The 57,671-nt window shown below is 67.7% G+C and carries 53 protein-coding genes and 4 pseudogenes (2 of these 57 cut by a window edge); 13 read left to right on the forward strand and 44 right to left on the reverse strand.

What is annotated here, in order from left to right; genetic code table 11:
- Positions 1–473, reverse strand: the 5' portion of a protein-coding gene (gene frr / locus AC5Y46_RS07370) for a ribosome recycling factor (protein ID WP_499942153.1). Its footprint begins 85 nt before the window's first position; the window shows 473 of its 558 coding nt (coding positions 1–473); the start codon lies at positions 471–473; its stop codon lies off the left edge, out of view.
- Between the two features lie 21 nt (positions 474–494).
- Positions 495–1,256 (reverse strand): UMP kinase, encoded by a 762-nt coding sequence (gene pyrH, locus AC5Y46_RS07375; protein ID WP_499942150.1) that lies wholly within the window; start codon positions 1,254–1,256, stop codon positions 495–497.
- A 267-nt stretch (positions 1,257–1,523) separates the two neighbouring features.
- Here pyrH and mbp1 point away from each other — a divergent pair, with 267 nt between their 5' ends.
- Positions 1,524–1,760, forward strand: coding sequence for a microaggregate-binding protein 1 (gene mbp1, locus AC5Y46_RS07380; protein WP_499942148.1), 237 nt, complete (start codon positions 1,524–1,526; stop codon positions 1,758–1,760).
- A 188-nt stretch (positions 1,761–1,948) separates the two neighbouring features.
- On the forward strand, positions 1,949–2,698 hold the full coding sequence (locus AC5Y46_RS07385) for a winged helix-turn-helix domain-containing protein (protein ID WP_499990564.1): 750 nt from the start codon (positions 1,949–1,951) through the stop codon (positions 2,696–2,698).
- A gap of 138 nt (positions 2,699–2,836) precedes the next feature.
- On the opposite strand, the gene AC5Y46_RS07390 is transcribed toward AC5Y46_RS07385, so the two are convergent.
- The gene (locus AC5Y46_RS07390; protein ID WP_499942145.1) at positions 2,837–3,472 is read right to left on the reverse strand and encodes an MPT63 family protein; all 636 of its coding nucleotides are present in this window, start codon (positions 3,470–3,472) and stop codon (positions 2,837–2,839) included.
- A gap of 366 nt (positions 3,473–3,838) precedes the next feature.
- Here AC5Y46_RS07390 and AC5Y46_RS07395 point away from each other — a divergent pair, with 366 nt between their 5' ends.
- Complete coding sequence (locus tag AC5Y46_RS07395) at positions 3,839–4,258, forward strand: MarR family winged helix-turn-helix transcriptional regulator (protein WP_499942143.1); 420 nt, start codon at positions 3,839–3,841, stop codon at positions 4,256–4,258.
- Here AC5Y46_RS07395 and AC5Y46_RS07400 read toward each other — a convergent pair.
- Genes AC5Y46_RS07400 through rpsB form a run of 3 tightly spaced genes read right to left on the reverse strand, consistent with a single transcriptional unit; the run spans position 4,255 to position 7,319 of the window.
- On the reverse strand, positions 4,255–5,658 hold the full coding sequence (locus tag AC5Y46_RS07400; protein ID WP_499990567.1) for an amidase: 1,404 nt from the start codon (positions 5,656–5,658) through the stop codon (positions 4,255–4,257). The genes AC5Y46_RS07395 and AC5Y46_RS07400 overlap by 4 nt on opposite strands.
- A 10-nt stretch (positions 5,659–5,668) precedes the next feature.
- A complete protein-coding gene (gene tsf, locus AC5Y46_RS07405) occupies positions 5,669–6,484 on the reverse strand; it encodes a translation elongation factor Ts (RefSeq protein WP_499990568.1) in 816 nt (271 codons plus the stop codon).
- Between the two features lie 13 nt (positions 6,485–6,497).
- A complete protein-coding gene (gene rpsB, locus AC5Y46_RS07410) occupies positions 6,498–7,319 on the reverse strand; it encodes a 30S ribosomal protein S2 (RefSeq protein WP_499942140.1) in 822 nt (273 codons plus the stop codon).
- Positions 7,320–7,615: 296 nt separating this feature from the next.
- Between rpsB and AC5Y46_RS07415 the strand changes: the two are divergent.
- Positions 7,616–8,110: pseudogene (locus AC5Y46_RS07415) on the forward strand (M23 family metallopeptidase); the annotation flags it as partial.
- A 75-nt stretch (positions 8,111–8,185) separates the two neighbouring features.
- Here the strand turns inward: AC5Y46_RS07415 and AC5Y46_RS07420 are convergent.
- The 8 genes from AC5Y46_RS07420 to AC5Y46_RS07455 form a co-directional block, all read right to left on the reverse strand.
- Entirely contained in the window at positions 8,186–9,082 is an 897-nt protein-coding gene (locus AC5Y46_RS07420; RefSeq protein ID WP_499942138.1) for a tyrosine recombinase XerC, read from the reverse strand.
- A 32-nt stretch (positions 9,083–9,114) separates the two neighbouring features.
- Positions 9,115–10,275, reverse strand: a complete 1,161-nt coding sequence (locus AC5Y46_RS07425) for a lactate 2-monooxygenase (protein ID WP_499942137.1) — start codon at positions 10,273–10,275, stop codon at positions 9,115–9,117.
- Positions 10,276–10,311: 36 nt separating this feature from the next.
- On the reverse strand, positions 10,312–11,160 hold the full coding sequence (locus AC5Y46_RS07430) for a siderophore-interacting protein (protein WP_499942135.1): 849 nt from the start codon (positions 11,158–11,160) through the stop codon (positions 10,312–10,314).
- Between the two features lie 48 nt (positions 11,161–11,208).
- Positions 11,209–12,348 (reverse strand): DNA-processing protein DprA, encoded by a 1,140-nt coding sequence (dprA, locus tag AC5Y46_RS07435; protein ID WP_499942370.1) that lies wholly within the window; start codon positions 12,346–12,348, stop codon positions 11,209–11,211.
- Positions 12,349–12,350: 2 nt separating this feature from the next.
- Positions 12,351–13,862: a YifB family Mg chelatase-like AAA ATPase gene (locus tag AC5Y46_RS07440; protein WP_499942133.1), complete on the reverse strand. Its 1,512-nt coding sequence runs from the start codon at positions 13,860–13,862 to the stop codon at positions 12,351–12,353.
- Positions 13,862–14,230 carry a YraN family protein gene (locus AC5Y46_RS07445; protein WP_499942131.1) on the reverse strand — a complete coding sequence of 123 codons (369 nt, stop codon included), beginning with the start codon at positions 14,228–14,230 and terminating at the stop codon, positions 13,862–13,864. Before AC5Y46_RS07445 ends, AC5Y46_RS07440 begins: the two co-directional genes overlap by 1 nt.
- A gap of 125 nt (positions 14,231–14,355) precedes the next feature.
- Positions 14,356–15,177, reverse strand: coding sequence for a formate dehydrogenase accessory sulfurtransferase FdhD (gene fdhD / locus AC5Y46_RS07450; RefSeq protein WP_499942129.1), 822 nt, complete (start codon positions 15,175–15,177; stop codon positions 14,356–14,358).
- A gap of 43 nt (positions 15,178–15,220) precedes the next feature.
- Positions 15,221–16,195, reverse strand: coding sequence for an NAD-dependent epimerase/dehydratase family protein (locus tag AC5Y46_RS07455; protein WP_499942127.1), 975 nt, complete (start codon positions 16,193–16,195; stop codon positions 15,221–15,223).
- 126 nt (positions 16,196–16,321) lie between these two features.
- Between AC5Y46_RS07455 and AC5Y46_RS07460 the strand changes: the two genes are divergently transcribed.
- Both AC5Y46_RS07460 and AC5Y46_RS07465 read left to right on the forward strand, forming a co-directional pair.
- Positions 16,322–17,680 (forward strand): WS/DGAT/MGAT family O-acyltransferase, encoded by a 1,359-nt coding sequence (locus AC5Y46_RS07460; protein ID WP_499942126.1) that lies wholly within the window; start codon positions 16,322–16,324, stop codon positions 17,678–17,680.
- 53 nt (positions 17,681–17,733) lie between these two features.
- Positions 17,734–18,483 (forward strand): GAF and ANTAR domain-containing protein, encoded by a 750-nt coding sequence (locus tag AC5Y46_RS07465; protein WP_499942368.1) that lies wholly within the window; start codon positions 17,734–17,736, stop codon positions 18,481–18,483.
- Here the strand turns inward: AC5Y46_RS07465 and AC5Y46_RS07470 are convergent, their stop codons facing one another.
- The 4 genes from AC5Y46_RS07470 to rplS form a co-directional block, all read right to left on the reverse strand.
- The gene (locus AC5Y46_RS07470) at positions 18,484–18,789 is read right to left on the reverse strand and encodes a DUF2469 domain-containing protein (protein WP_012393608.1); all 306 of its coding nucleotides are present in this window, start codon (positions 18,787–18,789) and stop codon (positions 18,484–18,486) included. It lies immediately after the preceding gene.
- Positions 18,790–18,793: 4 nt separating this feature from the next.
- Entirely contained in the window at positions 18,794–19,528 is a 735-nt protein-coding gene (locus AC5Y46_RS07475; RefSeq protein WP_499942124.1) for a ribonuclease HII, read from the reverse strand.
- Between the two features lie 2 nt (positions 19,529–19,530).
- A complete protein-coding gene (gene lepB, locus AC5Y46_RS07480) occupies positions 19,531–20,400 on the reverse strand; it encodes a signal peptidase I (protein ID WP_499942122.1) in 870 nt (289 codons plus the stop codon).
- 66 nt (positions 20,401–20,466) lie between these two features.
- Positions 20,467–20,808: a 50S ribosomal protein L19 gene (gene rplS / locus AC5Y46_RS07485; RefSeq protein ID WP_499942120.1), complete on the reverse strand. Its 342-nt coding sequence runs from the start codon at positions 20,806–20,808 to the stop codon at positions 20,467–20,469.
- Positions 20,809–21,162: 354 nt separating this feature from the next.
- Here rplS and AC5Y46_RS07490 point away from each other — a divergent pair, with 354 nt between their 5' ends.
- On the forward strand, positions 21,163–22,119 hold the full coding sequence (locus AC5Y46_RS07490; protein ID WP_499942118.1) for a serine hydrolase: 957 nt from the start codon (positions 21,163–21,165) through the stop codon (positions 22,117–22,119).
- An 87-nt stretch (positions 22,120–22,206) separates the two neighbouring features.
- Here the strand turns inward: AC5Y46_RS07490 and trmD are convergent, their stop codons facing one another.
- From trmD to AC5Y46_RS07515, 5 genes are all read right to left on the reverse strand, one after another.
- Positions 22,207–22,893 (reverse strand): tRNA (guanosine(37)-N1)-methyltransferase TrmD, encoded by a 687-nt coding sequence (gene trmD / locus AC5Y46_RS07495; protein WP_499942116.1) that lies wholly within the window; start codon positions 22,891–22,893, stop codon positions 22,207–22,209.
- Positions 22,894–22,909: 16 nt separating this feature from the next.
- Complete coding sequence (gene rimM, locus AC5Y46_RS07500; RefSeq protein WP_499942114.1) at positions 22,910–23,431, reverse strand: ribosome maturation factor RimM; 522 nt, start codon at positions 23,429–23,431, stop codon at positions 22,910–22,912.
- Positions 23,432–23,436: 5 nt separating this feature from the next.
- Positions 23,437–23,679 carry an RNA-binding protein gene (locus AC5Y46_RS07505; protein ID WP_036354608.1) on the reverse strand — a complete coding sequence of 81 codons (243 nt, stop codon included), beginning with the start codon at positions 23,677–23,679 and terminating at the stop codon, positions 23,437–23,439.
- Positions 23,680–23,684: 5 nt separating this feature from the next.
- Positions 23,685–24,191: a 30S ribosomal protein S16 gene (gene rpsP, locus AC5Y46_RS07510; protein WP_499942112.1), complete on the reverse strand. Its 507-nt coding sequence runs from the start codon at positions 24,189–24,191 to the stop codon at positions 23,685–23,687.
- A gap of 155 nt (positions 24,192–24,346) precedes the next feature.
- Positions 24,347–24,766 (reverse strand): nuclear transport factor 2 family protein, encoded by a 420-nt coding sequence (locus tag AC5Y46_RS07515; RefSeq protein WP_499942110.1) that lies wholly within the window; start codon positions 24,764–24,766, stop codon positions 24,347–24,349.
- A gap of 46 nt (positions 24,767–24,812) precedes the next feature.
- On the opposite strand from AC5Y46_RS07515, the gene AC5Y46_RS07520 reads away from it, so the two are divergent.
- On the forward strand, positions 24,813–25,682 hold the full coding sequence (locus tag AC5Y46_RS07520; RefSeq protein ID WP_499942108.1) for a D-alanyl-D-alanine carboxypeptidase family protein: 870 nt from the start codon (positions 24,813–24,815) through the stop codon (positions 25,680–25,682).
- Between the two features lie 66 nt (positions 25,683–25,748).
- On the opposite strand, the gene AC5Y46_RS07525 is transcribed toward AC5Y46_RS07520, so the two are convergent.
- The 5 genes and pseudogenes from AC5Y46_RS07525 to ffh all read right to left on the reverse strand — a co-directional run bounded on the left by AC5Y46_RS07525 (position 25,749) and on the right by ffh (position 31,750).
- Positions 25,749–26,339: a TetR/AcrR family transcriptional regulator gene (locus AC5Y46_RS07525; protein WP_499942106.1), complete on the reverse strand. Its 591-nt coding sequence runs from the start codon at positions 26,337–26,339 to the stop codon at positions 25,749–25,751.
- Positions 26,340–28,165, reverse strand: a pseudogene (locus AC5Y46_RS07530) (N-acyl-D-amino-acid deacylase family protein).
- A 32-nt stretch (positions 28,166–28,197) separates the two neighbouring features.
- Positions 28,198–28,959 (reverse strand): Rv2253/PknI dimerization domain-containing protein, encoded by a 762-nt coding sequence (locus tag AC5Y46_RS07535; RefSeq protein WP_499942105.1) that lies wholly within the window; start codon positions 28,957–28,959, stop codon positions 28,198–28,200.
- Positions 28,960–29,109: 150 nt separating this feature from the next.
- A complete protein-coding gene (locus tag AC5Y46_RS07540; protein ID WP_499942103.1) occupies positions 29,110–30,186 on the reverse strand; it encodes a metal-dependent hydrolase family protein in 1,077 nt (358 codons plus the stop codon).
- Between the two features lie 7 nt (positions 30,187–30,193).
- Positions 30,194–31,750 (reverse strand): signal recognition particle protein, encoded by a 1,557-nt coding sequence (ffh, locus tag AC5Y46_RS07545; RefSeq protein ID WP_499942102.1) that lies wholly within the window; start codon positions 31,748–31,750, stop codon positions 30,194–30,196.
- A gap of 141 nt (positions 31,751–31,891) precedes the next feature.
- Here ffh and AC5Y46_RS07550 point away from each other — a divergent pair.
- Both AC5Y46_RS07550 and AC5Y46_RS07555 read left to right on the forward strand, forming a co-directional pair.
- Positions 31,892–32,053 (forward strand): annotated as a pseudogene (locus AC5Y46_RS07550) (alpha/beta hydrolase); the annotation flags it as partial.
- An 87-nt stretch (positions 32,054–32,140) separates the two neighbouring features.
- Complete coding sequence (locus tag AC5Y46_RS07555; RefSeq protein WP_499942100.1) at positions 32,141–33,856, forward strand: DEAD/DEAH box helicase; 1,716 nt, start codon at positions 32,141–32,143, stop codon at positions 33,854–33,856.
- Positions 33,857–33,947: 91 nt separating this feature from the next.
- Here AC5Y46_RS07555 and AC5Y46_RS07560 read toward each other — a convergent pair whose 3' ends face one another.
- The 11 genes from AC5Y46_RS07560 to sepIVA all read right to left on the reverse strand — a co-directional run bounded on the left by AC5Y46_RS07560 (position 33,948) and on the right by sepIVA (position 47,232).
- The gene (locus tag AC5Y46_RS07560; RefSeq protein WP_499942099.1) at positions 33,948–36,416 is read right to left on the reverse strand and encodes a [protein-PII] uridylyltransferase; all 2,469 of its coding nucleotides are present in this window, start codon (positions 36,414–36,416) and stop codon (positions 33,948–33,950) included.
- Positions 36,417–36,447: 31 nt separating this feature from the next.
- Entirely contained in the window at positions 36,448–36,786 is a 339-nt protein-coding gene (glnB, locus tag AC5Y46_RS07565) for a nitrogen regulatory protein P-II (protein WP_036354580.1), read from the reverse strand.
- Positions 36,787–36,788: 2 nt separating this feature from the next.
- Positions 36,789–38,183, reverse strand: coding sequence for an ammonium transporter (locus tag AC5Y46_RS07570; protein ID WP_499942366.1), 1,395 nt, complete (start codon positions 38,181–38,183; stop codon positions 36,789–36,791).
- Between the two features lie 157 nt (positions 38,184–38,340).
- Positions 38,341–39,675 carry a signal recognition particle-docking protein FtsY gene (ftsY, locus tag AC5Y46_RS07575; protein WP_499942098.1) on the reverse strand — a complete coding sequence of 445 codons (1,335 nt, stop codon included), beginning with the start codon at positions 39,673–39,675 and terminating at the stop codon, positions 38,341–38,343.
- Between the two features lie 237 nt (positions 39,676–39,912).
- Entirely contained in the window at positions 39,913–43,518 is a 3,606-nt protein-coding gene (gene smc, locus AC5Y46_RS07580) for a chromosome segregation protein SMC (RefSeq protein WP_499942096.1), read from the reverse strand.
- A gap of 57 nt (positions 43,519–43,575) precedes the next feature.
- Complete coding sequence (locus tag AC5Y46_RS07585) at positions 43,576–43,854, reverse strand: acylphosphatase (protein ID WP_499942094.1); 279 nt, start codon at positions 43,852–43,854, stop codon at positions 43,576–43,578.
- Entirely contained in the window at positions 43,844–44,254 is a 411-nt protein-coding gene (locus AC5Y46_RS07590; protein ID WP_499942092.1) for an OsmC family protein, read from the reverse strand. The genes AC5Y46_RS07585 and AC5Y46_RS07590 overlap by 11 nt, the downstream gene beginning before the upstream one ends.
- Positions 44,251–45,132 carry a DNA-formamidopyrimidine glycosylase gene (mutM, locus tag AC5Y46_RS07595; RefSeq protein ID WP_499942090.1) on the reverse strand — a complete coding sequence of 294 codons (882 nt, stop codon included), beginning with the start codon at positions 45,130–45,132 and terminating at the stop codon, positions 44,251–44,253. The genes AC5Y46_RS07590 and mutM overlap by 4 nt, the downstream gene beginning before the upstream one ends.
- A 9-nt stretch (positions 45,133–45,141) precedes the next feature.
- Entirely contained in the window at positions 45,142–45,861 is a 720-nt protein-coding gene (rnc, locus tag AC5Y46_RS07600; RefSeq protein ID WP_499942089.1) for a ribonuclease III, read from the reverse strand.
- Positions 45,858–46,436: a YceD family protein gene (locus tag AC5Y46_RS07605; protein WP_499942087.1), complete on the reverse strand. Its 579-nt coding sequence runs from the start codon at positions 46,434–46,436 to the stop codon at positions 45,858–45,860. Before AC5Y46_RS07605 ends, rnc begins: the two co-directional genes overlap by 4 nt.
- 58 nt (positions 46,437–46,494) lie before the next feature.
- Entirely contained in the window at positions 46,495–47,232 is a 738-nt protein-coding gene (sepIVA, locus tag AC5Y46_RS07610) for a cell division protein SepIVA (protein WP_499942086.1), read from the reverse strand.
- A 301-nt stretch (positions 47,233–47,533) separates the two neighbouring features.
- Between sepIVA and AC5Y46_RS07615 the strand changes: the two are divergent.
- Positions 47,534–48,715: pseudogene (locus tag AC5Y46_RS07615) on the forward strand (permease); the annotation flags it as partial.
- Positions 48,716–48,873: 158 nt separating this feature from the next.
- Here AC5Y46_RS07615 and AC5Y46_RS07620 read toward each other — a convergent pair.
- Positions 48,874–50,121, reverse strand: a complete 1,248-nt coding sequence (locus AC5Y46_RS07620; protein WP_499942084.1) for an HNH endonuclease signature motif containing protein — start codon at positions 50,119–50,121, stop codon at positions 48,874–48,876.
- Between the two features lie 107 nt (positions 50,122–50,228).
- On the opposite strand from AC5Y46_RS07620, the gene purU reads away from it, so the two are divergent.
- Complete coding sequence (gene purU / locus AC5Y46_RS07625; protein WP_499942365.1) at positions 50,229–51,164, forward strand: formyltetrahydrofolate deformylase; 936 nt, start codon at positions 50,229–50,231, stop codon at positions 51,162–51,164.
- An 11-nt stretch (positions 51,165–51,175) separates the two neighbouring features.
- On the opposite strand, the gene AC5Y46_RS07630 is transcribed toward purU, so the two are convergent.
- A complete protein-coding gene (locus AC5Y46_RS07630; RefSeq protein WP_499942083.1) occupies positions 51,176–52,228 on the reverse strand; it encodes an NAD-dependent epimerase/dehydratase family protein in 1,053 nt (350 codons plus the stop codon).
- Positions 52,229–52,343: 115 nt separating this feature from the next.
- Between AC5Y46_RS07630 and AC5Y46_RS07635 the strand changes: the two genes are divergently transcribed.
- Complete coding sequence (locus AC5Y46_RS07635) at positions 52,344–53,309, forward strand: metallophosphoesterase (protein ID WP_499942081.1); 966 nt, start codon at positions 52,344–52,346, stop codon at positions 53,307–53,309.
- A 6-nt stretch (positions 53,310–53,315) separates the two neighbouring features.
- Here the strand turns inward: AC5Y46_RS07635 and coaD are convergent, their stop codons facing one another.
- The 3 genes in view from coaD to AC5Y46_RS07650 are tightly spaced (at most 23 nt apart) and all read right to left on the reverse strand, a layout consistent with a single transcriptional unit that may run on beyond the window.
- Positions 53,316–53,801 carry a pantetheine-phosphate adenylyltransferase gene (gene coaD / locus AC5Y46_RS07640; protein WP_499942079.1) on the reverse strand — a complete coding sequence of 162 codons (486 nt, stop codon included), beginning with the start codon at positions 53,799–53,801 and terminating at the stop codon, positions 53,316–53,318.
- A 23-nt stretch (positions 53,802–53,824) separates the two neighbouring features.
- Entirely contained in the window at positions 53,825–54,379 is a 555-nt protein-coding gene (rsmD, locus tag AC5Y46_RS07645) for a 16S rRNA (guanine(966)-N(2))-methyltransferase RsmD (protein ID WP_499942363.1), read from the reverse strand.
- Positions 54,376–57,671 carry the 3' portion of a pyruvate carboxylase gene (locus AC5Y46_RS07650; protein WP_499942077.1) on the reverse strand. The gene runs 88 nt beyond the window's last position, so 3,296 of the gene's 3,384 nt are visible here — the last part of the coding sequence; its start codon lies beyond the right edge, outside the window; the stop codon is at positions 54,376–54,378. The genes rsmD and AC5Y46_RS07650 overlap by 4 nt, the downstream gene beginning before the upstream one ends.

Below are 57,671 nucleotides of genomic sequence, written 5' to 3' on the forward strand. Positions count from 1 at the left end.
TTCTCCGCCCGGGTGACCTCGTCTTCGCCGGCCTCGCCGTCCTTGCGGATGCGGTGCAGCTCCTCCATCGCCTTGCGGCGGATGTTGCGCACCGAAACCCTCGCGTCCTCCCCCTTGGCCTTGGCCTGCTTGACCAGGTCGCGCCGGCGTTCCTCGGTGAGCTGCGGTATGGCCACGCGGATCAGCGTGCCGTCGTTGGTGGGGTTGACGCCCAGGTCGGAGTTACGGATGGCCGTCACGATCGCGTTGACCTGGCTGGCTTCGTAGGGCTTGATGACGACGAGCCGGGCCTCGGGAACGTTGATGCTGGCCAACTGGGTGATCGGGGTGGTTGCGCCGTAGTAGTCGATGACGATCCGGGAGAACATGCCCGGGTTGGCACGGCCGGTGCGAATGGTCGACAGGTCGTCGCGGGCCACCGAGACGGCCTTCTCCATCTTCTCCTCGGCGTCGAAGAGAGCCTCGTCAATCATTCGTCACGCTCCTCGGGCTCCTCAGGTGGTTACCAGCGTCCCGATCTTCTCACCAGCGACCGCCCGGGCGATATTGCCGTCGGTCAGCAGGTTGAACACCAGGATCGGCATGCCATTGTCCATACACAGGCTGAACGCGGTGGCATCGGCCACCCGCAAGCCGCGATCGATGACTTCGCGGTGACTGATCGCGGTGAGCAACTCGGCGTCCGGGTTCTCCCGCGGATCCTCGGCAAACACGCCGTCGACCGCTTTGGCCATCAACACCACGTCGGCACCGATCTCCAACGCCCGTTGCGCCGCGGTGGTGTCGGTGGAGAAGTACGGCAGGCCCATGCCGGCCCCGAAGATCACCACTCGCCCCTTTTCCAGGTGCCGAACCGCACGCAGCGGAAGGTAGGGCTCGGCCACCTGACCCATCGTGATCGCGGTCTGCACGCGTGTGGCGATGCCCTCTTTCTCCAGGAAGTCCTGCAGCGCCAGGCTGTTCATCACGGTGCCGAGCATGCCCATGTAGTCCGAGCGGGTCCGCTCCATGCCGCGCTGCTGTAGCTGCGCGCCACGGAAGAAGTTGCCACCGCCGATCACCACCGCGACCTGCACCCCGCCGCGCACCACTTCGGCGATCTGACGGGCCACCAGCGCAACCACGTCGGGATCAAGCCCGACCTGACCTCCGCCGAACATCTCCCCGCCCAGCTTCAGCAGCACGCGGGAGAACTTCGACGGCGAGCCGGCGACCGCGGCGGCCGGCATCCCGTTGGTCTCCCTGGGCTCTGTCATCGGTCTCCTCGCCTGAAACTGCCATCCCAGCAAACCTTTCGGGACGACCACTCTTATCCTGCCTCATCGCCGCGTTCCGCTGAGGGCCGGGTCCTCGAGTCCAATCCAGGTTTGGCCGTCCTTCGGTTTGGGAATCCGCTCTTCGCGACGGTGACATCACGGTCTGAGCACGACGGCCGCATCGTCCGGGGGCGGGCCGGTCCAATTCGATCGGTTCATCACACCTAGCACTCACCAATGCCATCGCGGCTGATCGAGGAGGAACTCATGGCGGACAGCAACTCGGGACCGGCTGAAGCGGTCAAGGGTGTCGTCGAGGACGTCAAGGGCAAGGCCAAAGAAGCGATCGGGACCGTGACGGGTCGTGGCGACCTGATCAATGAGGGCGAAGCGCAGCAGGACAAGGCAGAAGCACAGCGCGACGCCGCCAAGAAAGAAGCGCAGGCCGAAGCCGCGCGCAGCGCCGCCGAGGTCGCCGAACAGCGTCAGAAGGCGCAACAGTAGAACTTGTTGGAAGGATGGGCCCGGTCTGTGTAACGGACGGGGCCCATCGAACATCTGCGGGTATTCGCCGCCGGCGGCGTAACAAAATTGGAATAATCGCTCACCGAATGGGGTAATCAGCGCTGCGCTCGGGGTGGAGGTCTCCACGAGGACGCGGCAGTGGGTCGGGGTACGCGGGCACCACCCTCATGAGGTTTGGAGATGCGGAGTTGGATGTTCTGCTGCTCAGCGACGAGAGCGATTTCGAATCCGCGCTGGAGCTGGCACCTTTCGCCTTGACAGTGCGCACCGCGCCCTTGACCGGCTTGGACAATGGGGCGCTGGACGGCGCCGACGTCGCGGTCATCGATGCTCGTACCGACTTGGTGGCGGCTCGCGCCGCATGTCGCCGCCTGACAGCCAACCTGCCCGCGCTGGCCGTGGTTGCCGTGGTCGCGCCCGCGGACTTCGTCGCACTGGACGTCGACTGGAACTTCGACGATGTGCTGCTCGCCGCGGCCGGGCCCGACGAACTGCAGGCGCGATTGCGATTGGCCATCACGCGTCGGCGCAACGCCGTGGGCGGCACGCTGCAATTCGGTGACCTCGTGTTGCACCCGTCCAGCTACACCGTTTCGTTGCGGGGCGCGGACCTGGGTCTGACACTGACCGAGTTCAAATTGCTGAATTTCCTCGTACAGCACGCCGGGCGGGCGTTCAGCCGGACCCGACTGATGCACGAAGTGTGGGGGTATGAGAGCAACGGGCGGGTCCGCACTGTCGATGTGCACGTGCGCCGCCTGCGGGCCAAGCTCGGCCCGGAGCACGAGTCGGTGGTCGACACCGTCCGCGGAGTCGGGTACATGGCGGTGACCCCGCCGCAGCCGCGCTGGATCGTGGGCGAGCCGGTGCTGAACCCCGCATCGGCATCGGGCGCCCCGGATCCCGTCGCGCGCTGAGGTATCCATCCGACGGCGGGCCTCCGCCCGAACGGCGGGCTTTCGCCCGCCACAAGATCCCCCAACGGGAAATCCTCCCCGCGCCATGGCGGCGGCGCGGGGAGGATCAACCTGGCTAACTAGGCTGCGTTAGGCCGGTCAGTTGGTTGCCGGGGCACTCGGGTTCGGCACCGCGTCGGGGGCCGGGGCCGAGTTCGGACCGGGAACCGCGTTCGGCGCGGGCACCGAGTTGGGGCCGGGCACCGAGTTGGGCGCAGGCGCCGGGTTCGGCAAGGCATTGGGCGCCGGGGCGCCTGCCTGGCTACCCTCCCAGACCAGCACATCCTGCACGCCGTCGTTGTAGACCACCCGGGTCGGAGCGGGACCGGTCACGTCGAAGTAGATCTTTCCGCTGGCCATCCCGCCCTGGGTGATCGGCGCAGGACTCAAGCCTTCAGGAGTCATCTTCGTGGTGATCACGCGGTAATTCTGGCCCTCGGCACGGGCGTTGAAGTTGGACACCACGGGCGTGATCACACCGCTGTTGGCGCGAACCTGGACATCGGCCTGCCAGAGCTGACCCTTGGGGGTGTAGCCCGGGATGGTGATATTGGCGGGCTGCAGGTTGCTGACCGTGTAGTCGGTGCTCAGGGGGCCGTCGACCAGCGTCTCCGGCGTCCCCAGACCCTCGACGATGGTGGGCGCAGCGGAAGCCGCCGCGGCCCCGAACAAGCTCACCGCCGCGATACCGGCGGCGCCGATGGCCGTCTTTGCAGTGGTAGTGCTGAACTTCACGTCAATCCTCTCATTCGATCTCATTCGGAGCAGTCAGCTTTGCTCGTTCAATTGCCAACCGCACGTAACCGCCCAATTACCCAACGCACACATACTCAAACAGTGACAGCGCGTCGAATCCCGTTGTGCAGCCTCATTACCAGCGAAAACAGCAGCAATTTGAGATGGGCCACAATACGTTTCGTGCCACAACTTTCACATTTTCACCATGACGATTTCGCACCTCGGCTGACAATCATCGAATAGGACGGCAGCACAATCGGGCTCGGTCACCAGCCAATGCCGCTGGCGGCAAATGCGTTATCGGAGTTATTAATGACGCGCCGTCGGTACCGTCCGGCGCGGACATATGTCAATATGCTTGATATGACCCGCACCGAGGACGCGCCGCTGGGCTACCTGCTGTATCGGGTGGCGTCGGTGCTGCGGCCCGAGGCGTCGGCCGCACTCGCACCACTGGGGCTCACGTTGCCCGAATTCGTCTGTCTGCGAATACTTTCCACATCACCGGGGTCATCCAGCGCCGAACTGGCGCGGCATGCCAGCGTCACCCCGCAGGCGATGAACACCGTGCTGCACAAACTTGAAGATATCGGCGCCGTTGCCCGGCCGGCCTCGGTGTCGTCCGGACGCGCATTGCCGGCCTCGCTGACCACCAAGGGCCGCGGTCTGCTCAAGCGCGCCGAGTCCGTGGTGCGCGCCGCCGACGCCCGCATCCTGGCCAAACTGACCGAGACTCAGCAACGTGAGTTCAAGCGGATGTTGGAGAAGCTCGGCTCCGACTAGTCGGCGTGGATCCGGGCGAACGGCGCGGCCTCTTCGAGTTCATAGGCGAGTTCCAGCAGTCGCGCTTCCTGCCCGGTCGCCGCGGACAGCATCATGCCCACCGGCAGACCCGATGCGGATCTGCCCAGCGGCAGCGAGATCGCCGGATCTCCGGACACGTTCTGCAACGGCGTGAACGCGACCCACTCGGACAGCCGATCGATGACCTGTCGGTACTCCGTGGGTGCCAGATACCCGACCTGCGGCGTCGCGTCGGCGAGAGTCGGGGTGAGCAGGGCGTCGTAACTGGCGAAGAACTCCGCGCTACGCCGCGGCAACCGGCGCAGCCGCGCGATCGCCAGTGGGAGCCGGTGCAGATTGCTCTTGGCATGGCGATAGAGACCCAGCGTCAGCGCGTCCAGTCGAGTGCGGTCGAAGGTGTCACCGAACGCACGCCGGCCGACGCTCACCTGGCCCAGCGACAGCAGTCCCCAATACAGCACGAAATCGTCGAGGAAGCTGGTCGGAACCCAGGAGCTGTCGACGTGTTCGACATGGTGCCCCAACTCTTCCAGCAAGCCAGCCGATTTAAGCGTCAGATCCCGGACTTCCGGGCTGGATTCACGCTGAATCGACTGCGTCGCAACGGCGATCTTCAAGCGGCGTTTGCCGGGGCCGGTCACGTCACCGATGGGTGGCAGCTTCGGGTTGCGGAAGACGCGCTCGACCTCGCGATAACAGGCTGCCGTGTCACGCACCGTGCGGGTCACGACACCGTTGGCGACGATGCCCACCGGCATGCGACGGTACTGCGGATCCAACGGCATCCGTCCACGCGACGGCTTCAACCCGACCAACCCGGTGCACGCCGCCGGGATGCGGATCGAACCTCCCCCGTCGTTGGCATGGGCGATCGGCACCACGCCGGCCGCGACGAACGCACCCGACCCCGACGACGACGCGCCCGCGGTGTAGTCGGTGTTCCACGGGTTACGGACCGGTCCCAACCGCGGGTGCTCGGCGGCGGCGCTGAAACCGAACTCAGAGAGCTGAGTCTTGCCCAGCGCTATCAGTCCGGTGTCCAGCAGCACCCGGCTGACCTGGCTGTCGGCCTTGGCCGGGCGGGGTTCCCACGCATCGGTGCCGTACATCGACGGCATCCCTGCGACGTCGACGTTGTCCTTGATCAACGTCGGCACGCCGGCAAAGAAGCCGGTGCAGTCCCGTGCGACGGCGGCGCGAGCGCCGTCGAACGCCGCGTACGCCAAACCGTTGAGGCTGGGATCGACGGCTTCCGCGCGGGCGATCGCCGCCTCGATGACCTCGGTCCGGCTCAGCCGACCGGAGCGGAGGGCCTCAGCCACACCGATCGCGTCGAGGTCACCCAGGGCGTCGTCGCCGAATGCATGTACGCGCGGCATCGGACCGGCGCTAGGCCTGACCCACCTCGAAGCGCACGAACCGGGTCACGGTGACGCCGGCCTCGTCGAGCAGCGCCTTGACGGTCTTCTTGTTGTCGGACACCGACGGCTGCTCGAGCAGCACGGCGTCCTTGAAGAAGCCGTTCAGCCGGCCCTCGACGATCTTGGGCAGCGCCTGCTCGGGCTTGCCTTCGGCCTTCGCGGTCTCCTCGGCGATACGTCGCTCGCTGGCCACCACGTCTTCCGGGACGTCGTCGCGGGACAGGTAACGGGCCTTGAGCGCCGCGATCTGCAGCGCCACCGCGTGTGCCGCGTCGGCGCCGTCACCGGTGTACTCGACCAGCACCCCCACCGCGGGCGGTAGGTCCGCGGCGCGCTTATGCAGGTAGGTCTCGACGGTGCCGTCGAAGTTGGCGACCCGGCGCAGCTCCAGCTTTTCGCCGATCTTGGCCGACAGCGCCGCGATCGCCTCCTCGACCGTCTGGCCGCCGGCGTCGGCCGCTTTGAGCGCGTCGACGTCGGTCGCCTTCGCCGACACCGCCGCCTCGACGATCTTGTTGGCCAACTGCTGGAACTCGTCGTTCTTCGCGACGAAGTCGGTTTCGGAGTTCAGCTCGATGAGCGCGCCGTCCTTGGCGGCGACCAGGCCCTCGGCCGTCGCGCGCTCGGCACGCTTACCGACGTCCTTGGCGCCCTTGATGCGCAGCGCCTCCACGGCCTTGTCGAAGTCGCCGTCCGTCTCGACCAGGGCGTTCTTGCAGTCGAGCATGCCGGCACCGGTCAGCTCCCGAAGTCGCTTGACGTCGGCAGCGGTGTAGTTCGCCAATGCTCAGCCTTTCCTAGGATGCATCTGTGGTTGATTCGGTGGCACCGGTGTCAGCGGTGGCCGCGGCACCCGCCAGGAGTTCCTGCTCCCATTCGGGCAACGGCTCGGCGGCCTCGGCCTCCGGCTTGCCGTCGCCGCGTCCCACGCCGGCGCGGGCCTGCAGGCCCTCGGCCACGGCCGAGGCGATCACCTTGGTCAGCAGGGCGGCCGAACGGATCGCGTCGTCGTTGCCCGGGATCGGGTAGTCGACCTCGTCGGGATCGCAGTTGGTGTCCAGGATCGCGATGACCGGGATACCCAGCTTGCGGGCCTCGCCGACGGCGATGTGCTCCTTGTTGGTGTCGACGACCCAGATGGCCGACGGCACCTTGGCCATGTCCCGGATACCGCCCAGCGACCGCTCCAGCTTGTTCTTCTCGCGGGTCAGACCCAGGATTTCCTTCTTGGTGCGGCCCTCGAAGCCACCGGTCTGCTCCATCGCCTCGAGTTCCTTGAGGCGCTGCAGCCGCTTGTGCACGGTGGAGAAGTTGGTGAGCATGCCGCCCAGCCAGCGCTGGTTCACATACGGCATGCCGACGCGAGTTGCTTCGGCCGCGACCGACTCCTGCGCCTGCTTCTTGGTGCCGACGAACAGCACCGTCCCGCCGTGGGCGACGGTTTCCTTGACGAACTCGTACGCCTTGTCGATGAAGGTCAGCGTTTGCTGCAGGTCGATGATGTAGATGCCATTGCGGTCGGTGAAGATGAACCGCTTCATCTTGGGGTTCCAGCGCCGGGTCTGATGCCCGAAGTGGGTGCCGCTGTCGAGCAGCTGCTTCATGGTTACGACGGCCATGCTGATGCCTTACTTGTGTCGGTTGTTGCCCGGCATCGGGTGACGCCAAGCCCTGGCGCCTGCTGCGATGCCGCACCCGCTTCCAAGAGAACTCGGCTGCGGGACCGCTCGGCATGCTGTCGCGGATCCCAGAACCACTGGGTCGCTGTGCAGACGCGCGAAGTCAGCCCGCTTGTCACGAGCTGCGTCGAGAAGTTTACACCGACTCGGCACCTGCTTTTTCCCAGCTGCGCCCGTCGTCCACAGGCCCGTCCCGGCGACTGGCCCGCAAATCCGGTTCCGGATGCACTGAGCAGGTGCGATGGCTGGTGGTGGCGCTGATCCTGGGCTGGGTGCTGGTCAATGCGCCGGCTGCAGACGCCGACAGCGGGCGGCTTCAGTGGCCGTTGCGTCCGACGCCGACGGTCCTGCGGGGTTTCGACGCGCCGTCACCGAACTGGTTGTCCGGCCACCGCGGGGTGGACCTCGGCGGCGTACCGGGACAGCCGGTGTATGCCGCGGGCGATGCGACGGTGGTGTTCGCCGGTGTGTTGGCGGGTCGGCCGGCCGTGTCGTTGGCTCATCCGGGCGGTTTGCACACCAGCTACGAGCCGGTCCGTGCCGCGGTGCGGGCGGGTCAGTCGGTGGCGTCGGGCGCGGTGATCGGTGAGTTGATGGCCGGGCACGCAGGTTGTCCCGACGCGGCATGCCTGCACTGGGGCGCGATGTGGGGCCCGGCGTCGCGGGCCGACTACGTCGACCCGCTGGGTCTGCTGGCGTCGACGCCGATCCGGCTCAAGCCGCTGGCACCCCCGGCGAGCAGACGCAAAAGCCCCCTATTTCGGCACGAAATAGGGGCTTTTGCGTCTGTTCGCGCCGAGGAACCGTTAGGCGCGGGGGTGGGCCTGGTCGTGCACCGCACGCAACCGGGACACCGCGACGTGGGTGTAGAGCTGGGTGGTGGCCAGGCTGGAGTGGCCGAGCAGTTCCTGCACCACGCGCAGGTCGGCCCCGCCTTCCAGCAGATGGGTGGCCGCGCTGTGCCGCAGCCCGTGCGGACCCATGTCGGGCGCGCCGTCCACCGCGGCGACGGTCTGGTGCACCACCGTGCGCGCCTGCCGCACGTCGAGACGCCGGCCGCGAGCACCGAGCAGCAGCGCCGGCCCGGACTCGGCGGTGGCCAGCGCCGGTCGCCCTTCGGTCAACCAGGCCCGCAGCGCCTCGGCGGCCGGTTGCCCGAACGGCGCGCTGCGTTGCTTGTTGCCCTTGCCCAGAACCCGCACGAGGCGGTGCGTGGTGTCGACGTCGTCGACGTCCAGCCCGCACAGCTCGCTGACCCGGATTCCGGTGGCGTACAGCAGCTCGACGATCAGCCGGTCCCGCAACGCGAGCGGATCACCTTGCTGCGCACCGGATTTAGCGGCTGTCATGGCCGCCAGCGCCTGGTCCTGACGCAACACCGCGGGCAGGGTGCGATGAGCTTTGGGGACCTGCAGCCGCACCGCCGGATCGTCCGCGATGAGACCCCGCCGCAGCGCCCAGGCGGTGAAGGCCTTGACCGACGAGGTGCGCCGGGCCAGCGTGGTGCGGGCCGCACCGGCACCCGCCGCGGTGGCCAGCCACGACCGCAGCACCGGCAGGCGCAGCGATTGCAGTGACGAGCCCCGCTGCGTCAGAAAGTCCAGCAACGACCGGATGTCGCCCAGATAGGCCCGGCGGGTGTGCGCCGACCGACCGCACTGCAGCTCCAGGTATTCGTCGAACTCCTCGAGGATCGCCTGCACTCCCTCACGCTCGCAGAGCCCCGCGCGGTGTTTCAGCCGACGCGCCGCAGCGTGTCCGGGGTGAGATCTTGCAACGAGGGATAGCCGTCGACCGCCATGATCAGATCGGCTTCGGCCAGCAGCGACCGCAGCACGTGCACGACGCCGTCGACACCTCCCAACGCCAGGCCGTAGGCGTAGGGGCGCCCGACACCGACCGCGGTCGCGCCCAGAGCGAGTGCCTTGACGATGTCCGCGCCGCTGCGGATACCGGAGTCGAACAGCACCGGCAGCCCGTCGGCCGCTTCGACGACGCCGGGCAGACAGTCCAGCGCCGGCAGCCCGCCGTTGGCTTGCCGTCCGCCGTGGGTCGAGCAGTAGATGCCGTCGACTCCGCCGTCCTTGGCGCGGCGCGCGTCGTCGGGATGGCAGATGCCCTTGATGATCAGCGGCAGGTCGGACAGCGAACGCAGCCAGGGTAGGTCGTCCCAGGTCAGAGGGTTGCCGAACAGGGAGGCCCAGCGCAGCACGGTACCTTGCGGGTCTTCTTCGGGTGGACGCGGCAGGCTGGCACGGAACACCGGATCGCTGGTGTAGTTGCTCAGGCAGTGCCCGCGTAATTGCGGGAAGTTCGCGGTGCTCAGGTCGCGTGGGCGCCAGCCGGGGATCCAGGTGTCCAGGGTGACGATGATGGCTTTGAAGCCGGCGGCCTCGGCGCGCTGTACCAGGCTGGCGGCCAGTTCCCGGTCCTTGGGCGTGTAGAGCTGGAAGAAGCCGGGGGTGTCGCCGAACTGGGCGGCGACGTCCTCCATCGGGTCTGCGGTCAACGTGGACACGACCATCGGAACCCCGGTGCGGGCCGCGGCGCGGGCTGTCCCGATGTCGCCGTGGCCGTCCTGCGCGCACAGTCCGATGACGCCGATCGGAGCCATGAACAGCGGCGACGGCAACTTCAGGCCGAACATCTCCACCGACAGGTCGCGCTCGGTGGCGCCGACGAACATGCGCGGCATCAGGCCCCAACGATCGAAGGCTTCGCGGTTGGCCCGCTGGGTGCGCTCGTCGCCGGCGCCCCCGACGACGTAGGACCACACCGAGGGCGGCATGGCCATCTCGGCCCGCGCTTCCAACTCCGCGTAGGCCATGGGCAGCGCGGGCGCTACGCCGGCCAGGCCCTGGAAATAGATCTCGAGCTGATAGTCACCGAATGCCATGACGTAGAGGATGCCAGTGGCAAGGTGGCGGCAGGACTACTGATCCGCGGCCTCCGCCTCGGCGAGTTCCTTCTTCCACTGCCGGAACGACTCTTCGGTGCGACCGCGCCGCCAGTAACCGGATATCGACGCCCACTGGGCTTCGACACCGCGTTCCTTGCGGATGTAGGGGCGCAGGTTGTGCATGACGGCCTGCGCTTCGCCGTGGATGAAGACGTGCACCTGACCGGGCAACCAGGGCGTCGTGGTCACCGCCTCGATCAGCGGCGCGTGGTCGCCGGCGCGGTCTTCGGGAACCAGGTCGGCGCGGCCGCCGCGCACGATCCAGGACACGTCGACACCTTCGGGGTGGGTCAGCTCGATCTCGTCGTCGGGGAAGGCGACCTCGATGAACGCCTTGCCCACCGCCGTTTCGGGCAGGGCTTCCAGCGCCGCCGCGATGGCCGGCAGCGCGGATTCGTCGCCGGCCAGCAGGTGCCAGTCGGCGGTCGGGTCGGGCGTGTAGGCGCCACCGGGCCCCATCAGATAGATCCGCTGACCGGGTTCGGCGGTCGCGGCCCATTGCCCGGCGACGCCGTGTTCGCCGTGTACCGCGATGTCGACGGTGATCTGCTGGGCCTGTTCGTCGACACGGCGGACGGTGATGGTGCGCACCGGGGGCCGCTGCTCGGGGGGCAGGTCGGAGAAACTGTCCTGCGTCAGAGGCTGCGGCAACTCGTCCACGTCGATGTTGTCGGCGACGAAGACCAACTTGACGTAAGAGTCGGTGAACTTGCTGGGCACGAAGGTCTCGAAATTACTGCTACCCAGCACCAACCTGACCATGTGCGGGGTGAGGTCCTCGGTGCTGACTACTTCGAATGCCTGCAAAGGCCGACCTGCCACTGTTGCTCCTGTTCTGACCTGAGGGCACCGAACCCGACCCTCATTCGACTATACGAGTCGCGTTTTGCTGCGCGCCCGACGCACGAGGCGCCACTGTCCGTCGTCGGGCTCGACCAGTCCGGCCACCTCAAGCAACGCCAACGGCCCCAGCACCTGTTCGGGGACCAGACCGGCCGCGACGGCAATCTGGTCTACCGTTGCGCAACCACGGCCGGGTAGCGCGTCGTGGACCCGGCGTTCGGTCTCGCTCAGCCCGTCCAGCGGGGTCTCAGGTCGCGGCTCGTCGAGCGCCAACTCACCGATGCGACCAACCAGTTCGACGACGTCGTCGGCGCGGGTGACCAACTCGGCGCCGTTGCGCAGCAACGCATGACATCCTGCGGATGCCGACGACGTGACCGGGCCGGGCACCGCGGCCACCACCCGGCCCAGCGCACGTGCCCAGGCCGCGGTGTTGGCGGCACCGCTTCGAAGACCGGCTTCCACCACGACCGTCGCGCCGGCGACGGCGGCGACGAGCCGGTTGCGGGTGAGAAACCGGTGCCGGGCCGGCCGGACACCCGGCGGGTATTCGGTGACCAGCAGGCCGTGCCGACCGATGCGGTGCAGCAACCCGGAGTGTCCCGCCGGATAGGGCACGTCGATTCCGCCGGCCAGCACGGCCACGGTGACACCCTCGGCCGCCAGCGCCGCCCGGTGCGCCGCGCCGTCAATGCCGAACGCGCCACCGGAGACGACCGCGACGTCCCGTTCGACCAGACCCGCCGCCAGGTCGGCCGCCATGTGTTCGCCGTAGCTGGTGGCGGCGCGGGTGCCGACGATGGCCGCGCAACGTTGGGACACCTCGTCCAGCACCGCGGGTCCCAGCGCCCACAAGACCAGCGGCGGCCCGCCCCGAGATCTGAGGGAGGCGCTGTCGAATGCGGCGAACGACAGCACCGGCCACTCGTCGTCGTCCGGGGTGATCAACCGGCCGCCACGGCGCCCGAGGAGATCCAAATCGTCTGCGGCTCGGTCGATTTCACGTCTGGCTTCGGTCTGGCGGGCCAGTGCGCCGTCGACCAGGCCCCGCCGAATACGCTCGGCTGCCTCCTGCGGGCCCACGCATCGCACCAGCGCGGCGAGTTCAGCGCACGGCGGTTCGGCCACCCGCGACAGGTAGGCCCAGGCCCGCGCCTGTGCATCCATGCTCATCGCGCGGCTCCGAACTGCCGAAAGCTCAGTGCCGCAGCCACTTCCGCTAACCCTGGTGACGTCTGCCCGGCGAGGTCGCCAAGCGTCCACGCGACCCGCAGCGTGCGGTCCACGCCGCGGATGCTGAGCATCCCCTGCCGCAGCGCTTTGTGCAGTGGCGCCATCGCGGCACCCCCAAGCCTGAATTCCCGGCGCAGCAGCGCGCCGCTGACTTCGGCGTTGGTGCTGTAGCCGTGCGGCTTCCAGCGGTGGGCCGCGGCCTCCCGGGCCTGCGCTACGCGGCGCCGGACCTGTGCTGTCGACTCTCCGTCGGCCTCCGAGAACGCCCCGGCACGTACCACGTGCATCTGCACCCGCAGGTCCACCCGGTCGAGCAGCGGGCCGGACAGTTTGCTCAGGTAGCGTCGTTTGACCAGGCCGGGGCAGATGCAGTCCTGCGGATCGGCCGGAGCGCAGGGACACAGATTGGCCGCCATCACCAGTTGGAACCGGGCGGGGTAGCACGCCACGCCGTCGCGACGGGCAAGCCGGATCTCGCCGTCTTCCAACGGCGTTCGCAACGCGTCCAACGTCCTGGCGCCGATTTCGGCGCATTCGTCGAGAAACAACACCCCGCGGTGCGCCCGGCTGACCGCGCCCGGACGCGCCAGCCCACTACCCCCGCCGACGAGGGCCGCCACGCTGGAGGTGTGATGCGGCGCGACAAATGGTGGCCGGGTGATCAGGGGCATGTCCCCGGACAGCAGGCCCGCCACGGAGTGGACGGCGGTGACCTCGAGTGCCTCGTCATGGGTCAGCGGCGGCAGCAGTCCCGGAAGGCGTTGCGCCAGCATCGTTTTGCCCACTCCGGGCGGGCCGGTCATCATCAGGTGGTGGGCACCGGCGGCCGCCACTTCGACGGCGAAACGCGCCTGCGACTGACCGACGACGTCGGCCAGATCTGCCGTCGGCTCGTCGACGACGGGTGCTGCGGGCACCGGCTCGTCCAGCCTCCCGGACCCGTCCAGCCAGCTCTGCAGGTGCCTGAGCGTGCGCACACCGCGGACGTCGATGCCGTCGACCAGGTTGGCCTCGGCGAGGTTGGCGCTCGGAACGACTACGGTCGGCCAGCCGTCCCGCTTGGCGGCCAGCACAGCGGGCAGCACTCCGCGGACCGGTCGCACCCGGCCGTCCAAAGACAACTCCCCCAGCAGCACTGTCTTTTCCAGCCGATGCCACCGCTTCTTGCGCTGGGCCGACAACACCGCAGACGCCAACGCGATGTCGTAGACGGACCCCATCTTGGGCAACGTCGCCGGGGACAACGCCAGGATCAGGCGGGCCATCGGCCACTCGTTGCCGCAATTGGTGACCGCGGCGCGCACCCGATCGCGCGACTCCTGCAACGCCGCGTCGGGCAGACCCACCAGGTGCACTCCCGGCAGTCCCGAGCTGATGTCGGCCTCGATCTCCACGATGTGCCCGTCCAACCCCTGCACCCCGACCGAGAACGCGTGTCCCAGCGCCATCACCCCACCCCCTTGAGGTGAGTCAGCTCCGGGACGCGGCAACGGCCGATACGCACACCGACGACGTCGATGCGGATCGCGGCCCATCTTTCGTGCTGGCCGGCCAGCCACAACCCGGCCAACCGGCGCAGCCGGCGCACCTTCTGCCCAGTCACCGCCTGCGCCACTCCGCCGTAGCCGTCGCCGGTGCGCGTCTTGACCTCGACGAACACCACTGTGCGGGCGGCCACGTCGCACGCGATCACGTCAAGCTCGCCATATCGGCAACGCCAGTTGCGGTCCAGGATCCGCAAGCCCAGGCCGATCAGATGGTCTACCGCCAGTTGCTCACCCAGCGCGCCGAGCTGGGTTCGAGTCATCGTCGTCATGACGCTGAATGTGCCCGCTCGCCCCGACACATTGGCGGTGACGGACGCGTCGCGGCCGGCGCAACGACCCTGTTATCCCCAGTTGAGCATTCATCCACAGCCCGAATCCCGCCGGACCATGGCTTCTAGACGACCCGCTCCGCCCGGGTGTAGACGTTCATCGAATCCTCCCGCAGGAACGCCACCAGCGTGACCCCGGACTCCTCGGCCAGCGAAACCGCCAGCGACGACGGCGCCGAAACGGCAGCCAGCACCGGGATCCCGGCCATCAGCGCCTTCTGCGTCAACTCGAACGACGCCCGCCCGCTGACCAGCAGCACCGACGCCGACAGCGGGATCCGGTCGTGCTCTAGCGCCCAACCGATCACCTTGTCCACGGCGTTGTGTCGGCCGATGTCCTCCCGCGCGACCAGCATCGTCCCGTCGACCCCGAACAACGCGGCGGCGTGCAGCCCGCCGGTGGACGCGAAAACCGTTTGGGCGTCCCGCAATTGGTGCGGCATCCGGGTCAAGGTGGCGGTGCTGACGGTGGCGGGATCGTCCCCGGGCGCGTAGCGACTGATCGCGCGCACCGCCTCCAGCGACGCTTTGCCACAGACCCCGCACGAGGACGTGGTGTAGAAGTTGCGGGTCACATCCAGGTCCGGAAGCTCGACGCCGGATGCCAGCGTCACGTCGAGCACGTTGTAGTCGTTCACGCCGTCGGTGTCGCGCCCGGCGCAGTATCGGATGGTCCGCACGTCCGCCCGCTCGGCGATGATCCCTTCGGTCAGCAGAAAGCCTTGTGCCAGTTCGACATCCGAACCAGGCGTGCGCATAGTCACGGTGACCGGCGTCCCGTCGAGGCGGATTTCCAGCGGCTCTTCGACAGCTAGGATCTCCTGGCGGGTGCTCACTTGATCGGCGACCAGATGTCTGACGCGCCGACGCGCGGTTACGTGCCCCACTGCGTCTTTTCGGCTGTCACCGGCTCAACGTACCTTGGCCACGTCAGACCGCGGCGGCCAGCGACTCCAACGCCTCCACCGAGGTGTGCGTCGGGCGCCAACCGAGCTGCCGTCTGGCCCGGCTGGTATCCATCACCACCGATGTCCGCGCGACGTGCAGCCACTCCAGCAGAGAGGGGACGAACGGCAAACGCGAAATCGTCGTCGACGCCACCGATGCCGCAGCGGCCGGAACCCGGATCGGGCGGGCCCCGAGGGCCTTGGCGACCTGACTGACCGTGACGACCCCGTTTCCGGCGATGTTGTATGCACCCGGCGGGGCCGGTGACGTAGCCGCCAGCGCGATCGCCGACGCGACGTCGTCGTGATGCACCAACTGCAGCGGAAACCCGGGGTCGGGGACCACCGGCTTGAGCAACGGCACCATCCTGGACACCGCACGCACCGGAGCCGGCAACTTCGTCAACGGCCCTGCCAGCGCGGGCGCTTCGGGACCGACGACGATGCACGGCCGCAGCACGAACACCTCCAAGGACGAGCCGTCGGTGATCTCGGCCAGGGCCGCCTCGCACGCGGCCTTCTGGTCTGAGTAATAGTGCTCGGCAGAACCGCGCGCCGGGACATCCTCGGTCAACGGCACCGGGTTGTCGGAGTGATACCCGTAGGCTGCGACCGACGAGGTGTACACCAGGCGCCGGGGACGCTTCGCGTCGACCGTGGCTTCGAATACGTTGCGGGTGCCGCGCAGGTTGACCCGTTCGCTCTCCTCACGCGAACCCATGATGACGAAGGCCAGATGGACGACCACGTCGGCGTCGGCGACCAACGCCTCGACCGCGTCGCGATCCAGGATGTCCCCTTGCCGGTACGTCGTCTTCGCCCAGCTGTGAACGCGCGGATCGAACGGCCGCCGCGCCATCCCGAGAATCTTGTCCACGGCGGGTTCGCGCTCCAGCGCGGTGACGGCCGAGATGCCGATTTCCCCGGTCGGCCCGGTGACGGCGACGGTTAAGCCCACCTGCAATGGCCTTCCCTCTTCTGCGCCGGTCAAACGCCCGGGGGCGATAAGTCACCGAATGTGTGCAATTCGCAACACCTGGCTATTCATAGCGGGTTCATGTCATCTGGCAGCGAAAGAGGAGCCATGAAGCTGATCGCACCGACCGATTCGATGTTCCTGGTTGGCGAGTCACGCGAACACCCGATGCACGTCGGTGCTCTGCAGCTCTTCAAGCCGCCGGAGGGAGCCGACGACGACTTTGTGACCGAGGCGTACGAGTCGATGCTGGCCTGCACCGACATCCAGCCCACTTTCCGCAAGCATCCGGCTTTCGCCGGCCCGCTCACCAATCTCGCTTGGGCGATCGACCAGGACGTCGAACTCGATTACCACTTCCGCCGCTCCGCCCTCCCTCGGCCCGGCCGGGTCCGCGAGTTGCTGGAACTGTGCTCGCGCTTGCACGGCAGTCTGCTCGACCGCCACCGCCCCTTATGGGAGGCGCATCTGGTCGAGGGCCTCAACGACGGGCGCTACGCGGTCTACACGAAGTTCCACCATTCGCTGATGGACGGCGTGTCCGCGCTGCGGATGATGCAGCGCGCGTTCACCGACGACCCGGGCGACGACGAAGTCCGGGTGCCCTGGGAGCTCAAACCGCGCCACAAGCCGGACAGCGACGGCGGATCCTCGCCGCTGCAGAAGCTGACCGGCGCGATCGGCTCGACCGCGGCTTTGGCGCCGTCGACGCTGTCCCTGGCGCGCGCGGCGTTGCTCGAACAACAACTGACGTTTCCGTTCCGGGCGCCCAAGACCATGTTCAACGTCAGGATCGGCGGTGCTCGGCGCATTGCGGCCCAGTCGTGGTCGCTGGAGCGACTCTTCGCGGTCAAGGACGCCGCCAACGCCACCTTCAACGACGTGGTGTTGGCGATGTCCGCGGGTGCGCTGCGGAGCTATCTGCTCGAACAGGACGCGCTTCCCGATGCGCCGCTGATCGCGATGGTCCCGGTGAGCCTGCGCAAGGAATCCGACGCCGAAGGCAGCGGGAACGCCGTGGGCACCGTGTTATGCAACCTGAACACCGACCTCGAGGACGCGGGCAAACGCTTCGAAGGGATCAGTTCCTCGATGCGCGAGCAGAAGCAGCTGTTCATGGAGCTTCCCCAGGTCCAACAGCTCGCTCTGTCGGCGTTTCTGACCGGAGGGCTCTTCCTCGGACTGATTCCGGGATTCATCCGCACCGCCCCACCGCCGTTCAATATTGTGATATCCAACGTGCCGGGATCGAAGGATTCGTTGTACTGGCGCGGTGCGCAGCTGGTCGGCAACTACCCGTTGTCGATCACCCTGGACGGCCAGGCCATGAACATCACCGTGACCAACAACGGCGAGAATCTTGATTTCGGTCTGGTGGGCGCCAGGGGCAGCGTGCCGCATCTGCAACGCATGCTGAGTCACCTGGAGACGTCACTGAAAGATCTCGAACGTGCCGTAGGTGTGTGACCCGCATGACGACTCCGATAGCCTACGGCCGTCCCAGCGCTTCGAAGGACGGTATGGACGTGGCAGACGAATCGAGGGCCGACAGCTCGGCACCCGGCGCGTTGACGGCTGATCCCGCCACCGTGTTCGCCGCCCTGGCCGAGATCATCTACCAGGGTTCGGATGCGAAGCAGATGTATGCGGCCATCTGCGTGGCGGCCACCTTGATCGTGCCGGGATGCGATCACGCCAGCATGCTGATGAAGCGCGACGACCAGTACGTGACGGTCGGGGCGAGCAGTCGTCTCGCCCACCACATTGACGACCTGGAACGACGTGCCGGCGACGGCCCCTGTATCGACGCGATCGAGGAGGAGACGCCGCAGATCGAACCCGATCTGGCCACGCCGACCCTGTGGCCGGCACTCGCGGCCCGGCTGGTCGCCGAGACGCCGGTGCGCGGTGCGATGGGATTTCGGCTGCTGATCGACAAGCGCAAGGTGGCTGCGCTCAACTTGTTCAGCGAAACACCCAACCTGTTCGACTCGGAATCGGCGGGACGGGCCGCGGTGCTGGCCTCGTTCGCCAGCGTGGCCATCAACGCGGTCGCGCAAGGCGAAGACGCCTCGAGCCTGCGCCGGGGCCTGCTGAGCAACCGGGAGATCGGCAAGGCGGTCGGCATGCTGATGATGCTGCACGAGATGAACGAGGATCAGGCCTTCGACCTGTTGCGACGGCACTCGCAGGGACTGAACATCAAGCTCGCCGACGTCGCGCGCAGGGTCATCGATGCCCGCGGTCAGCTGCCGCCGGGGCAGGACTGACTACTCCGGCAGCCGCAGTTCGGGCTTTTCGACCTCTTCGATGTTGACGTCTTTGAACGTCACCACCCGCACCTGTTTGACGAACCGGGCCGGCCGGTACATGTCCCAGACCCACGCGTCGGCCAGGCGTAGCTCGAAGTACACCTCGCCGTCGGCGTTGCGCGGCACCATCTCGACACTGTTGGCCAGATAGAAGCGCCGCTCGGTTTCCACGACGTAGCTGAACTGACCGACGATGTCCTTGTATTCGCGGTAAAGCGAGAGCTCCATCTCGGTTTCGTACTTTTCGAGATCTTCTGCACTCATCTGTTCAGACGTCCTTTTCCCGCAACTCTTGCCCCATCTTTGCGCACTCGTAAACGGCGCCCTCGCCCGGACCGCCGGAGCCGAGCACGGTCGCGACCCGCCGCACGTTGATGAACGAACGGCGGTGCTCGGGACACGGCCCGAGGCGGCTCAACGCGCGACTGTGCGCGGGAGTGCTGTAGCCCTTGTGCTCGGCGAAGCCGTAGCCGGGATGATCGGCGTCCATCGCGACCATCAACCGATCCCGGCTGACCTTGGCCAGCACACTGGCAGCGGCGATGCAGGCCGCCGCCGCGTCGCCGCCGACCACCGGCAGCGACGGCACCGCCAACCCGGGCACCCGAAAACCGTCGCTCAGCACATAACCCGGCCGCACCGACAACCCCGCCACCGCGCGCCGCATGCCCTCGATGTTGGCCACGTGCACCCCGCGGCGGTCGACCTCGGTCGAGGGAATGAACACCACGTGATAGGCGAGGGCATACCGACGGATCAACGGGAACAGCTTCTCCCGCGCCTTCTCTGTCAGCTTCTTCGAATCGTCAAGAGCGGCAAGGCTTTCCAGGCGGTTCGGACCCAGCACGCAGGCCGCCACGACGAGCGGGCCGGCGCAGGCGCCACGCCCCACCTCATCCACCCCGGCAACCGGACCCAGACCGCTGCGGTGCAGCGCGGATTCCAGGGTGCGCAATCCTGACGATTTGCGGATCACCGTCCGTGGCGGCCAAGTCGTGGCCATGGCTACTGACCTTGCTGAGGGTTCACCGAACCCACGCCACCCCACCGCTGCGGCGGCCACACGATGAACCTGGCCTTGCCGATGACATTGTCGACCGGCACCGTTCCCGCCGTCGGGTCGCCCGTGCACTGCATCGGGCAGTGCGCCCGCGAGTCCGCCGAGTGGGTCCGGTTGTCACCCATCACCCAGAGCCGTCCCGGCGGCACCGTGACCGGCCCGAATTCGCTGCCCAGGCACCGGTAAGCCTGCTGGTACGGCGAGATCATCATCGTGTTGGCGTCCAGATACGGCTCCTTGAGCGGCTTGCCGTTGACGGTCAGGCCGGTGTCTTCGTGGCACTGAACGGTCTGTCCGCCGACCGCGATCACCCGCTTGACCAAGTCGTTCTCGTCGGGCGGCACGAAGCCGATGAAGGAGAGCGCATTCTGCACCCAGCGCACCAGGGTGTTGTGCGAGCGGATCGACTTGTAACCGATGTTCCACGACGGCGGACCCTTGAAGACGATCACGTCGCCGGGTTTCGGCTCGCCGAAGCGGTAGCTGAGTTTGTCGACCATGATGCGGTCGCCGACGCACGTCGAGCAGCCGTGCAGGGTCGGTTCCATCGACTCCGACGGGATCAGGTACGGACGCGCGACGAACGTCAGCATGACGTAGTAGAGGGTGAGCGCGATGACGGCCAGTGTGGCGAGTTCCCGCAGCGTCGAGCGCTTCGGCTTGGCTTCGCCTTCCTCGGAATCGGAGGCGACGACCTCGTCGTCGTCCGGCGTTTCGGCTTCGCTGGTGACGCGCGGCTGCGACTCCGGCGGCGCAGCGTCAGGCCGGCGCTCGGAATGCGAGTCCTCCGAAGGAGATCCCTCAGTGTCAGTCACGAGATCAGCGTAGCCAGCACCGTGCGGGCGGCTGCGGACGCCGGGACCCAACCGGGGCGTGCGCGGTCAGCGCTTCTCCTTGATCTTGGCCTTCTTGCCGCGCAGCTCACGCAGGTAGTACAACTTGGCCCGACGGACGTCGCCGCGGGTCACCACCTCGATGTGGTCGATGTTGGGCGAATGCACCGGGAAGGTGCGTTCGACGCCGACGCCGTAGCTCTCCTTGCGCACCGTGAACGTCTCGCGGATGCCGCCACCGGAGCGGCGGATCACCACGCCCTTGAACACCTGGATACGTTCCTTGGCGCCCTCGATGACCTTGACGTGCACGTTGATGGTGTCGCCGGGGTGGAAGGCGGGGATGTCGTCGCGCAGCGACGCCTGGTCGACGAAGTCCAGCCTGTTCATGGGAGAGACACTTCCTCGGGGTCGCGGCCTGGGTTAGACCATCCGCACGCGGACGTGCGGCGGTCACCAAGCCGATGGTTTTCGGGCTTCTTAGTCGCGTCTCGCGGCAGGCGGTAGGCACGCGCCTTCCGACGGCCACCGGAGACAACCGCCCAATTGTGCCAGATGGTGCGCATGCAGTGAAAATCACAGGAAACTGTAGTGGTTCGCGCCCGCGCCGAAGCGCCTGCAAATGGTACATATGACTGGGGTTCTAACCGCGCCGAATCAATACCTGGACGAGATCGCAAACCTCGGCTTCACGACGCGGCAGCCCGGCCACACAGACGCCCACGGGACGCCAGGAGGAGCGCCATGCGAGCCCGTCCGCTGACCATGCTGACCGCCGCGGCGGCAGCGGCGTTGGTGGTGGTGGCCGGGTGCGAGGCGACCGTGCACGCCAATGCGTTCAACTCCGCCGCGCCGTCGGTGTCCGAGCAGCACCCGCAACCGCAACCGCAGTTGGTGGAGTTGCTGCTGCGGGCCATCACACCGACCGGGGCGCCGCTGGCGTTGCCGAACCTCGTCGGACCCAGCGGACTGGCCGGGGTGCAGGCGCGCGTGCAGCAGGCCACCGCTCAGGCCGCGGTCAGCGGTGCGACCCTTTCGGTGGCCATCCTCGACCGAGTCACGCATCAGTCGGTCTCCAACGGCAACGACCAGATCATCGCCACCGCGTCAGTGGCGAAACTGTTCATCGCCGACGAGTTGCTGCTGCGGGAGTCCGAGGGCCGTGCGGTGCTGTCCCCCGATGACCACCGCGCCCTGGACGCGATGCTGCAGTCGTCCGATGACGATGCGGCCGAGCGGTTCTGGGGCCAGGACGGCGGCGATGCCATCGTCACCACGGTCGCTAACCGCTACGGGCTGACCTCGACCACTCCGCCCAGCGACGGACGGTGGTGGAACACCATCAGCTCGGCCAACGACCTGATCCACTACTACGAGGGGCTGCTGGACGGTTCGGGCGGGCTGCCGTCGGACCGCTCCCGGCTCATCCTCAACAATCTGGCCCGGTCCACCCCCACCGGCATCGACGGCTACCCGCAGCGATTCGGGATACCGGACGGCTTGTACGCCGAGCCCGTCGCGGTCAAGCAAGGTTGGATGTGCTGCATCGGCGCCGATTGGATGCACCTGTCCACCGGGGTGATCGGGGCGGACCGCCGCTACATCATGGTGATCGAGTCGCTGCAGCCCTCCGACGACGCCACCGCCCGCGACACGATCACCCAGGCCGTCAAGACGATCTTCCCCAACGGCCGCATCTAACCTTTGTTGCGCGAGCAGACGCAGAATCGCATTGAGATCGCCTGTTTCGTGCGATTCTCTGTCTGCTCGCGGCGCGAAGGGGCGGGCTCACTCCAGGAGTTCCGGGCGGCGCTCGCGGGTGCGTTGCAGCGACACCTCCCGCCGCCAGGCGGCGATGCGGGCATGGTCCCCGGAGAGCAGGATCTGCGGAACGTCCAGTCCACGCCAGCTCGGCGGGCGGGTGTAGCTCGGCCCCTCCAACAGCCCGTCCAGCGCCGACGAATGCGAATCATGTTGATGCGACGCCGGATTGCCCAGCACTCCGGTCAGCAACCGCAGCACGGCCTCGATCATCACCAGTGCCGCCGACTCGCCGCCGGGCAACACGTAATCGCCGATCGACACCTCTTCGACGCGCATCCGGCGGGCTGAGTCCTCCACCACGCGCTGGTCGATTCCCTCGTATCGGCCGCAGGCGAACACCAGATGGCCCTCGGAGCTCCAACGCTGCGCGGTGGTCTGGTCGAACAGTCTCCCGGCGGGGGTGGGAACCACCAATAACGTTTCCGCCGAACAGATTTCGTCCAGCGCATCGCCCCACACCGGCGCCCGCATGACCATCCCGGGGCCGCCGCCGTACGGCGCATCGTCCACCGAGTGGTGCACGTCATGGGTCCAGCGCCGCAGGTCGTGCACCCGCAAATCCACCAGTCCAGACGCGATTGCCTTGCCGGGCAACGATTCCCGCAGCGGGTCCAGATAGGCCGGGAAGATCGTGACTATATCGATTCTCACGTCGATACGTGCCCCGTCAGCCCAGATCCAGCAGACCGTCGGGCGGCTCGATCTCCAGCGTGCCGTCCTGCAGCGACACCGAGGTGACGATCGCGCTGACGAAGGGCACCAGTACCTCACCGGAATCGCCCTTGACGGCCAGCAACTCGGCGCCGGCGGTGTGCAGCACCTCGGCGACGACGCCGACCTCGCGCCCGGCCGTCGTCGTCACCCGCAGACCCTCCAGCTGATGGTCGTAATAGGTGTCCGGCTCGTCGATCGGCGGCAGTTCGTCGGAGTCGATGACGAACAGGCTGCCTCGCAACGCATCGGCGCCGTCCCGGTCGGTGACTCCGGCCAACCGCACCAGCAACCGGGCACCGTGCGGGCGCGCACCCTCGACCACATAGCTGCGCGTAGGAGCAGCATCGCGCGGTTTCTTGGCGCGCAACCTGCTGCCCGGCGCGAACCGGGTATCGGGATCGTCGGTGCGAACGTCGACCACGACCTCGCCGGTGATCCCGTGGGCCTTGGCCACGCGCCCGACGATCAGCTCCACGGGTGCTACTGGTCGGTGTCCACCACGTCGACGCGGATGCCGCGGCCACCGATTCCGGCTACCAGCGTGCGCAGCGCGGTGGCGGTGCGTCCTCCACGACCGATCACCTTGCCCAGGTCGTCGGGGTGGACGTGGACCTCTACGGTGCGTCCCCGACGGCTGGTGACCAGGTCGACCCGCACGTCGTCAGGGTTGTCGACGATGCCGCGGACCAGGTGCTCGACGGCGTCGACCACGACGGTGCTCACCGGGCTCAGCTCTCGGTGGCGGGCTCGGCCGGCACGGACTGCTCGCCCTGCTCGGACTCGGCGGTGGCGGCCGCCTTCTCCGCGCCGGTCTCGGCGGCCTCGTCACCCTTGGCGGCCTTCTTCGGCGCCGACTTCTTCTTCGGCTTGGTGGCCTCGGTGGTGGGCCCGCCGTCAGCCTCGGCCAGCGCGGCGTTGAACAGCTCGAGCTTGCTGGGCTTGGCGGGCTTGACCTTCAGCCGGCCCTCGGCGCCGGGCAGGCCTTTGAACTTCTGCCAGTCACCGGTGATCTTGAGCAGCTTGAGGACGGGCTCGGTGGGCTGGGCGCCCACGGACAGCCAGTACTGCGCGCGCTCGGAGTCGATCTCGATCAGGCTCGGCTCTTCTTTGGGGTGGTAGCGGCCGATGACCTCGATGGAGCGGCCGTCGCGGCGGGTGCGCGCATCGGCGACGGCCACGCGGTACTGGGGGTTGCGGATCTTGCCAAGCCGGGTGAGCTTGATCTTGACAGCCATGACTGAACTCCTGTGGGTGTCACGCTGCAATTCAGCGACCGGGGCGGGATGCCCGGGTCCGGTTTTGCCTCGCGTGTATGACCGGGGCACGACCTTGGTCGCGCGACGGACAGCCGCCCATTGTGCCAGAAAGCCATGCCCGCGCGGAAATTCGCTTACATGACCTTCTGAAAAGTCTTGGTCTCGACGCGCCGCGTCATCCGCCAGCCTTGCGGGGTGCGCACGAACTCGTCGTCGTACCAGAGCCCGCAGAACAGGATCTGGTCCTGCTCGCCACCGAGCACCATCGGGTTGAAGCAGATCACCCGCGAGGATGCGGTGTCCCCGTCGATGCGGACCGAGAAGTTGCCGAGCATGTGCGAATAGGCCGGGAAATTGGGCAGCACGTCCGACAGCCACTTCTTCACCTTTGGATACGGACCGTCGATGCCGCCGAGTTCGCGGTAGTCGATGTAGGCGTCCGGGGTGAAGACGTTGTCCAGGTCGTCGAAGCGACGTTGGTCGATGGCTGTGCTGTAATCCACCAGCAGCTGTTGAATCTCCAGACGGTCGGAAATTTCGGCCAGGCTCAGCATGCAAACGATTCAACACCCCGCCCTCGCGCCGTTAAACTCAGCGCCCATGCGAAAGCTCTTGGCTGCGGCCGCCGCGCTGTTGGTGTTCTGTAGTGCCCCGGTGTCCAACGCGGACACCGACGTGCAGCAGGCTGCCGGGTCGGTGCCGATCCCGGACGGTCCGGCGCAGACCTGGATCGTGGCCGACCTCGACAGCGGGCAGATCCTGGCCGGCCGCGACCAGAACGTCGCGCACCCTCCGGCGAGCACCATCAAGGTACTGCTGGCGCTCGTGGCGCTCGACGAGCTGGACCTGAACTCGTCGGTCGTCGCTGATTCGCAGGACACGGCGGTCGAATGCAACTGCGCCGGCGTCAGAGCCGGACGCAGTTACACCGCACGCCAACTGCTCGACGGTCTGCTGCTGGTGTCGGGGAACGACGCCGCCAACACGCTGGCGCACATGCTGGGCGGTCAGGAGGCCGCGGTGGGCAAGATGAACGCCAAAGCGGCGTCGCTGGGGGCGGGCAACACCCGCGCCGCGACACCTTCCGGGCTGGACGGGCCCGACGGCTCCGGCTGGTCGACGGCACATGACCTCGCCGTCATCTTCCGCGCGGCGATGGCCAACCCGACGTTCGCGCACATCACCGCCGAGCCGTCGGCCATGTTCCCCACCGAGAACGGCGACCAGCCGATCCTCAACCAGGACGAGTTGCTGACCCGCTACCCCGGCGCGATCGGCGGCAAGACCGGCTTCACCAACGCCGCACGCAAGACATTCGTCGGCGCGGCCGCGCGCGGCGGCCGTCGCCTGGTGATCGCGATGATGTACGGCCTGGTGCACGCCGGCGGGCCGACCTACTGGGATCAGGCGGCCAGCCTGTTCGATTGGGGATTCGCGCTCGGTCCGCAGGCCGGCATCGGCTCGCTTTAGCACCGCGAGCAGACACAAAAGCCCCTGGTTTCGGCACGAAACCGGGGCTTTTGTGTCTGCTCGCGCTCAGGGCCAGGCCGCACCGAAAAGCTTGGTCAGCACCGGAATCCGGCGCTCGGCGATCTCGGGTTGCGGCAGAACGCCTTCCACCACCGCGGCACCGTCGAAGGTATTGGTCAGCAACGCCACCAGGACCGGAAGTGTGTCCTCGGGAACGTTCCCGGTCCCGGGCATCGCCCGGGCCGCCTCGTACATCTTGGACCGGTATTGCCAGAGTTCGTGCTGCAACGTTGCCCGCAGCTTTTCGTCGGTGCGAGCGGCGATCATCAGCTCGTAGAGCACGGCGTTGACGGGGCCGGCGGTGATATCGCGCAGGATCGTCAGCGCCGCCTCCAGCGCCGGCCGCTCGGCCGGTATCTCGGCGACCTGCTTGGTGAACGACTCGATCTGTCGCCGCAACACCTCCGACGCGGTGGCCGCCATGAAGTCGCCCATCGTTTCGAAGTGGCGGAACAGCGCGCCCACCGACACCCCGGCGCGTTTGGTGATCACCGCAGCCGAGGCCCGGGCGTAGCCGGACTCGATGATGGTGTCGATGCAGGCATCCAGAAGCCGGCCGACGGTCTCCTCGCGGCGCTGCTGCTGAGTCCTGGCCATCTAGGCGGGCACGCTCGCCAGCGCCGCCTGCCGCTCGCCGGCGCGCAGGTAGCGGCCCGACTTCACGGTTTGGCCGTAGCCCTCGCAGAACTCGCCGTCGCGGAAGACCACGGCACCTCCGACCCCCGTCGCGACGACGGTCGCATCGTTGCGGTTGACCATCCGTCGCAGGCCGCCGTAGAACGGGACCGCCTCCTCGTTGTAGCTGTCCACCGAGTCGTCGAGGTGGGCGGGGTCGATGACCACGAAGTCTGCCCGGTCGCCTTCGCGCAGCGTGCCGGCGTTGATGCCGAACCATTCGGCGACTTCGGCCGTGAGCCGGTACACCGCGCGCTCCACGGTCAGGAACGGCTTGCCCGCCTGCAACGCGTCCCGCGTTCGCTTGAGCAACCGCAGCGGGAAGTTGTAGAAGGCCATATTGCGCAGGTGCGCACCGGCGTCGGAGAACCCCATGTGCACGCTCGGGTCGGCGGCCAGCTTGTTCAGTTGCTTGGGGCGGTGATTGGCGACGACGGTCGTCCAGCGCACGTTGCGCTCCCCGTTCTCGACCAGGATGTCCAGGAAAGCGTCCAGCGGGTGCAGTCCACGTTCGTCGGCAATCGCACCAAAGCTCTTGCCTACCAACGTCTTGTCGGGGCATTCGACGATCACCGCGTCGTGGAAGTCGCGGTGCCACAACGACGGACCGAGCTTCTTGCGGTCGAACTGACGGCGGAACCGGCGTCGGTAGGACTCGTCGGCCAACAACTCGTTGCGTTGCAGTTGGTCACGAAGATGCAGGGCGGCGGTGCCGGCACCGAACTCCTCGAACACCGGCAGATCGATTCCGTCGGAATACAACTCGAACGGCACGGGCAGGTGCTGGAAACGCACGCTGGAGCCGAGCAGCCTGTTCAGCAACCGGGTACCGCGCCCGAAGATGTGCACACCCATCGGCATCGACTTGGCATCGGCCGAGACCAGCATGCTCATCCGAACACCCTTGCTGCGGTTGAGGATTCGGCTGCTGGTCAGGAAGAACATGAACGGCGACAGCGGACTGTTGACATTGGGCGCGCTCTGCAGGATGCGGCCGCGTTTGCGTAACACTGCGATCAACCGGCGGCGTTCCCGCCAGGTCGCGAAGGTCGACGGCAGCGCGCGGGAGCGGAAGCGCTCCCCGTCGAGCTTGTCGATCGGCGCGTCCATGCCGGACATGCCCAGCATCCCGGCGTCCAGCGCTTGGTCGAGCAGTTTGGCCATCTTTTCCAGCTCGGCATCGGTCGGCCGCACCGTCTCGTCGGTGGCGCGCTCGAGGCCCAGCACCGAAGTGCGCAAGTCCGAATGACCAAGCATCGAACTGATATTGGGACCCAGCGGCAGGGCGTCGAGCTTCTCGATGTACTCCGCGGGCGTCGACCACGTCCTGTTGTTCTCCAGAGCGCCGAGTACGAAGTCACGCGGCACCGCCTCGACCCGACTGAACAGGTCGGCGGCGTCCTCCGAATCCGCGTAGACCGTCGACAGCGAACAGTTGCCCAGCATCAGAGTGGTGACCCCGTGCCGCACCGACTCGCGCAGGCCCGGGTCGAGCAGGATCTCGGCGTCGTAGTGGGTGTGCACGTCGATGAATCCGGGCAGCACCCACTTCCCGTGCGCGTCGATCACCTCGGGGCATCCGGTCTCGTCCAACGGCATGGCCGACACCGTGGCCACGACACCGTCCCGGATGCCCAGCGTCCGGGTCTTGGGCTTCGCGCCGGTGCCGTCGAACCACAGGCCGTCGCGGATGATCACGTCGTAGGTCACTGTTCCTCCAAGTCGTGGGCTGGCCCGAACGCTAACATAGATAGCGATCACTCGCAATCTTTTCCCGGCTTCAGCCCCCCGGTTTCGAGCCGGGTTTGGTGCCGGTCGGCGGCGCACCGGTCGCGCCGGGGATCTGGGCCGGATCGGGCACGTCGACTTCCGGTGGTATCTCCCCGCTGCGGGTGATCGCAGCCGGGATGCGGATGACGCCACCTTTCCGGCCGCATTCGTCGGTCTGGACCGAGACGACCATTTCGCCGACGAGTTCGCCGTGCGGTTGCGGGCGCAGCGACAGCACCTGCTCGGTGGTCTGGGTACTCGCGGAGCCGCTGGCCGCGACGCACGGGAAACCGTTGGTTTCCGGACGGGACCGCCACTGCCCGTCGCCGAATTCCAGGATCAGCGGGTGCACGCCGGGCGACATCTCCCGGGTGTGCTCGCTGCTGTCAAGCAGTGTCGCCGCGGCCAGGCAAGTAGTGGAGCACGACGACCGGATGGCCCACCAGGTCGTGACGTCCGGGGGCTGCGGATCAGGTCTGCCGTCGAATGTCTGCGCGGAGCGCCGCAGCTCGAGGCGGTAGGTCCCGGACGACAACGGCGTCCCGGGAGCAGGCGTCGCCACTGCACCCGTCGACTGGTCGGCGGCGCGGGTCTGGTGCGCATGCAGATGATGCCCGACGGTCTTGCCCTCGGCGAACAGGCCGATCCCCAGGATCACCGCGGCCACCCCGAGCACGCCGCGGCGCAGCCAGCGACGCGAAGTCGTCATCGACGTTTCCTCGAAGTTCGGGTAGTCCACGGCGACGGCGCCCGCATCCTCAGCCGCTGCCAACCGGGCAGCCCTGATCTCTCGACCGGGTACGACTGGCCCGTCGACGAGTAAGTCAGCATCCGCACGACGGTGTGACCGGCAAACGTCGCGCCGCTGGCCAAGGCCATCCGGTGATATTAACCCCGCTCGGCGACCAGCCGGCGACAATCCTCAGCTGGGCCGAAACACGTTGCCGCGCAGTATCACCAGATCGGGCCGGCTCAGCACACCGGGACCTTGACGCGGATCCTCGGCATAACACAGCAGGTCCGCTGAGGCTCCATGGTCCAGTCCGGGCCGGCCCAGCCAGCGCCGGGCGTCCCAACAGGCCGCGCCCAGCGCCTCGGTCGGGCTCATCCCGATGCCCTTGAGCGCCTCCACCTCGTCCGCGACGCGTCCGTGCCGGATCATGCCGCCGGCGTCGCTGCCGGCATAGATCGGCACGCCGGCTTCGTAGGCGGCGTTGAATCGTTCGGTGCTTCGCGCGTACAGGTCACGCATGTGCGCGGCGTAGACAGGGTAGCGACTCGCCGAGTCGGCGATGCCCGGGAAGTTCTCGATGTTGATCAAGGTGGGGACCAGCGCGGTGCCGTGCTCGAGCATCAGCGCGACGGTGTCGTCGGTGAGGCCGGTGCCGTGTTCGATGCAGTCGATGCCGGCGTTGAGCAGGCCGGGCAGCGCGTCTTCGCCGAAGACGTGCGCGGTGACCCGTGCGCCGTGCGCGTGCGCGACGTCGATTGCCTCTTTGAGGATGTCGTCGGACCACAGCGGGGCGAGGTCCCCGATCCCCCGGTCGATCCAGTCCCCGATCAGCTTGATCCAGCCGTCTCCGAGTCGCGCCTGTTCGGCCACCGCATCCGGCAGTTGCGATTCGTCTTCGAGATCGATCGACAAGCCCGGGATGTAGCGCTTGGGCAGCGCCAGATGCTGTCCGGCGCGGATGATCCGGGGAAGATCAGCGTGGTCGTCGAGGCTGCGGGTGTCGATGGGCACCCCGCAGTCGCGCACCAGCAGGACACCGACGTCGCGTTCGATCTCGGCCTGGACGATCGCCTCGTCGAGTTCGACGCCACCGTCCTGGCCGAGTCCGATGTGGCAGTGCAGATCCACCAGGCCGGGCACGATCCAGCCGCCGTCGAAAATCGTCTCGGCGCCGTCCACCGGCTCGGTGCTGATGTGGCCGTCGTCGACCCAGAGGTCGCTGACGGCTTCGTCGGGCAGCGTCAGCCCTCGCACGTGCAGGCGCACGGCGCGGTTAGCCCTTGCCCGGGAACTTCAGCTTGGACAGGTCGAAATCGGCCAGGCCCGGCGGCAGCTCGTTGAGCCCCTCGGGCATCTGCGACAGATCGGGGAACCCGGCCGGCATGCCCGGCATCCCGGCTCCGAACGGGCTGCGCACCTTCGGCGGCGTCGGACCGCGACCGCCCTTCTTGCCCTTCTTGCCCTTGGCGGCCTTGGACTTCCGGGTCGCCGACTTGCGCCCCATCCCGGGGATGCCCATGCCGCCGAGCATCGAGGACATCATCTTGCGGGCCTCGAAGAAGCGGTCGACGAGCTGGTTCACCTCGGAAACGGTGACGCCCGAACCGTTGGCGATCCGCAGCCGTCGCGAGGCGTTGATGATCTTCGGGTCGGCGCGCTCCTGTGGGGTCATGCCGCGGATGATGGCCTGGATCCGGTCCAGCGACTTGTCGTCGACCTCGGCAAAGGCGTCCTTCATCTGCGCCCCGCCGGGCAGCATGCCCAGCAGATTGCCGATCGGGCCCATCTTGCGCACCGCCAGCATCTGCTCGAGGAAGTCCTCCAAGGTCAGCTCGCCGGCGCCGATCTTGGCCGCGGCCGCCTCGGCCTGCTGGGCGTCGAAGACCTGCTCGGCCTGCTCGATGAGGCTGAGCACGTCGCCCATGCCCAGGATGCGGCTGGCCATCCGGTCGGGGTGGAAGACGTCGAAGTCCTCGAACTTCTCCCCGGTCGACGCGAAAAGGATTGGCACACCGGTCACTTCGCGGACCGACAGCGCGGCGCCACCGCGGGCGTCGCCATCCAGCTTGGTCAGCACCACGCCGGTGAAGCCGACGCCGTCGCCGAAGGCCTGCGCGGTGGCCACGGCGTCCTGGCCGATCATCGCGTCCAGGACGAACAGCACCTCGTCCGGATCGACGGCCTCGCGGATGGCCGCGGCTTGGGCCATCAACTCCTCGTCGATGCCCAGTCGTCCGGCGGTGTCGACGATGACGAAGTCGTGGTGCTTGGATTTGGCCTCGGCGATACCCGCCGCGGCGACGGCGACCGGGTCACCCGGGCCGGATTCCGGGGAGGCCCCCGGGTGTGGGGCGAATACCGGCACCCCGGCGCGCTGCCCGACCACCTGCAGCTGGTTCACCGCGGCGGGACGCTGCAGGTCGCACGCCACCAACAGCGGCGTGTGCCCTTGGTTCTTGAGTCGGAACGCCAGCTTTCCGGCCAGCGTCGTCTTACCGGAGCCCTGCAGGCCGGCGAGCATGATCACCGTCGGCGGCGTCTTGGCGTACGCGAGCTCACGGGTCTCGCCGCCGAGGATGCCGATCAGTTCCTCGTTGACGATCTTCACGACTTGCTGGGCCGGGTTCAGCGCACCGGACACCTCGTGGCCGCGGGCGCGTTCCTTGATCCGGTGGACGAAGGCCCGCACCACGGGCAGTGAGACGTCGGCTTCGAGCAGCGCGAGCCGGATTTCGCGGGTGGTGGCGTCGATGTCGGCGTCGGTCAGGCGGCCCTTGCCGCGCAAGCCCGCGAGCGCACCGGTCAACCGGTCGGAGAGCGATTCAAACACGTGGGCCAGCCTAATGGTCAGTGTCGACACGCCCGGCACGAGCGTGCACAGTTGTACGACGACACGCGGCAATTTCTGGCAATCTGTGCACGCTCGGCACGAGACGGGGATCTACGGATGCTTGAGGTGATCGAGAAGGGTCTGGGCGCCGAGCACGACGGCTTCGTCAGTCGATCGGACGTGCACGTCGCGCACGCCTACCGGACCGAAGCCGAGTTCTTCGACATGGGGCACAACATGATGCTCGAGCCTGGCTGGAGCGACGTCGCCGAGCGTATCCGGGAGTGGCTGGAAACGCGATAGGCTCGGGTCGCTACCGCGACGAAAACCGTTGCCATGCTATGTTTTACAGCCGCACGCACGCCTAGCAGGTACGGGGGATCTTTGTCGATGCAGCCGGTCAGGCCCGCCGACAGCATCGCCGAAGGCAGCCGGCCACTGCGCGGCTGGCAGCGCCGCGCGCTGGTCAAATACCTGGGCAACCAGCCGCGTGACTTCCTGGCCGTGGCCACCCCCGGATCGGGCAAGACGGCGTTCGCGCTGCGCATCGCCGCTGAACTGATCAGCCATCGCGCGGTCGAGCAGATCACCGTCGTGGTGCCCACCGAGCACCTCAAGATCCAGTGGGCCCAGGCCGCCGGGCGCCAGGGCCTGTCGCTGGACCCGAAGTTCAGCAACTCCAACCCGCAGACCTCACCGGAGTACCACGGCGTGGTCGTCACCTACGCCCAGGTCGCCGCGCATCCGAGCCTGCACCGGGTGCGCACCGAGCAACGCAAGACGCTGGTGATCTTCGACGAGATCCACCACGGCGGCGACGCCAAGACGTGGGGCGATGCCATCCGCGAGGCCTTCAGCGACGGCACCCGCCGACTTGCGCTGACGGGCACGCCGTTTCGCAGCGACGACTGCCCGATCCCTTACGTCGACTACGAGCCCGACGGCGACGGTGTGCTGCGATCCCGCGCCGACCACACCTACGGCTACGCCGAGGCCCTCGCTGACGGAGTGGTCCGCCCGGTGGTGTTCATGGCCTATTCCGGGCAGGCGCGCTGGCGCGACAGCGCCGGCGAGGAGCACGAGGCGCGATTGGGCGAGCCGCTGTCGGCCGAGCAGACCGCCCGGGCCTGGCGGACCGCGCTGGACCCCGCCGGGGAGTGGATGCCGGCGGTGATCACCGCGGCCGATCGCCGGCTCCGGCAGCTGCGCGAGCACGTGCCCGACGCCGGCGGGATGATCATCGCCTCGGACCGGACCGCGGCCCGCGCCTACGCCACCCTGCTGCAGCGGTTGACGGGCGAAGCGGCGACGGTGGTGCTTTCCGACGACCCCGGGTCGTCGGCCCGGATCAGCGAGTTCGCCGCGAGCACCAGTCGCTGGTTGGTCGCGGTGCGGATGGTCTCCGAAGGCGTCGACGTGCCCCGCCTGTCGGTCGGAATCTACGCCACGAGCGCGTCGACGCCGCTGTTCTTCGCCCAGGCCATCGGCCGGTTCGTGCGTTCCCGCCGGCCGGGCGAGACCGCGAGCATCTTCCTGCCGTCGGTGCCGAACCTGCTGCAACTGGCCAGCGAACTGGAAGCCCAGCGCGACCACGTGCTGGGCAAGCCGCATCGCGAATCGCTTGAGGATCCGCTGCTCGAGGATCCCGCCACCAAGACGCAGACCGAGCCGGGCGAAGCCGAGAACGGTTTCGTGTCGCTGGGCGCCGACGCCGAGCTGGACCAGGTCATCTTCGACGGGTCGTCGTTCGGGACCGCCACCCCCGCGGGCAGCGAGGAGGAAGCCGACTATCTCGGCATCCCCGGGCTGCTCGACGCCGAGCAGATGCGCGCCCTGCTGCACCGTCGTCAGGACGAGCAGCTGCAGAAGCGCGCGGCCGTGCAGGGACCGTCGGCGCCGACCACCACGCATGGGCAACTTCGCGACCTGCGCCGCGAACTCAACGCGCTGGTCTCGGTCGCCCACCACCGCACCGGCAAGCCGCACGGCTGGATCCACAACGAGCTGCGGCGTCGCTGCGGCGGCCCGCCGATCGCCGCGGCGACCCGGGATCAGCTGCAGGCGCGCATCGTGGCGGTGCGCCAGCTCAACTCCGAGCCCGTCTAGCAACGCCGAGTGTGAACTACACGACGCTTGAGCGGTGTGTCGCGTCGTGGGATTCACACTCGCCGCAACGCGGCTAATCCCCGCGACCCGGCTAATCCCCCACCGGCTCGTCGACCAGGACCACAGCCGGGGCCCCTAATACACCCAGCAGGTTCTTCTCCACGGCCCCGCGCGCGTTCGACTCCGGCGGGACCGTCACACAGAACACGTCGGCCGCCGTCGACCCGAAGGTGTTCACCTTCGCCCAGACGATGTCGGTGTCGGCCCGCTCCAGCGCCCAGGCCAGCAGGGCCAGCAGACCCGTGCGGTCCATGGCCCGCACTTCCAGGATCAGCTGACCGGGCGTGTCGGTATCCAGCCACAGGATGCGCGGCGGCGCGGTCGAGCGGGTGACCGGCACCCCGACCTGCACCTCCCCCGCCCGGGCGGTCGCCGAGCTGGTGGCTTCGATGTCCCGTTTCTCCAGCGTCCCCAGCACGTCGACGTCGCCGCGCAAGGCACCCACGAAGGCTTGACGCAGCATGTCGGCGGCGGGGGGCGAACCGAACAGCGGCGACACCACGAATTCGGTGATGGCAACGCGCTCATGCACATTCACCGACGCCGAGTGCACGCGCAGCGAGTTCAGCGCCAGCACCGCGGCGGCTTTGGACACCAGGCCGCGCTCGTCCGGGGCCACCATCACCGCATGCAACCGCTCGCCTTCGGCGGGGTTGATCTCGACGTGCACCCCTTGCTGGGCGGCCAACGAAAGATAGTGCGGCGCAGTCGGTTCGGCTTGCGGCAGCGGTTCGCCGGCCATCGCCATCCGGCAGCGACGCACCAGATCCTCGATCAGGGACGCCTTCCAGTCGCTCCACACACCGGGCCCGGTGGCCTTGGAATCGGCCTCGGTCAGGGCGTGCATCAACTCCAGCAGTTGCGGGTCCCCGCCCAGCGCCTCGGAGACGGCTTCGATGACCGCCGGGTCGTTCAGGTCGCTGCGGGTGGCCGTGATGGGCAGCAGCAGGTGGTGACGGACCATCTGCGACAGCGTGTCGATGTCGGCCGACGACAGCCCGAGGCGCTCCGCGATCGGGACCACCAGATCCGCACCCAGCACACAGTGGTCCATGCCCCGGCCCTTGCCGATGTCGTGCAGCAACGCACCGAGCGCCAGCAGGTCGGGCCGGGCCACGTTGGTGCTCAACGGTGCCGCGTGCACGGCGCACTCCACCACGTGCCGGTCCACCGTCCACTTGTGGGACACGTCGCGCGGCGGCAAGTCACGGATCGGGTCCCACTCCGGCAGCAGTTGACCCCACAACCCGGTCCGGTCGAGCGCCTCGATCGTCGGCACCGCGGTGGGGCCGGCCAGCAGCACCACCAACAGGTCGTCGAGCGCCGCACGCGGCCACGGAATCGGCAGCGGAGGTGCGCTGTCGGCCAGCCGGTTGAGCGTGGCCGCCCCGATGGGCACCCCGGTATCGGCCGCGGCCGCGGCCACCCGCAGCACCAGACCGGGATCGCGATCGGGCTGGGCGTCTCTGGCCAGGACGATCTCCCCGGCGTACTCGACGACACCCTCGTCCAGCGGGCGGCGCTTGGGCCGCCCGATGAACGCCGAGATGCCGCGTCGAGGCAGTGCGTTGTTGGCGGTCCGCAACCCGGTGACGGAGTGGTAGCTGATCGTTCGCCCGGCGCTGGACAGCATGCGCGCCAGGTCGAATCGGTCGCCGACGCCCAACACGGCACTGACCTCGTCGGCGAACTGCGCCAGCACCTGGTCGCGGCCGCGGCGCGAGACCACGTGCAGTTCGGTGCGCACGTCGAGCAGGGTGAGGTAGGCGTCGTCCAGCGACCCGGCCGGGGTGTCCGGACGGGACATGCCGTGGCGGTCGATCAACTGGGCGAGCGCCAGCGCGTTGAGCAACTGGACGTCGCGCAGACCGCCGCGGCCGGACTTCAGGTCGGGCTCGGCGCGGTGTGCGATGCGGCCCAGACGCAACCAGCGGGCGTGCGTCATCTCCACGAGTTCGTCCATGCGGGAACGGATTCCGGTGCGCCACTGCCGGCGCACACCGTGGATCAATTCCTCCGAGAGACCTTCCTCGCCGGCGATGTGACGCGCTTCCAGCAGACCCAGCGCCGCGGTCATGTCCGAGTTGGCGATGCCCAACGCGTCGCTGACCGTGCGCACACTGTGATCGAGCCGAATGTTGGCGTCCCACAACGGATACCACAACTTGTCTGCGACCGGCCCCAGCACGTCGGCCGGCTTGCCGTCGTGCAGCAACACCAGGTCGAGGTCGGAGTACGGCAGCAATTCGCGCCGCCCCAGCCCACCGACGCCGATCAGGGCGTAGCCGCTGCCGTCGGTGATGCCGATCTCGGCGGCCTTTGCGGTCAGCCAGGATTCGTGCAGTCCCAGCACCGCCTTGCGCAGCTCCGCGGGTGCGCGGTCACGAAGATCGTCAGACAGCAGTTCGCGCCGTGCGGCAGCCAGATCGACTGCCGCGACGGCGCTTCCTGCTTGCTTGGATTCCGATGACTCAGCGGGGTCGGGCGGAGTCGACGTCACACCCGCCCGGCCCGTCCGATGAGGTTCGGCGTCACAGCGCGTCTGGCCCGCGTTCCCCCGTGCGCACCCGCACGATGGTGTCCACCGGGCTGACCCACACCTTGCCGTCACCGATCTTCCCGGTCCGTGCCGCACGGACGATGCTGTCCACGACCTTGTCGACGATGGAGTCGTCGACGACGACCTCGATGCGGACCTTGGGCACGAAGTCGACGGAGTATTCGGCGCCCCGGTAGACCTCGGTGTGACCCTTCTGCCGGCCGTAGCCCTGAATCTCACTGACCGTCATGCCCAGGACGCCGGCGTCCTCGAGGCTGGTCTTGACATCGTCAAGGGTGAACGGCTTCACGATCGCGGTGATCAGCTTCATAACTATTCCGCCTCCACTTTCTCGGCCAAGCGCGCCCCTAGCCCGTTCGGGGTGTCCGGCAGGCTGGCACGTGGAAGAACCGAACCGCTGGCGACCGCGAAGTCGTAGCCACTCTCGGCGTGCTCCGACTCATCGATCCCCGCGGCCTCCTGCTCAGCCCCGAGACGCAGCCCGATGGTGTACTTCAGGATAAGCGCAATGATCAGCGTGCCAAGAGCCGAGTAGGTCAACACAGCAAACGCGCCGATGGCCTGTTTGCCGAGCTGGCCCCAACCGCCGCCGTAAAACACCCCCGCGACGGCCGCGGGGGCCTGCGGCGTGGCGACCAGGCCGACCATCAGGGTGCCGGCCAATCCGCCGACCAGGTGCACGCCGACCACGTCGAGCGAGTCGTCGAACCCGAGCTTGAACTTCAGCCCCACCGCCAGCGCACACAGCACGCCGGCCACTGCGCCGATTACCAAAGCGCCCACCACGTTGACCGACGAACACGACGGCGTGATGGCGACCAGTCCGGCGACGATGCCCGAGGCGGCACCCAGCGTGGTCGCCTTGCCGTCGCGGATGCGCTCGGTGAGCAGCCAGGCGAGCATGGCGGCCGCCGTGGCGATGGTGGTGGTGATGAACGTCGTACCGGCGGCGCCGTTCGAGCTGGTGGCTGATCCGGCGTTGAACCCATACCAGCCGAACCACAGCAGGCCGGCGCCGAGCATCACGAACGGCAGGTTGTGCGGCCGGAACAGCGTGGTGGGCCAGCCCTTGCGCTTGCCCAGGACCAGCGCCAGCACCAAGCCCGCCACACCGGCGTTGATGTGGACCGCCGTACCGCCTGCGAAGTCGACCGCTTTCAGCTTGTTGGCGATCCACCCGCCCGACTCGGCGACGCTGCCGTCGAACGCGAACACCCAGTGCGCGACGGGGAAGTAGACGATTGTGGCCCACAGTCCGGAGAACACCAACCAGGCGCTGAACTTCATCCGGTCCGCCACCGCACCCGAGATCAGGGCGACGGTGATGATCGCGAACATGAGCTGGAAGGCCACGAACACCGTGGCCGGCAGGGTGCCCACCAGCGGGATGGTTGTCTCTGCCACAGCCGGGGTCTTGCTCGGGTCGGCAGCGATGTAATTGCCACCGATGAGACCTTTCAGGCCCCAGAACTGGGTCGGGTTGCCCACGACGCCACCCGTGTCATTACCGAATGCCATCGAGTAGCCGTAGAGCACCCACAGCACGGTCACGACGCCCATCGCACTGATGCTCATCATGATCATGTTCAGCACACTCTTGGCACGCACCATGCCGCCGTAGAAAAACGCCAGGCCCGGCGTCATCAACAGCACGAGCGCAGAACTTGCCAACATCCAGGCCGTGTCGCCCGTATCGGGATGGCCCATCAGCGGGAAACTCACTCGCTATCACCTCCAGTCAGCGTCGGGAGGGCCCCAGATGGATGACTGGCGACCTGATCCAGAACCATGCGCATAAGTTGTTGCGCGAATGGGGCAGCGATGTTTCGTCGCGATTAACGTAAAGGCTGCTGTGTAATACCTGTCATCCGAGCAGGGCGTCCACGAAGGCCTTCGGCTCGAACGGCGCCAGATCATCGGGGCCTTCGCCCAGCCCGACCAGCTTCACCGGCACTCCGAGTTCCTGTTGGACGCGGAACACGATGCCGCCCTTGGCCGTTCCGTCCAGCTTGGTCAGTACCGCACCGGTGATGTCGACGACTTCGGCGAAGACCTTGGCTTGGGCCAATCCGTTCTGCCCGATCGTGGCGTCGAGCACCAACAGCACCTCGTCCACCGCGGCGCGACGGGTCACCACCCGTTTGACCTTGCCCAGCTCGTCCATCAGGCCGACTTTGGTGTGCAGCCTCCCGGCGGTGTCGATGAGGACGACGTCGGCGCCGGCGGCGATGCCCTTGTCGACGGCGTCGAACGCCACCGACGCCGGGTCGGCGCCTTCGGCACCGCGCACCACCTCCGCGCCGACCCGCGACGCCCAGGTCTGCAGCTGGTCGGCCGCGGCGGCCCGGAATGTGTCGGCGGCACCCAGGACCACCCGCCGGCCGTCGGCCACCAGCACCCGCGCGAGTTTGCCGACCGTGGTGGTCTTGCCGGTGCCGTTGACGCCGACGACCAGCAGCACCGACGGATGGTCGGCGTGCGGCAGGGCCCTGATGGAGCGGTCCATGGCGGGTTGCAGTTCGTTGACCAGGACGTCGTGCAGCACGGCGCGAGCGTCGGCCTCGGTGCGGACGTTGCTGCTCGCCAGCCGGCTGCGTAGCTGCGATACCACCGATTCGGTGACCACCGGGCCCAGGTCGGCGACCAGCAGCGTGTCCTCGACGTCCTGCCAGGAATCCTCGTCCAGGTCGCCGCCGCCGATCAGGCCCAGCATGCTGCGGCCCAGCGCATTCTGTGACCGGGCCAGTCGGCCCCGCAGGCGTTCCAGCCGCCCTTCGGTGGGCGCGATCTCCTCGATCTCGGGCGCCTGGCGCTCCAGCACCTCGAGTATCTCGAAGCCTTGCGGAACTTCGGGTTCGACCGGCGCCTCGGGCTCGACGACCTCGGGCAGCTGGACCTCGGAGATCGGGCGTTTGGGCGCGTCGCGCGGGAGGGTCGCGTCGTCGCCGACGGCCGGCAACCCGCTGGTATCGATGCGTTCTACGGGTTCGGGCCGGTCCAGGGTCTCGGTCTGGCTCTGGCCCTGGCTGAAGGTGATGCCCGACGAGGCGGTGTAGCCACCGGACTTGTCGATTGCCTCCGTTTCGCGCGGGGCGAGGCTGATCCGCCGCCTGCGGTAGCGCACCAGGCCGACGACGATCGCGGTGATGACGAGAAGGGCGGCGACGACGGCGATTGCGATCCAGAGACTTTCGGACACGTTGTCGATCCTTCCAGCCGTGGGGCGCGCGGCTCTCGGTGGGTTGACGACGGTCGCACCCGCCTGCACGTGCCGGACCTCGAATGTGCAGGCAGGACTCTCGGGGTGAAGTCAGGGTTTCGGTTGTGCAGCCAGGGTGGGGATTTCGCGAAAATCCCACCGCCACTGCCCAATCAGAGCCCTGAGTTCACAATCAAAGCCGTCAAGTACCCGCTCGAACTTCCGTCGGGCCGCGACTCATCCAGGTGTGCCCACCAACCGGTCTACCTGCTGTCCCCGGATTCGCTGCGAGATAACCGCGGTGATCCCGTCACCCTGCATCGTCACGCCGTAGAGCGCGTCGGCGACCTCCATGGTGGGCTTCTGATGGGTGATGATGATCAGTTGCGAGCGGTCGCGCAGCATCTCGAACAGCCCGATCAGCCGGCGCAGGTTGACGTCGTCGAGCGCCGCCTCCACCTCGTCCATGATGTAGAACGGCGACGGCCGGGCCCGGAAGATGGCAACCAGCATCGCCACCGCCGTCAGTGCCTTCTCCCCGCCGGACAGCAAAGAAAGCCGGGTCACCTTCTTGCCGGGCGGACGGGCCTCCACCTCGATGCCGGTGGTCAGCATGTCATCCGGCTGGGTCAGCCGCAGCCGACCCTCGCCGCCGGGGAACAACGCGGTGAACACCGTCTGGAACTCCCGTTCCACGTCGAAGAACGCATCGCTGAACACCTGCAGGATGCGGGAGTCGACTTCGGCGACGACGTCGAGCAGGTCCTTGCGCGCGGCCTTGACATCTTCGAGCTGAGTGGACAGAAAGTTGTACCGCTCTTCCAGGGCAGCAAATTCTTCGAGGGCCAACGGATTGACCCGGCCGAGCTCGGTCAGCTCCCGCTCGGCGCGTTTGGCGCGCCGCTCCTGGGTGGTGCGGTCAAACGGCATCGGTGCGGGCGCCACGACCTGCTCGCCGCGCTCACGCGCCTGTTCGAACTCGGCCATCTCCAACTCCGTCGGCGGCAGCGGGACGTCGGGACCGTATTCGGCGACCAGGTCGGCCGGCGCCATCCCGAACTGCTCGAGCACCATCTGCTCGAGTTGCTCGATGCGCAGCGCCGCCTGCGCATTGGCCACCTCGTCGCGGTGCAGCGAATCGGTCAGAGCCGACACCCGCGCGCTCAGCGTGTTCGTCTCCTCGCGGACCGCGGCCCGGGCCGCGGATCGTTGCCGGCGTTCGGCGGCCAGCTCGTCGCGCAGTCGCGCAGCCGCCTCGACCACTGTTTCGAGGCGGCGGGCCAGTACCCGACCCGATTCGGCGACCGCCGCGGCCACGGCACCGGCGCGCATCCGGGCGGCGCGCGCCTGTTCGGCCCGCAGCCGCGCCTCGCGTTCGGCCGCGGCCGCCCGGCGCAGCGAGTCGGCTCGTCCGCGCACCGCGTTGGCCCGCTCCTCGGCGGTGCGTACCGCCAGCCGCGCCTCGACCTCGACGCTGCGCGCGCTCTCGGCGGCGGCGGCGATGGCTTCCCGGGCCTCGGCCGGGCTGGCCTCCGCCTCGGTCACGAGCTCGGTCTGCTGCGCGTTACGCAGCCGCGTCTCCAGCTCGACGACGTCCTCGACGGTCCGCCCGCGCGCGGCTTCGAGTTCTGCGCGTTGCTGCAGCAGCCGGGTCCACTCGTCGTCGGCCGCGCGCGCGTCCTGTCCCAACCGGCCCAGTTGCTCGTACATTGCCGAGATGGCGGTGTCGGACTCGTTGAGTGCCGCCAGTGCCTGCTCGGCGGCTTCCTGACGGGCGGTCTGCTCGGTCAGCGCGCCGGACAACGCCGCGTTCAGCTGCGCCACCTGCTCCTCCGTGGCAACCAGCTCACCGCGCGCCTTGTCGATCTCGGAGGCAACCTCCAACGTGGACAGCTTGCGGTCGGATCCGCCGCTCACCCGTCCCGCGCCTACCACGTCGCCATCCACGGTGACCGCCCGCAACTGCGGACGGCCGGCCACCAGATCCAGCGCCGCACTCAGATCGTCGACGACCGCGACACCGGACAGCATCGCGACCATCGCGCCACGCAGTCGCGGCGGCGCTTCGATCAGGTCCACCGCCCACAGCACACCGGCGGGCAACTGCGCCGACTCGGCCGCGGCGGTGGGCCAGTCGCTCAACACCAGCGCTGCGCGGCCGCCGTCGGCCTGCTTGAGCGCGGTAACCGCGCCGCGCGCAGCGTCGACGCTGTCAGCCGCCAGCGCGTCGGCCGCCGAACCGAGCACCGCGGCCAGTGCCGCCTCGTAACCGGGCCGCACCTTGACCAGTTCCGCGACTGAGCCCAAAAGCCCTGCGCCACTGAGGTTTCGGGTGAGCCAGGCGGCACCGTCCTTGCGCTCCAAGCTCACCGACAGTGCGTCGATGCGGGCCCGCAGCGACGCGACCTGACGTTCGGCGCTGCGTTCGTTGGCCTGCAGCTCGGCGACTCGCGCCTCGGCCAGTCGCAACGCCGACACCGTCCGCTCGTGCTGCTCGTCCAGGCCCAGCTCACCCTGGTCCAGTTGGCCGACGCGGCCCTGCACGCTCTCGAATTCGGCGCGGGTCTGCTGCGCGCGGGCGGCCGCCTGTTCGATCCGCTCCGAGAGCCGGGCGACGCTTTCGTCGATCGACTCGACCCGCGCCCGCATGGTTTCCACCTGCCCGGCCAGCCGCGCCAGACCTTCCCGGCGGTCCGCCTCGGCGCGCACCGCCGCCAGGTGCGCCTTGTCGGCTTCCACGGCGCGGCGCTCCCATTCGGCCAACTCGGCACGGGCGGCGTCCAACCGGGCGCGCGCCTCTTCCAGTTCGGCGAGCAACTGTCGCTCGCGGGAGGCCACCTCGTCGGCCTCGGCTTCCAGGGCGTCTGGGTCGGTGTCGCTGGCCCGCACCGGCTCGACATCGAGGTGCTGTGCGCGTTCGGCGGCGATGCGCACCGTCGCACCCACCCGCTCGGCCAGCGCGGACAGCCGAAACCATGTGTGCTGCACCGCCTCGCTGCGTTGCGACAGCACGGCAAGCTCAGCCTCGTGCGCAGCCAGCTCCTCCGAAGCCACCGACAGCCGGGCGGCGGCTTCGTCGTGCTCGCGGCGCATGGTCGCCTCGGCGTCGAAGATCGCCTGCCGCTCGGTGCGCCGGCTCACCAGGTCGTCGGCGGCCAGCCGCAACCGCGCATCGCGCAGGTCGGCCTGGATGGTCTGGGCGCGACGCGCCACCTCGGCCTGACGGCCCAGCGGCTTGAGTTGGCGGCGCAGCTCGGTGGTCAGGTCGTTGAGCCGGGCCAGGTTCGCGGCCATCGCGTCGAGCTTGCGCAGCGCCTTCTCTTTACGCTTGCGGTGCTTGAGCACGCCGGCGGCTTCCTCGATGAACGCGCGCCGGTCTTCGGGGCGGGACTGCAAAATCTCGTCGAGCTTGCCCTGCCCGACGATCACATGCATCTCGCGGCCGATGCCGGAATCGCTCAGCAACTCCTGCACATCCATCAAACGGCAACTGCTGCCGTTGATTTCGTACTCGCTGGCCCCGTCGCGGAACATCCGGCGGGTGATCGAAACCTCGGAGTACTCGATCGGCAGTGCGTTGTCGGAATTGTCGATGGTGACGGTGACCTCGGCGCGGCCCAGCGGGGCACGCGAGGAGGTGCCGGCGAAGATGACGTCTTCCATCTTGCCGCCGCGCAGCGTCTTGGCGCCCTGCTCCCCCATCACCCAGGCCAGCGCGTCGACCACGTTGGACTTGCCTGAACCGTTGGGCCCGACGACGGCGGTGATGCCGGGCTCGAAACGCAGAGTCGTCGGCGCGGCGAAGGACTTGAAGCCCTTCAGCGTCAGACTCTTGAGGTACACGGTGGGCCAGATTACCGCTGGATCAGACGGCGGTGACCCGGCGCGCCCGTCGTCCGATCACCGTTCGACGAATCCGGTGAATTGTTCCGTCGGCTTCGACCAGTCTTCGACGACTTTGTCCACCCGGCCCGGAGTGTCCCCGCCACGTAACAGCTCGAGCAACCGTTCGCCGGCTTCCCGCGGCCCCTGCGCAACCACCAACACGCGGCCGTCGGCGTGATTCGCCGCGTACCCCGTCAGCCCCTGCTCCAGCGCACGGCAGCGGGTCCACCAGCGAAAACCAACGCCCTGGACATGCCCGTGCACCCAGGCGGTCAATCGCACGTCATCCGACATCTGCGACCCCGAACGTGACCGTGGTGCCCGACTTGAGGGTGCGCCCGACGGTGCACACCATGTCGACGGCCCGCTCGACGACAGTCAGCACGCGCTCCTTGTCCTCGGCGCTGAGACCCGAAAGGTCCAGTTCGAGCGTCTCCTCGAGCAGCGGATAGACCTCGTTGTCCCGGTCGGCGGCGCCCGATACCCGGACCGTCGCTGTGTAGTCGTCGCCCAGCCGGCGCGCCAAAGGCTGATCGCTGGCCATTCCGCTGCACGCGGCCAGCGCGATCTTCAGCAGCTCGCCCGGTGTGAAGACCCCGTCGACGTCTTCGCTGCCGACGAGCACCTGCGCTCCCCGCGAGCTGTGCCCGGTGTACCGGCGCGGGCCGGTGCGTTCGACCCACAGTTCGGTCATGTTTCCCCTTTCCTCGCGGTGTTTCGCGGCCGCGGCTGGCATTTCGGGCAGTAGAACGACGAGCGGTTCATGAACTTCTCCCGGCGCATCACCGCTCCACAGCGCCGGCAGTTCTGCCCTTCGCGACCGTAGGCGTCCAGCGACCGGTCGAAGTAACCCGACTCGCCGTTGACGTTGACGTACAGCGAATCGAACGACGTCCCGCCCTCGGCGAGTGCCTCCCGCATCACTTCGGCGGCGGCATCCAAGACCGCCCGCAGTCGCCGCCGGGGTAGGGTGGCGGCGATCCGCGCGCCGTTCAGCTGCGCGCGCCACAACGCCTCGTCGGCGTAGATGTTGCCGATTCCCGACACGACCTGTTGGTCGAGTAACTGGCGCTTGATCTCGGAGTGCTTGCGCCGCAACACATTCACCACGGCTTCGGCGTCGAACCCGGGATCCAGCGGATCACGCGCGAGGTGCGCGACCGGCGCCGGTACCACGCTGCCGTCCACCGTCACGAGGTCGGCGAGCAGCCACCCGCCGAACGTTCGCTGATCGGCGAAACTCAGTACGGTCCCGTCGTCGAGGAGCGCCGAGATCCGGACGTGGTCGGCGCGCGGAACCTCCCCCAGCAACATCTGACCGCTCATCCCCAGGTGCACGACCAGTGCGGCGTCGGGGTCTGTGCTCTTCTCCAGCAGCAGCCACAGATACTTGCCGCGGCGATCGGTGCCGGTGATCTTCGCATCCAGCAGCCGAGCGGTCAGGTCGCCCGCCCCGGCCTCGTGCCGGCGCACCGCGCGGGGGTGGTGGACCCGGACGGCGGTGATCGTCTTGCCCACCACGTGAGCCTGCAAACCGCGCCGTACCACCTCGACTTCGGGTAGTTCTGGCATCGATAACCGTCAGGGCTTCCCCGCGGGATCGAGCACGTGCGCTGCCTCGAGTGCCTTGTAGGCGGCCGACGCCGCCTTCTGCTCGGCTTCTTTTTTCGAACGCCCCACACCAGACCCGTATTGGGTCTCCATCACGACCACCACCGCCGTGAATTCCTTGTCGTGATCCGGCCCGGTCGAGGTCACCTGGTACGTCGGGGTGCCGAGGGCACACGATGCGGTGAGTTCCTGCAGGCTGGTCTTCCAGTCCAGCCCGGCACCCAGCGTCGGCGCGGTATCCAGCAGCGGGCCGAACAGTCGCAGGATCACCTCGCGGGCCACGCTGATGCCGTGTTGCAGGTAGATCGCACCGAGCAACGATTCCATGCCGTCGGCCAGGATGCTGGACTTGTCCGCGCCGCCGGTGTTGGCCTCACCGCGCCCCAGCATCACATGCACGCCCAGGCCGCCGTCGGGCAGATGGCGCGCGACGTCCGCCAACGCCTGGGTGTTGACGATGCTGGCCCGCAACTTGGCCAGATCGCCTTCGGAACGGTCGGGGTGGCGGTGATAGAGCTCGTCGGTGATGGTCAGTCCCAGCACCGCGTCGCCGAGGAACTCCAACCGCTCGTTGGTGGGCAGGCCGCCGTTCTCGTAGGCGTAGCTGCGGTGCGTCAACGCCAACGACAGCAGGTCTTCGGGCAGGTCGACGCCGAGCGCATCGAGCAGAGTCTGCCGCGACGGGGTCACCGCTCGTCTCCGTCCCGGGGCGGGAACATGCCCGCCAGCTTGGCCCAACGTGGGTCGATCTGGTCGTGCGAGTGGTCGGGTTCGGCGGCCAGCGAGACACCGCACTGCGGGCACAGGCCCGGGCAGTCGGGTGAGCAGACCGGCGCGAACGGCAGTTCCAGGCCGACGGCGTCGACGATGGGTTGCTCGAGGTTGATCGTCTCGGCGACGACGTGGCCGACCTCGTCCTCCTCCGTGGTCGCCTCGGTCGCACTGTCCGGGTAGGCGAACAGCTCGGTCAGCGTCACGCGTACGCGACCCTGGATCGGCGACAGACAACGCGAGCATTCTCCGCTGGTCGGCGCGGATACAGTGCCGGTCACCAGCACGCCTTCGTAGACCGACTCCAGCCGCAGGTCCAGGTCCAGGGGTGCGCCCGGCTGGATGGCGATCAGGTCCAGGCCGATGCGTGACGGGCTGTCCACGGTCTGATGCACCGCGAACATCACCCCGGGCCGGCGGCCCAGGCGGGCGATGTCCATCGTCAACGGCGTGGTGGCGGGTCGCTGCGCCGTCTGGCTGTGCTGCTTTGCCACAAGGAAATCCTACGGCGCGCGGCCGGCAGGTCCACGGCCAGTTCGCCGGGGGAAACGCCTAACGCGTCACGTAGTCGTGCGTACCGGCCGCGGTCCGCAGCTGGTGGCGGCCCCGGCCGACCGACCGCAGGGTGCCGTTCAGGAACTCTTCGAACTCGGCGAGTTTGTTGTCGACGTAGATGTCGCACTCGCCGCGCAACCGGTCGGCCTCGGCGTGCGCGGTGTCGATCAGACGGGTGGATTCGGCGTGCGCGGCCTGCACCACCTCGTTCTGCGACACCAGGCGCTGCTGCTCCTTGATGCCCTCTTGCACGGCCTTTTCGTAGGAGATGTTGCCGTTCTCGATCAGCCGGTCGCATTCGGACTTGGCGCGGCTGATGCTGGCGTCGTACTCGCGCTTGGCCGATGCGGCGATCCGCATGGCTTCCTCGCGGGCCTCACCGACCATCCGCTCGCTGTGCTGACGGGCTTCGCTGACCATCCGGTCAGCCTGAGCCTTGGCATCGGAGAGCAGGCGGTCGGCCTCCGCGCGGGCGTGGTTGATCATCGACTCCGACTCGGTGGTCGCCGATGACACCATCGAGTCGGCGTGGGTCTTCGCGTCGTGCAGCATCGAGTCGCGCGCGTCCAGCACGTCCTGTGCATCGTCCAGTTCGCCGGGGATGGCGTCCTTGATGTCGTCGATCAGTTCCAGCACATCGCCGCGCGGCACGACGCAGCCCGCGGTCATGGGCACGCCACGGGCTTCTTCGACGATCGCGCTCAGTTCGTCCAACGCTTCAAAGACTCGGTACACGGCCATACCCTCCTGGCGTCTCGCCACAATTCCTGATTGTTACCAGTGTGCCTGGTGTTACCTATGTGACGTCGGTGGTGACGTCGGTGTGTCGGGGTGAATTTGTCGTCGTACATCCCTGGTTTGCCACCAGACTATCGCCGCGAGCGGCGCCCGGTCAGCCGTGCAGGAGACGCGGCTCGCGTCGTGGCCGCCCCGATCGTGGTGCGCTTTGCCCGCGCTCGTCCGGGATTTCTTTGGCATCGCTGGTGGGGTTGACAACCTAGATACCCTTGGGGGGTATATCGACGGGAGGCCGGAGATGGATCGAGCGGTAAATGCACTGGGTCACGCGTTGGCGCTGACGGGGTCCATGACATGGGAAATCCTCTGGGCGCTGATTCTGGGTTTCGCCTTGTCGGCCGTGGTGCAGGCCGTGGTGCGCCGGACAACCATCGTCGCGCTGTTGGGGGACGACCGGCCGCGCACGCTGGCCGTCGCGACGGGCTTGGGTGCGGCGTCATCGTCGTGCTCCTATGCCGCGGTGGCGCTGGCCCGGTCACTGTTTCGCAAGGGTGCCAACTTCACCGCAGCTATGGCGTTCGAGATCGGCTCCACCAACCTGGTCGTGGAGCTGGGCATCATTCTGGCCCTGTTGATGGGCTGGCAATTCACCGCCGCGGAATTCGTCGGCGGGCCGCTGATGATCATCGTGCTGGCACTGCTGTTCCGGTTCTTCGTCCGCGAACGACTCATCGATGCCGCGCGTGAGCAGGCCGAGAAAGGCATCGCCGGTTCGATGGAAGGCCATGCCGCGATGGACATGTCGATCCAGGGCGACGGGTCGTTTTGGCGGCGACTGTTCTCCGGACCGGGGCTCACCTCGGTCTCGCACGTCTTCGTGATGGAGTGGCTGGCGATTCTGCGTGACCTGATCCTGGGCCTGTTGATAGCGGGCGCGATTGCCGCATGGGTTCCCGAAACCTTCTGGCAGAACTTCTTTTTCGCTGACAACCCGACATTGTCGGCGGTGTGGGGGCCTGTCGTCGGGCCTGTCGTGGCGATCGTGTCGTTCGTCTGCTCTATAGGAAACGTGCCGTTGGCCGCTGTGCTGTGGAACGGCGGCATCAGCTTCGGCGGGGTCATTGCGTTCATCTTCGCCGACCTGCTGATCCTGCCGATCCTGAACATCTATCGGAAGTACTACGGCACCAAGATGATGCTGACGCTGCTGGCCACGTTCTACGCCGCGATGGTCGTGGCCGGCTATCTGGTCGAATTGATCTTCGGCACCGCAGGTCTCATCCCGGATCAACGCAATGCGATGGTGATGTCGGGCGGGATCTCCTGGAACTACACGACATGGTTGAACATCGTCTTCTTGCTTGTTGCGGCGGTATTGGTCGCTCGGTTCTTTGTCACGGGCGGAATGCCGATGCTGCGCATGATGAATGGTTCACCGGACGCCGAGCACGCGCACGGTGAGCACGCGCATGGTGAGCACGCGCACGGTGGGCACGCGCACGGTGAGCACGGGCATGGCGGGCACGGGCACGGGCACGCGCATGGCGGGCACGGGTGCCACTGACGGGACACCGCGTACCGCACTGGCGAACTTGGCTGCGTTGAGAGTCCGCAGCGGCATCTCGGCGACGGAATCGGCTATGGCTCAGCCCGTTTGGGCTGGAAGGGCGTGTACCACCACCAGTCGGCGCGTTCGCCGAGTGGACCGCGACACGGTGGGACGTCCGGCGGAGGCTGGGTGGGCGGTCGGGCCAGCGATCCCGGGGGCAGGGTCTGGCCGTCGCTGTCGGTGACGGTCAGGTTGTCCGCGGTTCCGGTGATGGTGATCGCCCCGCGGTGGTGCAGCCGATGGTGATACGGGCAGACCAGCACCAGGTTGTGCAGTTCGGTAGGACCGCCGTGTTCCCAGTGCCGGATGTGATGGGCATGCAGACCCCGCGTCGCGCCACAGCCGGGCACGGCACACGTCGGGTGGCGGTGCTCCAACGCGCGGCGCAGCCGCCGACTGATCGTGCGGGTACTGCGGCCAGCACCGAGGGGCTCGCCGTCGCGTTCGAACCACACCTCGCACGTGGCATCACAGGTCAGGTACCGGCGGTCAGCGTCGCTGAGCAGCGGACCCAGATGCAGCGCACCCACCTGCTGTTCCACGTCGAGGTGGGCGATCACCGTGGTGTGCTGGCCATGGGGGCGGCGGGCCGCTTCGGTGTCCCAGCCGGCCTCCACCAACCGCATGAATGCCTCGCCAAGCGCCGGCAACGGAGGCCGCACCTCGGGGTCATCGTCGGCATGATCGCGCGTCCATTCCGCGATCAGCGCTTCCCGATGCGAGGCCAACGCCGCCTCGAACTTGGCAGCATCCAGCCGCGGGAGTCTGATCCGCCAGCACGTGAACTGCTCATCGGAGGTCTTGGTAACCGAAGGCCGCGGTTCCAGGTCGGGTCCGGGATCTGGTTCGGGGTCCGGGCGAGGTTCGAGCTTGACCGCGGTGCGCAACTCGTTGACCGTGGCGACCCGGGCCAGCTGCTCATAATGCTTATCCGAGCCCGCCCCGGCACGCGCGGCGATGACCCCGACCTGATCCAGCGACAACCGGCCCTTGCGCAAGCTGCGGGCACAGCGCGGGAACTCCTTGAGCCGCCCGGCGACCGTAGTCATCGTCTGCGCCGTCGCCGGAGACACTCCCAGCTTCCAGGCCACCAACGCCGAAATCGACCGGCACCCGGTATTGCCCCACAACTGATCACCATCAAGCTCAGCGATGATCTCCACCAGCTGCCCATCAATGGCGTTACGCTGACCGGCCAACTCCGCGAGCTTCTCAAACAACACGTCAATCCGCTTGACCTGGCTCACCGGCTCAGCAGACAAAGCGCTCGAAGACATGTCCTCATCATCGCAGGGGCCACCGACAAGTCCCGGCTGCCGAATCGCCGATGGACCGCGCCGTAGCTCCCTACCCGGCCATTTCCGGCGGTATCGTGGCCTGCGGAATTCCGAGGCGAAAGGGGCCGCGGGTGTCGACGCCGAACGTGCCGGGCAGCTTTCCGCAGCGACCGACCGGTCCCCCACCTCCCGCCGACATCGGCCGTCTGCTCCTGCGGTGCCACGACCGGCCCGGAATCATCGCCGCGGTCAGCACCTTCCTGGCTGGAGCCGGCGCCAACATCATTTCCCTCGATCAGCATTCCACCGCCCCCGAAGACGGAACCTTCCTGCAGCGCGCGATCTTTCACCTACCCGGTCTTACCGCGGCGATCGACGGACTCGAACAGGAATTCGCCAGTACCGTGGCCGAGAAATTCGGCATCGACTACCGCTTCACCGAAGCCGCCAAACCCAAACGCGTCGCCATCATGGCGTCCAGGCAAGACCACTGCCTACTGGATCTGTTGTGGCGCAACCGCCGTGGCGAGCTTCAAATGTCCATCGCGATGGTCATCGCCAACCATCCCGATCTGGCCGAGCGTGTCCGCCCGTTCGGGGTGCCGTTCGTCCACATTCCCGCTACCCGCGACAACCGCGCCGAAGCCGAGCAGCGTCAGCTCCAATTGCTCAGTGGGAACGCGGATCTGGTTGTGCTGGCGCGTTATATGCAGATCCTCACTCCGGAATTCCTCGCCGCGGTCGGGTGTCCGTTGATCAACATTCATCATTCGTTCCTGCCGGCGTTCATCGGCGCGGCGCCTTACAAGCGTGCTCGGGAACGTGGTGTCAAACTGGTCGGGGCGACCGCGCATTACGTCACCGAAGTGCTCGACGAGGGACCGATCATCGAACAAGATGTGGTGCGCGTCAGGCACACTGACACCGTCGACGACCTGGTGCGCGTCGGCGCCGACGTCGAACGGGCCGTGTTGTCCCGCGCGGTCCTGTGGCACTGCCAGGACCGGGTGATCGTGCACGACAACCAGACCATCGTCTTCTGAAACGACGAAACCTACTCGGCCGTGGCAACGTCCATGATCGAGTCGCCGAATCGGGCGCGAAGCGCCCCCCACACATCGGCATACTGTCCCGGCGACTTGCGATACGCGGCATGGCGTTTGACGAACTGGCGCGCCACTGGTGACACGAGCCGCGTCGGGTGCCGCCGCCAGCCGGCCCGCTGCCGGATCTCGGCCAACATCTCGGGCCACGAATACCGTTGGAATTTCAGCACTTCTTGGGCGCGGGTCACGTCCATCCAGTCGTTGAGATACCAACCGTCGTCGTTATCCGGGTCTCCGGGTCGCCCCGCCGGCATCGCGCCCGGCATGCCGGCCGCCGCTGCCATCTTCGGCCCGATCTCGGCCTGCAGCAGCCGGTGCGATTCGTCACCGGCGACCAGCAGCACCTCACGGACCACGTCAGCGTGCGCGGACGCAGCGAATGCCGTTGCGACATCACGGGTGTCGATGCAATGCACGCGTCCGTCGCTGGGCATCGCGCTGCCGAAGAACAGTGCGTCAGGGGTGAATGGCATGGCCTTGAGGTCGACGCTGAGCACGCCACCGAGTCGCAACACCACCCAGTCCAGAGCCGACGACCGCACGATTTGCTCGGCCTCGAGTTTCTGGCTCCCGTACACCTCGCATGGGCGTAGCGGTGTATCCAGCTCAATCACGTCGTGGCGGTAAGGGTTTCGTGCGCCATAGACCGAGCAGCTCGAGGCATGCAGGAAGCGCGGCGGATTGGGTAGCTCTTCGGCGGCACGTACCAGCGCTGCCGTCGCGTCGACATTCACTCGCCGGGCCAGTTTGGGATCGTAGTAGATCAACGGCGGGATCACCCCGGCCAGGTGCACGATGACATCGGGCGCCACCTCTGACACCACTTGCCGTACCTGCTCCGCGTCGCGCAGATCGACCGGCCGGGTCTGGACACCTGCCGGCACCGTGCCCGCCGTACGGTTCACCGTGGCAACCACCCGCCACCCGTCCGCTGCGAACCGCTTGACAGTGTCGACACCGACCAGACCGAAGGTGCCGGTGATCAGCACGGTCTCTGACATGGATGTCCCCGATCCCGTCAACGTCGTTGTCCTGAGAGGACCGTAGCCCACTCAAGAGAGTGAGTGCCATGTTTCGGCCCGAGGGCTTGTCAGACCCGAGTGTCAAGATCAAGGCATGCAGTACTACGACATCATCGGCGACATTCACGGTTGCGCTTCCGCGCTCGAGAAACTGCTCGCCGAGCTGGGTTACGCGCGTGCGGATGTGACCGGCGCATACCGCCATCCCACCCGTCAGACCGTCTTCGTCGGCAATCTGGTCGACCGCGGACCCGACCAACTCCGCGTCCTCGAGGTGGTCAAACGCATGGTCGACGCGGGCAGTGCGCAGATCGTCATGGGCAACCACGAATTCAATGCGATCTCCTACGCGACCAGGAACCCGGAGCACGAGGGACGTCACTTGCGTCGGCGCACCAAGAACAACCAGCACCAGCACAGCGCGTTCCTGAAGCAGCTCACGCTCAGGCAGCGGCGTCGCTACATCGAGTGGTTCAAAACGCTGCCGCTATGGCTCGACCTGGGCGGCATTCGAGTCGTGCATGCGTGCTGGCACGAAGAATCGATGAAATACGTTGAGGCCGAACTGGGTTCGAACCGTTTCAGCTCGCTGGACCAGTTCGCCAGGGCGTCGACGAAGGGCGACCGGTTGTATACCACGGTCGAAGTTCTGCTCAAGGGACCGGAAATCAGCCTGACTGATCATGGCCAGTTGCCCTACCGGGACAAGGACGGCCGGCTACGCGGCAATGCCAGGATCCGATGGTGGGACGACGAGGCGACGACTCTGAGCAAGATCGCGGAGATCGGCGACAACTTCACCACCGAGGACGGTCGGCCCTACCCGCCGTTGCCCGACATCGAGGTGCCGGCCGACGATCGTTCCTTCGTCTACACCGGTTCGGTGCCGGTGTTCTACGGCCACTACTGGCGTGCGGATGACCCACAGCCGCAACGTGATTGGAGCGACCGTTGCGCGTGCGTGGACTTCAGCGCGGTGAAGGGCGGCAAACTAACCGCCTACCGCTGGCGGGGTGAGACCTCGATCGACCCCGATCACTACGTGCAGGTCGCGGCATGACGACCGCTACGCGTTCTTCTCGGCGATCCGTTCGCGCAGCCGACGGTTCACCGGTTCGGGCAGCAGTTCGGTCACATCACCGCCGAGCAGCGCGACCTCTTTGGCCAGCGACGACGACACGAACGAATACCGTGGCGACGTCGCCACGAAAAATGTGTCGACGCCGGCGACGTGTTTGTTCATCTGCGCCATCTGCAGCTCGTATTCGAAGTCGGTCCCGGTGCGCAGGCCTTTGACGATGGCATTCATCCCGCAGGCTCGGACGAAGTCGACCACCAGCCCTTTTCCGGCGGCGGCCCGCAGGTTGGGTAGATGGCTGGTCGACTCCTCGATCATCGCGATCCGCTCGTCGAGGTCGAACATCCCCTTCTTGGCCGGGTTGACCAGGATCGCCACGACGACCTCGTCGAATTGGGCCGCGGCGCGTTCGAAGACGTCGATGTGGCCTAATGTGACCGGGTCGAAGGACCCGGGACATACCGCGCCGCTCATGTCGAAAGACGCTACACGGTGCCTCAGATTCGTTCGGCGAGCTCCAAACGGGTGTCGCCGTAAACCCGTTCGGGCCAGACCGACCAGCCGTCGGGCCAGGACAAGCGCGTGCTGCCGACACCGCGCTCCACCACCGCAACGGTCCCGTCCCGTGTCCAGCCGTGCGCGGTCAGCGCGACCAGGACCGCATCGATCTCGTCGGTGCCCAGGTCGTAGGGCGGGTCGGACAGCACCAGGTCGACTGCAGCCGAAGGGCCGCCGGTCAGCACAGCCGTCACCGCGCCCCGGCGCACCGCGGCTCCGGGCAGTCCCACGGTGTCGATGTTGCGGGCGATCACCGCCGCGGTGCGCTGGTCGGACTCGACGAACAGCGCGGATGCCGCGCCCCGTGACAGCGCTTCCAGGCCGAGTGCCCCCGAACCGGCATAAAGATCCAGTACCGCCAGACCCGAGAAGTCGATGCGGGCCGCCAAGATGTTGAACAGCGACTCGCGCACCCGGTCGGTGGTGGGCCTGGTCCCCCGCGGCGGCACCGCAAGGCGCCGGCCTCCGGCCACGCCGCCGATGATGCGGGTCAGTTCAGCACCACCAGCAGGTCACCGCCCTCCACCTGAGCGGTGTCGGACACCGCCACCCGCTCCACGGTGCCGTCGGCGGGCGCGGTGATGGGTGCCTCCATCTTCATGGCCTCGATGGTGGCGACGGTCTGGCCCGCGGTCACCTGCTCGCCCTCGGAGACGGCCACCGTCACCACGCCGGCGAACGGCGCCGCGATGTGGCCGGTGTTGCCGCGGTCGGCTTTCTCGGCGGCCGGCACCGCGCTGGCGATGCTGCGATCGCGCACCAGCACCGGGCGCAACTGTCCGTTGATGATGAACATGACGGTCCGCATGCCGCGCTCGTCGGGTTCGGAGATGGCCTCCAGCCCGATCAGCAGTTCGACGCCGCGCTCGAGCTTCACCCGATGCTCTTCGCCTTGGCGCAGGCCGTAGAAGAACTGGTTGGCCGACAACTGCGACGTGTCGCCGTAGGCCTCCCGATGGTCCTCGAATTCCCTTGTGGGGCCGGGAAACAACAGCCGATTCAGGGCTGCCTGACGTTTCGGCCCCGCCGCGGACAGCGCGTCCTCGTCGTCGGCGGTCAGTTGCGGCGCCGGTTTGCCCGGTGCGCGGCCGTCCAGCGCCGCCGAGCGAAGCGGCTCGGGCCACCCGCCGGCCGGCTCACCCAGCTCCCCGCGCAGGAAACCCAGCACCGAGTCCGGGATATCCAATCGAGCTGGTTCGGAAGCGAACTCGTCCGCGCTCAGCCCCGAACCGACCAGCGCCAAGGCAAGATCACCGACCACCTTCGACGACGGGGTCACCTTGATCAACCGGCCCAGCACGCGGTCGGCACCGGCGTAGGCGGCTTCGATTTCCTCGAACCGGTCCCCCAAACCCAGCGCGATCGCCTGCTGGCGCAGGTTCGACAACTGGCCACCCGGGATCTCGTGGTCATACACCCGTCCGGTCGGGCCCGGTAGCCCAGACTCGAACGGCGCGTACACCTTTCGCAGCGCCTCCCAGTACGGCTCCAACGCGCACACCGCCGGCAGCGACAGGCCGGTGTCGTACTCGGTGTGCGCGGCGGCGGCCACGATCGAGCTCAGCGCCGGCTGGCTGGTGGTTCCCGCCATCGGCGCGGCCGCCCCGTCTACCGCGTCGGCGCCCGCCTGCCACGCCGCCACATAGCTGCCCAACTGCCCCCCGGGCGTGTCGTGCGTGTGCACGTGAATGGGCAGGTCGAAACGGCTGCGCAACGCACTCACCAGGGTGTGCGCGGCCGGCGCCCGCAGCAGGCCGGCCATGTCCTTGATGCCCAGCACGTGCGCGCCGGCCTCCACGATCGACTCGGCCAGGCGAAGGTAGTAGTCCAGCGTGTAGAGGTCCTCGGCCGGGTTCGACAGGTCACCGGTGTAACACATCGCGACTTCGGCTATCGCAGTACCGGTTTCGCGTACCGCGTCGATGGCCGGGCGCATCGAGTCCAGGTTGTTCAGCGCGTCGAAAATACGGAAGATGTCGATGCCGGTGGCCGTCGCCTCCTCCACGAAAGCCGACGTGACGATTTCCGGATACGGCGTGTAGCCCACGGTGTTTCGGCCCCGCAGCAGCATCTGCAGGCAGATGTTGGGAATCGCATGCCGCAGCGCGGACAACCGCTCCCACGGATCCTCTTTCAGAAACCGCAGCGCCACATCGTAGGTCGCACCACCCCAGCATTCCACCGACAGCAGCTGTGGCATCGTGCGCGCGAGATACGGTGCCACCATCAGTAATCCGCTGGTCCGCACCCGGGTGGCCAGCAGCGACTGGTGCGCATCGCGGAACGTCGTGTCGGTCACGCCGACCGCCGGGGACTCACGCAGCCAGCGCGCGAAGCCGTCCGGGCCCAGCTCCAGCAGCCGCTGCCGGGAACCATGCGCCGGCGCAGCCTCCCGGTCGATCTCGGGCAGTTTGTCCTGCGGGTACACCGTCGAGGGCCGCGCGCCGTGCGGCTGGTTGACGGTGACGTCGGCCAGGTAGGTGAGGATCTTGGTGCCGCGGTCGGCCGATACCCGCGCGGTGAGAAGTTGCGGCCGCTCGTCGATGAACGACGTCGTGACGCGACCGGCCTGAAAGTCCGGGTCGTCCAGAACCGCTTGCAGGAACGGGATATTCGTCGACACGCCGCGGATCCGGAACTCTGCCATCGCCCGGCGGGCCCGGTTCACCGCGGTCTGGAAATCACGGCCCCGACAGGTCAGCTTGACCAGCATCGAGTCGAAGTGGGCGCTGATCTCCGCCCCCAGGTTGGTGCTGCCGTCCAGTCGGATGCCGGCGCCGCCGGGTGTGCGCAACGCACTGATCCGTCCAGTGTCGGGACGGAACCCGTTGGCCGGATCCTCGGTGGTGATCCGGCACTGCAGCGCGGCACCATGGGGGCGCACCGAATCCTGCGTCAGACCCAAGTCCTGCAAAGTCTCGCCGGCCGCGATGCGCAGCTGACTGGACACCAGGTCGACGTCGGTGATCTCCTCGGTTACCGTGTGCTCCACCTGAATTCGCGGGTTCATCTCGATGAAGACGTACTCGCCGCTCTCGTCCAACAGGAATTCGACCGTGCCGGCGCAGCTGTAACCGATGTGGCGGGCGAAAGCGACCGCGTCGCCGCAGATCTTCTCCCGCAACTCGGCCGGCAAGTTCGGCGCCGGTGCGAGTTCGATGACCTTCTGATGGCGGCGCTGCACGCTGCAGTCGCGCTCGTAGAGGTGGATCACGTTGCCCTGGGTGTCGGCCAAGATCTGGACCTCGATGTGCCGGGGTCGCAGCACGGCCTGTTCGAGATACACCGTGGGGTCCCCGAACGCGGACTCGGCTTCCCGGCTCGCCGCCTCGATCGCCTCCGGCAACGCGGCCTTGTCACTGACCCGCCGCATACCGCGGCCACCGCCGCCGGCAACCGCCTTGACGAACAACGGAAACCGCATTTCGTCTGCGGCGGCAACCAATTCGTCGGCCGAGGCCGACGGGGACGATGACTCCAGCACGGGCAAACCCGCTTCCCGGGCCGCGGCGACGGCGCGGGATTTGTGTCCGGTCAGCTTGAGCACCTCGGCGTCGGGACCGACGAACGTGATGCCCGCCTCCGCACATGCCGCAGCCAACTCCGGGTTCTCCGACAGGAATCCGTACCCCGGGTAGACGGCGTCCGCGCCGCAGCGCCGGGCCGTCTCGACGATCTGGTCGACAGACAGGTACGCGCGCACCGGATGCCCGACTTCGCCGATTTGATAGGACTCATCGGCTTTGGTCCGGTGCAACGAATTGCGGTCCTCGTAGGAATAGACCG

Source organism: Mycobacterium sp. NGS59 (assembly GCF_059812345.1).

Bases quoted from the DNA above. Each gene is read 5' to 3' on its own strand.
- AC5Y46_RS07520 (WP_499942108.1), top strand. From the start codon at position 24,813: ATGCGAAAGCTCTTGGCTGCGGCCGCCGCGCTGTTGGTGTTCTGTAGT.
- AC5Y46_RS07515 (WP_499942110.1), bottom strand. From the start codon at position 24,766: ATGCTGAGCCTGGCCGAAATTTCCGACCGTCTGGAGATTCAACAGCTG.
- AC5Y46_RS07445 (WP_499942131.1), bottom strand. From the start codon at position 14,230: ATGACGACGATGACTCGAACCCAGCTCGGCGCGCTGGGTGAGCAACTG.
- AC5Y46_RS07490 (WP_499942118.1), top strand. From the start codon at position 21,163: ATGCGAGCCCGTCCGCTGACCATGCTGACCGCCGCGGCGGCAGCGGCG.
- AC5Y46_RS07570 (WP_499942366.1), bottom strand. From the start codon at position 38,183: ATGGGCCATCCCGATACGGGCGACACGGCCTGGATGTTGGCAAGTTCT.
- AC5Y46_RS07635 (WP_499942081.1), top strand. From the start codon at position 52,344: ATGCAGTACTACGACATCATCGGCGACATTCACGGTTGCGCTTCCGCG.
- AC5Y46_RS07590 (WP_499942092.1), bottom strand. From the start codon at position 44,254: ATGACCGAACTGTGGGTCGAACGCACCGGCCCGCGCCGGTACACCGGG.
- AC5Y46_RS07620 (WP_499942084.1), bottom strand. From the start codon at position 50,121: ATGTCTTCGAGCGCTTTGTCTGCTGAGCCGGTGAGCCAGGTCAAGCGG.
- rplS (WP_499942120.1), bottom strand. From the start codon at position 20,808: ATGAACAGGCTGGACTTCGTCGACCAGGCGTCGCTGCGCGACGACATC.
- rpsB (WP_499942140.1), bottom strand. From the start codon at position 7,319: ATGGCCGTCGTAACCATGAAGCAGCTGCTCGACAGCGGCACCCACTTC.
- AC5Y46_RS07630 (WP_499942083.1), bottom strand. From the start codon at position 52,228: ATGTCAGAGACCGTGCTGATCACCGGCACCTTCGGTCTGGTCGGTGTC.
- AC5Y46_RS07585 (WP_499942094.1), bottom strand. From the start codon at position 43,854: ATGTCGGATGACGTGCGATTGACCGCCTGGGTGCACGGGCATGTCCAG.
- mbp1 (WP_499942148.1), top strand. From the start codon at position 1,524: ATGGCGGACAGCAACTCGGGACCGGCTGAAGCGGTCAAGGGTGTCGTC.
- dprA (WP_499942370.1), bottom strand. From the start codon at position 12,348: ATGGATGCACAGGCGCGGGCCTGGGCCTACCTGTCGCGGGTGGCCGAA.
- coaD (WP_499942079.1), bottom strand. From the start codon at position 53,801: ATGAGCGGCGCGGTATGTCCCGGGTCCTTCGACCCGGTCACATTAGGC.
- rpsP (WP_499942112.1), bottom strand. From the start codon at position 24,191: ATGGCTGTCAAGATCAAGCTCACCCGGCTTGGCAAGATCCGCAACCCC.
- AC5Y46_RS07460 (WP_499942126.1), top strand. From the start codon at position 16,322: ATGAAGCTGATCGCACCGACCGATTCGATGTTCCTGGTTGGCGAGTCA.
- AC5Y46_RS07385 (WP_499990564.1), top strand. From the start codon at position 1,949: ATGAGGTTTGGAGATGCGGAGTTGGATGTTCTGCTGCTCAGCGACGAG.
- AC5Y46_RS07395 (WP_499942143.1), top strand. From the start codon at position 3,839: ATGACCCGCACCGAGGACGCGCCGCTGGGCTACCTGCTGTATCGGGTG.
- AC5Y46_RS07400 (WP_499990567.1), bottom strand. From the start codon at position 5,658: ATGCCGCGCGTACATGCATTCGGCGACGACGCCCTGGGTGACCTCGAC.
- AC5Y46_RS07475 (WP_499942124.1), bottom strand. From the start codon at position 19,528: ATGGCCACGACTTGGCCGCCACGGACGGTGATCCGCAAATCGTCAGGA.
- AC5Y46_RS07425 (WP_499942137.1), bottom strand. From the start codon at position 10,275: ATGGCATTCGGTGACTATCAGCTCGAGATCTATTTCCAGGGCCTGGCC.
- glnB (WP_036354580.1), bottom strand. From the start codon at position 36,786: ATGAAGCTGATCACCGCGATCGTGAAGCCGTTCACCCTTGACGATGTC.
- AC5Y46_RS07465 (WP_499942368.1), top strand. From the start codon at position 17,734: ATGGACGTGGCAGACGAATCGAGGGCCGACAGCTCGGCACCCGGCGCG.
- AC5Y46_RS07470 (WP_012393608.1), bottom strand. From the start codon at position 18,789: ATGAGTGCAGAAGATCTCGAAAAGTACGAAACCGAGATGGAGCTCTCG.
- pyrH (WP_499942150.1), bottom strand. From the start codon at position 1,256: ATGACAGAGCCCAGGGAGACCAACGGGATGCCGGCCGCCGCGGTCGCC.
- AC5Y46_RS07555 (WP_499942100.1), top strand. From the start codon at position 32,141: ATGCAGCCGGTCAGGCCCGCCGACAGCATCGCCGAAGGCAGCCGGCCA.
- mutM (WP_499942090.1), bottom strand. From the start codon at position 45,132: ATGCCAGAACTACCCGAAGTCGAGGTGGTACGGCGCGGTTTGCAGGCT.
- AC5Y46_RS07440 (WP_499942133.1), bottom strand. From the start codon at position 13,862: ATGGCGCTGGGACACGCGTTCTCGGTCGGGGTGCAGGGGTTGGACGGG.
- AC5Y46_RS07525 (WP_499942106.1), bottom strand. From the start codon at position 26,339: ATGGCCAGGACTCAGCAGCAGCGCCGCGAGGAGACCGTCGGCCGGCTT.